General features: G+C 73.8%; 49 protein-coding genes and 1 riboswitch (1 of these 50 cut by a window edge). Of the genes, 24 read left to right on the top strand and 25 right to left on the bottom strand.

Annotated features, from left to right (window positions below):
* The 8 genes from ABTY15_RS25780 to ABTY15_RS25745 form a co-directional block, all read right to left on the bottom strand.
* On the bottom strand, positions 1-1,838 hold the 5' portion of the coding sequence (locus ABTY15_RS25780) for a serine/threonine-protein kinase (protein ID WP_350599941.1). It extends 67 nt beyond the left edge of the window; only the first 1,838 of its 1,905 coding nucleotides appear in the window; its start codon is at positions 1,836-1,838; its stop codon lies off the left edge, out of view.
* A gap of 478 nt (positions 1,839-2,316) precedes the next feature.
* Positions 2,317-2,697 carry a VOC family protein gene (locus ABTY15_RS25775; protein ID WP_350599939.1) on the bottom strand — a complete coding sequence of 127 codons (381 nt, stop codon included), beginning with the start codon at positions 2,695-2,697 and terminating at the stop codon, positions 2,317-2,319.
* A 62-nt stretch (positions 2,698-2,759) separates the two neighbouring features.
* Positions 2,760-3,686: an STM4011 family radical SAM protein gene (locus ABTY15_RS25770; protein ID WP_350599937.1), complete on the bottom strand. Its 927-nt coding sequence runs from the start codon at positions 3,684-3,686 to the stop codon at positions 2,760-2,762.
* An 11-nt stretch (positions 3,687-3,697) separates the two neighbouring features.
* Entirely contained in the window at positions 3,698-5,029 is a 1,332-nt protein-coding gene (locus ABTY15_RS25765; RefSeq protein ID WP_350599935.1) for an STM4012 family radical SAM protein, read from the bottom strand.
* The gene (locus ABTY15_RS25760) at positions 5,026-5,916 is read right to left on the bottom strand and encodes an STM4013/SEN3800 family hydrolase (protein WP_350600000.1); all 891 of its coding nucleotides are present in this window, start codon (positions 5,914-5,916) and stop codon (positions 5,026-5,028) included. The genes ABTY15_RS25765 and ABTY15_RS25760 overlap by 4 nt, the downstream gene beginning before the upstream one ends.
* Positions 5,917-5,969: 53 nt before the next feature.
* Complete coding sequence (locus tag ABTY15_RS25755; protein ID WP_350599934.1) at positions 5,970-7,142, bottom strand: STM4014 family protein; 1,173 nt, start codon at positions 7,140-7,142, stop codon at positions 5,970-5,972.
* A gap of 54 nt (positions 7,143-7,196) precedes the next feature.
* On the bottom strand, positions 7,197-8,129 hold the full coding sequence (locus tag ABTY15_RS25750) for an STM4015 family protein (protein WP_350599931.1): 933 nt from the start codon (positions 8,127-8,129) through the stop codon (positions 7,197-7,199).
* Positions 8,130-8,201: 72 nt separating this feature from the next.
* Positions 8,202-9,185 carry an STM4015 family protein gene (locus ABTY15_RS25745; protein WP_350599929.1) on the bottom strand — a complete coding sequence of 328 codons (984 nt, stop codon included), beginning with the start codon at positions 9,183-9,185 and terminating at the stop codon, positions 8,202-8,204.
* 246 nt (positions 9,186-9,431) lie between these two features.
* Here ABTY15_RS25745 and ABTY15_RS25740 point away from each other — a divergent pair, with 246 nt between their 5' ends.
* From ABTY15_RS25740 to ABTY15_RS25725, 4 genes are all read left to right on the top strand, one after another.
* Positions 9,432-9,758: a DUF8820 family protein gene (locus ABTY15_RS25740; RefSeq protein WP_350599927.1), complete on the top strand. Its 327-nt coding sequence runs from the start codon at positions 9,432-9,434 to the stop codon at positions 9,756-9,758.
* Positions 9,759-9,929: 171 nt separating this feature from the next.
* Complete coding sequence (locus ABTY15_RS25735; protein ID WP_350599996.1) at positions 9,930-11,012, top strand: DUF6745 domain-containing protein; 1,083 nt, start codon at positions 9,930-9,932, stop codon at positions 11,010-11,012.
* Positions 11,013-11,181: 169 nt separating this feature from the next.
* The gene (locus tag ABTY15_RS25730) at positions 11,182-11,991 is read left to right on the top strand and encodes a MerR family transcriptional regulator (protein ID WP_350599925.1); all 810 of its coding nucleotides are present in this window, start codon (positions 11,182-11,184) and stop codon (positions 11,989-11,991) included.
* Positions 11,988-13,202, top strand: coding sequence for a glycosyltransferase (locus tag ABTY15_RS25725; RefSeq protein ID WP_350599922.1), 1,215 nt, complete (start codon positions 11,988-11,990; stop codon positions 13,200-13,202). Before ABTY15_RS25730 ends, ABTY15_RS25725 begins: the two co-directional genes overlap by 4 nt.
* Before the next feature lie 181 nt (positions 13,203-13,383).
* On the opposite strand, the gene ABTY15_RS25720 is transcribed toward ABTY15_RS25725, so the two are convergent.
* The 3 genes from ABTY15_RS25720 to ABTY15_RS25710 all read right to left on the bottom strand — a co-directional run bounded on the left by ABTY15_RS25720 (position 13,384) and on the right by ABTY15_RS25710 (position 15,368).
* Positions 13,384-13,881, bottom strand: a complete 498-nt coding sequence (locus tag ABTY15_RS25720) for a hypothetical protein (protein ID WP_350599920.1) — start codon at positions 13,879-13,881, stop codon at positions 13,384-13,386.
* A 204-nt stretch (positions 13,882-14,085) separates the two neighbouring features.
* A complete protein-coding gene (locus ABTY15_RS25715) occupies positions 14,086-14,925 on the bottom strand; it encodes a class I SAM-dependent methyltransferase (protein WP_350599918.1) in 840 nt (279 codons plus the stop codon).
* Entirely contained in the window at positions 14,922-15,368 is a 447-nt protein-coding gene (locus ABTY15_RS25710; RefSeq protein ID WP_350599915.1) for a hypothetical protein, read from the bottom strand. The genes ABTY15_RS25715 and ABTY15_RS25710 overlap by 4 nt, the downstream gene beginning before the upstream one ends.
* A gap of 93 nt (positions 15,369-15,461) precedes the next feature.
* Here ABTY15_RS25710 and ABTY15_RS25705 point away from each other — a divergent pair, with 93 nt between their 5' ends.
* From ABTY15_RS25705 to metE, 4 genes are all read left to right on the top strand, one after another.
* Positions 15,462-16,097 carry a hypothetical protein gene (locus ABTY15_RS25705; RefSeq protein WP_350599913.1) on the top strand — a complete coding sequence of 212 codons (636 nt, stop codon included), beginning with the start codon at positions 15,462-15,464 and terminating at the stop codon, positions 16,095-16,097.
* On the top strand, positions 16,094-16,438 hold the full coding sequence (locus tag ABTY15_RS25700) for a hypothetical protein (protein WP_350599910.1): 345 nt from the start codon (positions 16,094-16,096) through the stop codon (positions 16,436-16,438). Before ABTY15_RS25705 ends, ABTY15_RS25700 begins: the two co-directional genes overlap by 4 nt.
* A gap of 62 nt (positions 16,439-16,500) precedes the next feature.
* Complete coding sequence (locus tag ABTY15_RS25695) at positions 16,501-17,259, top strand: methyltransferase domain-containing protein (protein WP_350599909.1); 759 nt, start codon at positions 16,501-16,503, stop codon at positions 17,257-17,259.
* Between the two features lie 105 nt (positions 17,260-17,364).
* A riboswitch (cobalamin riboswitch) is annotated at positions 17,365-17,586 on the top strand.
* A gap of 163 nt (positions 17,587-17,749) precedes the next feature.
* Positions 17,750-20,065, top strand: coding sequence for a 5-methyltetrahydropteroyltriglutamate--homocysteine S-methyltransferase (gene metE / locus ABTY15_RS25690; protein WP_350599907.1), 2,316 nt, complete (start codon positions 17,750-17,752; stop codon positions 20,063-20,065).
* 218 nt (positions 20,066-20,283) lie between these two features.
* Here the strand turns inward: metE and ABTY15_RS25685 are convergent, their stop codons facing one another.
* The 3 genes from ABTY15_RS25685 to aceA form a co-directional block, all read right to left on the bottom strand.
* Positions 20,284-21,150: a 3-hydroxybutyryl-CoA dehydrogenase gene (locus tag ABTY15_RS25685; RefSeq protein ID WP_350599904.1), complete on the bottom strand. Its 867-nt coding sequence runs from the start codon at positions 21,148-21,150 to the stop codon at positions 20,284-20,286.
* Between the two features lie 38 nt (positions 21,151-21,188).
* The gene (aceB, locus tag ABTY15_RS25680) at positions 21,189-22,802 is read right to left on the bottom strand and encodes a malate synthase A (protein ID WP_350599902.1); all 1,614 of its coding nucleotides are present in this window, start codon (positions 22,800-22,802) and stop codon (positions 21,189-21,191) included.
* 108 nt (positions 22,803-22,910) lie between these two features.
* The gene (aceA, locus tag ABTY15_RS25675) at positions 22,911-24,203 is read right to left on the bottom strand and encodes an isocitrate lyase (RefSeq protein WP_350599900.1); all 1,293 of its coding nucleotides are present in this window, start codon (positions 24,201-24,203) and stop codon (positions 22,911-22,913) included.
* A gap of 352 nt (positions 24,204-24,555) precedes the next feature.
* Here aceA and ABTY15_RS25670 point away from each other — a divergent pair, with 352 nt between their 5' ends.
* Positions 24,556-25,959, top strand: a complete 1,404-nt coding sequence (locus ABTY15_RS25670; protein WP_350599897.1) for a short-chain fatty acyl-CoA regulator family protein — start codon at positions 24,556-24,558, stop codon at positions 25,957-25,959.
* Positions 25,960-26,115: 156 nt separating this feature from the next.
* Here the strand turns inward: ABTY15_RS25670 and ABTY15_RS25665 are convergent, their stop codons facing one another.
* Positions 26,116-27,453, bottom strand: coding sequence for an NAD(P)/FAD-dependent oxidoreductase (locus ABTY15_RS25665; protein WP_350599894.1), 1,338 nt, complete (start codon positions 27,451-27,453; stop codon positions 26,116-26,118).
* A 589-nt stretch (positions 27,454-28,042) separates the two neighbouring features.
* Between ABTY15_RS25665 and ABTY15_RS25660 the strand changes: the two genes are divergently transcribed.
* From ABTY15_RS25660 to ABTY15_RS25650, 3 genes are all read left to right on the top strand, one after another.
* On the top strand, positions 28,043-29,218 hold the full coding sequence (locus tag ABTY15_RS25660) for a magnesium and cobalt transport protein CorA (protein ID WP_350599891.1): 1,176 nt from the start codon (positions 28,043-28,045) through the stop codon (positions 29,216-29,218).
* Positions 29,219-29,429: 211 nt separating this feature from the next.
* Positions 29,430-30,992 carry a GlnX family signal transduction membrane protein gene (locus ABTY15_RS25655; protein ID WP_350599888.1) on the top strand — a complete coding sequence of 521 codons (1,563 nt, stop codon included), beginning with the start codon at positions 29,430-29,432 and terminating at the stop codon, positions 30,990-30,992.
* A gap of 267 nt (positions 30,993-31,259) precedes the next feature.
* Complete coding sequence (locus tag ABTY15_RS25650) at positions 31,260-32,486, top strand: RNA-guided endonuclease InsQ/TnpB family protein (protein WP_350599887.1); 1,227 nt, start codon at positions 31,260-31,262, stop codon at positions 32,484-32,486.
* Positions 32,487-32,501: 15 nt separating this feature from the next.
* Here ABTY15_RS25650 and dacB read toward each other — a convergent pair whose 3' ends face one another.
* Positions 32,502-34,091 carry a D-alanyl-D-alanine carboxypeptidase/D-alanyl-D-alanine endopeptidase gene (gene dacB / locus ABTY15_RS25645; RefSeq protein ID WP_350599884.1) on the bottom strand — a complete coding sequence of 530 codons (1,590 nt, stop codon included), beginning with the start codon at positions 34,089-34,091 and terminating at the stop codon, positions 32,502-32,504.
* Between the two features lie 170 nt (positions 34,092-34,261).
* A complete protein-coding gene (locus tag ABTY15_RS25640) occupies positions 34,262-34,654 on the bottom strand; it encodes a hypothetical protein (protein ID WP_350599880.1) in 393 nt (130 codons plus the stop codon).
* Positions 34,655-34,782: 128 nt separating this feature from the next.
* On the opposite strand from ABTY15_RS25640, the gene lepB reads away from it, so the two are divergent.
* From lepB to ABTY15_RS25625, 3 genes are all read left to right on the top strand, one after another.
* The gene (gene lepB, locus ABTY15_RS25635) at positions 34,783-35,790 is read left to right on the top strand and encodes a signal peptidase I (protein ID WP_350599877.1); all 1,008 of its coding nucleotides are present in this window, start codon (positions 34,783-34,785) and stop codon (positions 35,788-35,790) included.
* Between the two features lie 146 nt (positions 35,791-35,936).
* On the top strand, positions 35,937-36,185 hold the full coding sequence (locus tag ABTY15_RS25630) for a hypothetical protein (protein ID WP_350599875.1): 249 nt from the start codon (positions 35,937-35,939) through the stop codon (positions 36,183-36,185).
* Positions 36,186-36,361: 176 nt separating this feature from the next.
* A complete protein-coding gene (locus ABTY15_RS25625) occupies positions 36,362-37,024 on the top strand; it encodes a double zinc ribbon domain-containing protein (protein WP_350599874.1) in 663 nt (220 codons plus the stop codon).
* A gap of 84 nt (positions 37,025-37,108) precedes the next feature.
* Here ABTY15_RS25625 and ABTY15_RS25620 read toward each other — a convergent pair whose 3' ends face one another.
* Complete coding sequence (locus tag ABTY15_RS25620; protein WP_350599873.1) at positions 37,109-38,806, bottom strand: LCP family protein; 1,698 nt, start codon at positions 38,804-38,806, stop codon at positions 37,109-37,111.
* A 217-nt stretch (positions 38,807-39,023) separates the two neighbouring features.
* Between ABTY15_RS25620 and ABTY15_RS25615 the strand changes: the two genes are divergently transcribed.
* Together ABTY15_RS25615 and ABTY15_RS25610 are read left to right on the top strand one after the other, a co-directional pair.
* Positions 39,024-39,413: a hypothetical protein gene (locus tag ABTY15_RS25615; protein WP_350599872.1), complete on the top strand. Its 390-nt coding sequence runs from the start codon at positions 39,024-39,026 to the stop codon at positions 39,411-39,413.
* Between the two features lie 270 nt (positions 39,414-39,683).
* The gene (locus ABTY15_RS25610) at positions 39,684-40,319 is read left to right on the top strand and encodes a thioredoxin-like domain-containing protein (protein WP_350599869.1); all 636 of its coding nucleotides are present in this window, start codon (positions 39,684-39,686) and stop codon (positions 40,317-40,319) included.
* Between the two features lie 100 nt (positions 40,320-40,419).
* On the opposite strand, the gene ABTY15_RS25605 is transcribed toward ABTY15_RS25610, so the two are convergent.
* Positions 40,420-41,868 carry an MFS transporter gene (locus ABTY15_RS25605; protein WP_350599867.1) on the bottom strand — a complete coding sequence of 483 codons (1,449 nt, stop codon included), beginning with the start codon at positions 41,866-41,868 and terminating at the stop codon, positions 40,420-40,422.
* A 178-nt stretch (positions 41,869-42,046) separates the two neighbouring features.
* On the opposite strand from ABTY15_RS25605, the gene ABTY15_RS25600 reads away from it, so the two are divergent.
* The 3 genes from ABTY15_RS25600 (at position 42,047) to ABTY15_RS25590 (ending at position 45,601) form a co-directional block, all read left to right on the top strand.
* Entirely contained in the window at positions 42,047-42,853 is an 807-nt protein-coding gene (locus tag ABTY15_RS25600) for a glycerophosphodiester phosphodiesterase family protein (protein ID WP_350599865.1), read from the top strand.
* Positions 42,850-44,256: an MFS transporter gene (locus ABTY15_RS25595; RefSeq protein ID WP_350599863.1), complete on the top strand. Its 1,407-nt coding sequence runs from the start codon at positions 42,850-42,852 to the stop codon at positions 44,254-44,256. Before ABTY15_RS25600 ends, ABTY15_RS25595 begins: the two co-directional genes overlap by 4 nt.
* 253 nt (positions 44,257-44,509) lie before the next feature.
* Positions 44,510-45,601, top strand: coding sequence for a sugar ABC transporter substrate-binding protein (locus tag ABTY15_RS25590; protein WP_350599862.1), 1,092 nt, complete (start codon positions 44,510-44,512; stop codon positions 45,599-45,601).
* Positions 45,602-45,667: 66 nt separating this feature from the next.
* On the opposite strand, the gene ABTY15_RS25585 is transcribed toward ABTY15_RS25590, so the two are convergent.
* The 3 genes from ABTY15_RS25585 to ABTY15_RS25575 form a co-directional block, all read right to left on the bottom strand.
* On the bottom strand, positions 45,668-46,309 hold the full coding sequence (locus ABTY15_RS25585; RefSeq protein WP_350599861.1) for a lysophospholipid acyltransferase family protein: 642 nt from the start codon (positions 46,307-46,309) through the stop codon (positions 45,668-45,670).
* A gap of 125 nt (positions 46,310-46,434) precedes the next feature.
* Positions 46,435-47,541 (bottom strand): NADH:flavin oxidoreductase/NADH oxidase, encoded by a 1,107-nt coding sequence (locus ABTY15_RS25580; protein WP_350599860.1) that lies wholly within the window; start codon positions 47,539-47,541, stop codon positions 46,435-46,437.
* Positions 47,542-47,645: 104 nt separating this feature from the next.
* The gene (locus ABTY15_RS25575; RefSeq protein WP_350599857.1) at positions 47,646-48,632 is read right to left on the bottom strand and encodes a GlxA family transcriptional regulator; all 987 of its coding nucleotides are present in this window, start codon (positions 48,630-48,632) and stop codon (positions 47,646-47,648) included.
* Between the two features lie 154 nt (positions 48,633-48,786).
* Here ABTY15_RS25575 and ABTY15_RS25570 point away from each other — a divergent pair, with 154 nt between their 5' ends.
* Both ABTY15_RS25570 and ABTY15_RS25565 read left to right on the top strand, forming a co-directional pair.
* Positions 48,787-49,716 (top strand): NAD-dependent epimerase/dehydratase family protein, encoded by a 930-nt coding sequence (locus ABTY15_RS25570; RefSeq protein ID WP_350599855.1) that lies wholly within the window; start codon positions 48,787-48,789, stop codon positions 49,714-49,716.
* A gap of 127 nt (positions 49,717-49,843) precedes the next feature.
* On the top strand, positions 49,844-51,058 hold the full coding sequence (locus ABTY15_RS25565) for an MFS transporter (RefSeq protein WP_502893586.1): 1,215 nt from the start codon (positions 49,844-49,846) through the stop codon (positions 51,056-51,058).
* Between the two features lie 167 nt (positions 51,059-51,225).
* Here the strand turns inward: ABTY15_RS25565 and ABTY15_RS25560 are convergent, their stop codons facing one another.
* On the bottom strand, positions 51,226-52,044 hold the full coding sequence (locus ABTY15_RS25560; RefSeq protein WP_350599852.1) for an SDR family NAD(P)-dependent oxidoreductase: 819 nt from the start codon (positions 52,042-52,044) through the stop codon (positions 51,226-51,228).
* 468 nt (positions 52,045-52,512) lie between these two features.
* Between ABTY15_RS25560 and ABTY15_RS25555 the strand changes: the two genes are divergently transcribed.
* Positions 52,513-52,812: a hypothetical protein gene (locus ABTY15_RS25555; RefSeq protein ID WP_350599849.1), complete on the top strand. Its 300-nt coding sequence runs from the start codon at positions 52,513-52,515 to the stop codon at positions 52,810-52,812.
* Between the two features lie 12 nt (positions 52,813-52,824).
* Here the strand turns inward: ABTY15_RS25555 and lanL are convergent, their stop codons facing one another.
* The gene (gene lanL, locus ABTY15_RS25550; protein WP_350599848.1) at positions 52,825-55,389 is read right to left on the bottom strand and encodes a class IV lanthionine synthetase LanL; all 2,565 of its coding nucleotides are present in this window, start codon (positions 55,387-55,389) and stop codon (positions 52,825-52,827) included.
* A 1-nt stretch (position 55,390) separates the two neighbouring features.
* Positions 55,391-55,558, bottom strand: a complete 168-nt coding sequence (locus ABTY15_RS25545) for an SflA family class IV lanthipeptide (RefSeq protein WP_350599844.1) — start codon at positions 55,556-55,558, stop codon at positions 55,391-55,393.
* Positions 55,559-55,929: 371 nt separating this feature from the next.
* Between ABTY15_RS25545 and ABTY15_RS25540 the strand changes: the two genes are divergently transcribed.
* A complete protein-coding gene (locus tag ABTY15_RS25540; protein WP_350599841.1) occupies positions 55,930-56,112 on the top strand; it encodes a hypothetical protein in 183 nt (60 codons plus the stop codon).
* Positions 56,113-56,203: the final 91 nt, after the last annotated feature.

Genomic DNA, 56,203 nt, shown 5'->3' with positions numbered 1-56,203 from the left:
GGGGTGGTGGCGACCCGCAGTCCCCACTGGAACTGGGTGTCGGCGGTGCCGAACTGGTGGCGGACGGTCAGGGTCACGCGGCCGGAGCCGAGTTTGACGGTGTCGGTGGCGACGGTCTCGTTCGGGTACTTCGGGCCCGAGTTGTGCATCCAGCTGATGACCAGGGTGGCCCCGGGCGGGCCGGAGGTCACCACGGTGACGGAGGCCTGGACGCCGTAACCGCCGTCGCAGGCGATCGAGTCGATGGTCAGCGAGTCGACCCGGACCGGCGGCGGGGTGGTCGGGGGTTTGCTGGTCGGCGGCGTCGGGGGAGGCGTCGTGGGTGAGGTGGTGGTCGGAGTCGACCGGGTCGGCGGGGTGGTCGGTGGGGTCGTGGTGGGTGGGGGGCTGGGGGCGTGCGTGGGCGAACCGGTGGTGCTGGTGCTGGCGCTCGGGGGCGGGGACGGCGACGACGAGGCGGCCGGGGACAGGGAGGGGGAGGGGGACGGCGAGGAGGTGGGGGAGGGCGGGGGCGGGACGGTCGGGCGGGCGGACGCGGTGGTGGACGGCGACGGCGACGAGGAGGACGACGAGAAGACCGTCGCGATGGGGTCCGGCGACTGCCCGCCCGGGTCCTGGCTCGGATCGCCCGGGCCCGCCAGGTGGTCGGGACCGAGGGAGGTGGTGGCCTTCGGCATCGGACTGCCCGTCACCACCCGGTCGGACCGGTCGGCGACCCCGGCCAGCGCGAACCCGGCGAGCGAGGCGGCGGTGACCGCGCCGACCACCAGCCCGGCGGTGAACCGGGCCCGTCTTCGCAGGATCGGCCGCCGGACGGCCCGTCCGCCCACGGCCCGTCCGCTGATGGCCTGCCCGCCCACGGCCGGCCCACCGACAGCCTGCCCGCCGACGACCGCGCCGACGTTGGTGTACGCCAGCGCGGTCGTCCCGGCCGGCGGGGGACCGGCCGCGCCCCAGGGCAGCAGCAGCGCGAGCAGGGCGACCAGGGCGGCGAGGTCCTGGGTGCCGCGCTCCTCCCACTGCTCGCCGTACCCGGCCGTCGCGACCGCGTCGAGCAGTCCGACGAACTCGGCCGCGCCGACGGGACGGTCCTGCGGCCGCTTGGCCAGCCCGGCCCGGACCAGCGGCCGGACCTGCTCCGGCACCAGCTCCTCCGGCACGCGCGACTCGCGGTGCTGGACGGCGAGTTCGGCGATGCCCGGCCCGGGGAACGGCCGGCTGCCGGTGAGGCACTCGAAGAAGGTGACGGTCGCCGCGTAGACGTCGGCGGCCGGGGAGGCGGGGGCGCCGGTCCACTGCTCGGGCGCCAGGTAGGCCGGTGTGCCGGAGATGTCGCGGTCGGCCCCGCTGGGCACGGCGATCCCGAAGTCGACCAGCTTGGAGGCCCCGCCCGTGGCGACCAGGACGTTGGCGGGCTTGTAGTCGCGGTGCACCAGGCCCGACGCGTGGGCGGCGGCCAGCCCCAGCAGGGAGCCCTTGAGCACGACCAGCGCGGCCTCCGGCGTGGTCGCCCCCTCCTCCTTCAGCAGGGTGCGCAGCGAGACGCCGTCCACCAGCTCCATCACGAGCGCCGTGTAGGGGCCGCCCTCGACGTACTCGTAGAGCCTGGTCACGTACGGGGAGTCGACCCGGGCGAGCATCCGGGCCTCGGTGCGCAGGGCGGGGCCGTCGGCCGCGTCGTGCAGGTACTTGATGGCGACGGGGGTGCCGGTGAGGTCGTGGCGGGCGAGCACCACGCGTCCGCTGGCGCCCGCGCCGAGCGTGCGCAGGTGGGTGTAGCCGGGCAGTTCCCAGTCGGCGGGGTCCGCCGCCGCGTCCTGTGCGCCGTGCTCGTGCATCGCTGCCCCCTCGGCTCCGGGCCGTCGCCGTGCTGCGGCCGCCTGCGGTGCGGCTGGCCGTGGTGCGACCGGCTGTGGTCGCCTGCAATCGACGCGGCCGCGAAGCCCCGGGTTCCCGGTTCCACGGCCTTCCGGGACCCGGTCGTGGACGGGGTGTGCACTACCTCCGCGTTGTCGCAGGCAGGAGCCCCACCAGGCCGGACGGCGGCCGACCGACGACTGGGGACACACCGGCGCGCGGGGGAGTCGCGCGTTGCCGCGGTACGCGCCGGACGTGCGCCACCGCGCCCGCGCCGCACCCGTACCGCAGACCCGCTCCGGCCGTCGGGCGGGCCCTCGGGGAGGGGCGGCCGACGGCCGGCGCGGGTCGCGGGATGCAGATGTCGGGATGCGGGTGTCGGGATGCGGATACGGGGGTTGGCAGGGGCCTGGCACGGGCCGGGCTGGGGGTCGAGCTGAGCTGGGGGTCGGGTCGGGGCTACTGGGCGAGGCGCTGGGCCACGCAGAGGATGTTGCCCTCGCTGTCCTTGAACCAGGCGGCCCGGATGTCGTCGCGCTCGGCGACGCCGTTGACGGTCTTCAGGCCGGGGAAGTCGTACTCCTCGAACGTGATGCCACGGTCACGGAGGGCAGCCATCTCGCCGTCCAGGTCGGCGACCTTGAAGCTGGCGAGGGTGTGGGCGGCTTGTCCGCCGCTGGGGGTCTGGTAGACCGAGAACTCGGTGCCCCCGCAGTCGCAGTAGAACTCCTCGGGAGTCTCCCCGGTGATCTTGAGGCCGAGGGTCTCGGTGTAGAAGGCCTTCGCGCGCCCGAGGTCGGCGGCGGGGATGACGGCCTGTAGCGGTGCGTCTCCAAGCATGGTGATACCTCCTCCTGCTTCCAGGCTAGGTACCCCGGCCCGAGGACGCCCGCCCACAGGAGTCAGGCCCGCTGCGGCCAGCCCCGGGGCACCCGCTCCAGCACGCCCTCGCCGAACACCTCGTACAGCGGCAGGGTCTCCAGGTGGACGTAGCCGATGTGGCAGTCGCAGACCGGCAACGGGCAGCCGCGCGGCCGCAGTTGGGCCCGGTAGGACCCGTCGTAGAGGTTGCCGAGGACGTCCCGGACGAAGTGGCAGCGACGGACGGTGCCCTCGCCGTCCACCGACAGCACCGAGGCGCCGGTGCGGCAGGGGCGGCCGGCGCTGGGGTGGGCGTGCCGGCTGTAGCCGAAGTGGGGGTCCAGGGCGGACCAGGCGGCGGCCTCGGCGTCGGTGTAGGCGCGCCCCTCGGCGGCGTTGACCCACAGGTAGACGCCCGGGGCGAGCTCCTCGCGCAGCCGCCCGGCCTCGGCCAGGTGCTCGGGCTGCCCGACCACACCGACGCTGTAGCGCACGCCCAGCGCGTCCAGCTCCCGGCACTTGGCGAGGAAGCGCGTTCGGGTCACCTGGCCGGGGTGGTACGTCACCCAGAGCGCCAGGGTGTTGCGGTCCGCTTCGGCGAGCCAGCCGGTGCGGCAGCTGAGGTTGGTCTGGATCGCCACCCGGCGCACGTGCGGCAGCCGGCTCAGCTCGACCAGCGCCCGCCGGTACCAGGACCGCACCAGGCCCTCGCCCCAGGGCGTGAACAGCAGCGACAGCGTGTCGCCGGTGCCCGCCCGAGCCGCGGCCCAGGCTGTGAACCGCTCCAGCGCGGCCCGGTCGGCCCGCAGCTGCTCGGTGGTGTCGCGGCGCTTGGCGAACGGGCAGTACGGGCAGTCGTAGTCACAGGAGGCGAGCGGGCCCCGGTAGAGCAGGGTGAGGTCGAGCCCGGCGTCCACCGCGTCCCCGCCTCCGGTGGACGTCGAGCGGGTCGATGGCGTTGAGGGCATCCCGAGGAAGGTCATTTCGCCTGGTAGCCCGCCATCCGGCCCCGGACCTCGGGCGAGAACAGCAGCGGGCCGACCGCGTCCGAGTGCGCCAGCCCCTCGGGGCTGAGCAGCAGACGGTCCGGATCGTCCGCCAGCCAGCCGCGCTCCGCGAAGGCGGCCAGCTCGGTGGCGAAGTCCTCGGTGGGCATGCTGCCGAACCGGGCGCGGTAGTCGGCCAGCGGCATGCCCTCGGCCTGCAACAGCGACTGGACCAGGTGGCGGCGGCGCGACTCCTCGGCGGCCATCCGGTAGCCGTGCCGCGCGTGCTCGAAGTCGTCCGTCCCGACGTAGTCGTCGATGATCGCGCGCACCTCGGTGGCGTTCACCGCGTAGTCGAAGGAGTAGTGCAGGCGGGAGGTGTAGGAGCGGGCGCCGCAGCCCAGGCCGACCATGCCGTCGGTCTGGCAGGCGTACTCGCTCGCCCCGGCCTGCGGGGAGGCGGCGCGGCGGAACATCCGCATCGACACCTGCTGGTAGCCGTGGCCGAGCAGGTGGTCACGGCCCGCCCGGTAGAGGGCGAGCCGCCGGGCGTCCCAGGTGGCCGGGCCGTCCTGCTCGCCGCGCCGGGCGAGACCGGTGAGCGGGCGCACGTACAGCGGGTAGAGGTACAGCTCCTCGGGTTGCCAGGCGAGCGCGGCGTCCAACGAATGCAGCCAGCTGGCCTCGGTCTGGCCGTCGATGCCGTAGATCAGGTCGATGTTGAGCACCGGGAACCCGGCCGCGCGGATCCGCCCGAGGGCGGCCTCCACCTCGGCGCGCTGCTGCGGGCGGACGGCCGAGCGGGCCTCCTGGTCGACGAAGGACTGCACGCCCAGGCTCAGCCGGGTGGTGCCCCGGGCGGCCAGCACCTCCAGTCGGTCCGCGGTCGCGGTGGCGGGCGAGGCCTCCACCGACAGCGGTATCGCCCGCAGGTCCGCGCCCATCCGCCGCTCGGTGATGTCGCACAGCCGCTCCAGCTCCGCGGCCGTCAGGTAGGTGGGCGTGCCGCCGCCGAACGCCGCCAGCGCGAACCGGGCGCCCTCGTCCAGCGCCGCGCGGACGGCGACCGCCTGCCGCTCCAGGGCGTCCAGGTAGGCGGTGGTGAGGCCCTCGGGGCCGCCGATCCGGGTGAACAGGTTGCAGAAGCCGCAGCGGACCTCGCAGAACGGGATGTGCAGGTAGAGCGAGAGGGCATGCTGCGGCTCGCCGGCCCACAGCTCGCGCAGCGCCGGGCGGTCGGGCAGCGGGCGGTAGGCGGTCTTGTGCGGGTAGGCGTAGACGTACGACTGGTACGGCGAGTCGGGGAGCGGGGGTGCGGTGGTCATGCGCGCTCCTCAGCGGTGGCGGTGGCGGTGGCGGTGGCGGTGGCGGTGGCGGTGGCGGTGGCGGTGCCGTGGTGGGGAGGGGCGGTGAGCGGGACGGTGAAGTGGGCGTACGGGACCGTCCAGACCACCTCGTGGCCGATCCGGTGCCCGGTGTAACCGTCCTCGCCGTACGCCGTGCCGTGGTCGGAGCAGACGATCGCGAAGCACGGGCGGCGGGCACTCATCGCCGCGAACAGCCGCCCGATGTGGGCGTCCACGTACTCCAGGGCGGCGGCGTGGCTGGCCCGGGAGTCGCCGTGCTCGCGGGTGGCACCGGGCAGGTGGAACCAGTTGGGCTGGTGCAGTGCGGAGACGTTCAGGAACAGGAACAGCGGTTGTCCGGCGGGCTGTTCGGCGGCGACCTGCTCGGCCCGGGCGACCTGCGCCTCGAAGGACGTCGGCGAGGGCACGCCCATCGCGGGCTCCCAGTGGCTCTCCTGGAACAGACCGGGGAGCACCGAGCCGAGCGGGCCCTGCTTGTTGAAGAAGCCGACGCCGCCGATGCAGACCGTCCGGTACCCGGCCGAGGCGAGGGCGGTCGGCAGGTCGGGGGCGTCGAAGACCCAGGTGCGCGGGGCGGTGCTCTCGGAGCCGGCGAAGCGGGCCGCGAACAGACGCGGATGCGGGCCGTCGGGGGAGGCCGGGGTCGGCAGGAAGCCGGCCAGGATCGCCTGATGGGAGGCGTAGGTGAAGCTGCCGGGCGCGTGCCGGCGCTCCCAGCGGCCGCCGGGCAGGAAGGCGGCGAGGTGGGGGATCCGGCCGGCGGACGCCAGCTCCTCGGCGACGTCGAAGCGCAGCGTGTCGAGCGTGACGAGCAGCAGGTCGTGGCTGCCCACGATCGCGTTCATGTCGGGGGCCTGGGCGTGGGCGTGGGGCTGGGCGTGAGTCTGGGTCTGGTGGTTCATCGGGCTGGTTCCGTGATCTGGTCGTTCGTGGAGAGATCGTTCGTCGGGCGGTTGTCTGCCGCCAGGTGGAGGAGCGCGGCGAGCTGGGCGCCGTAGGTGTCGAGCCCTTCGGCGGGGCCGCCGGGCAGGCCGGCGAGGTTGGGGAGCAGGTCGCCGAAGGCGTTGACCTCGCCCACCAGGGCACGCCGCCAGCCCGAGGTGGGCAGGACGTCCACACCCACCATCAGCGAGCCGGGGAAGCAGGCCGCGGCGCGCTCGGCCGTCTCCAGCAGGGCCGGCCAGGCGGGCCCGGCGGCCTCCCGGGCCAGGTCGAGGCTGCCCCGGGCGCCCCCGAGGTGCAGGTTCGTCATCGGCTGCGCGCTGGTGCGCACCACCGCGTGGGTGGCCCGGCCGGCCACCACCACGACCCGCAGGTCCGCCGCGCGGCCGGACTGCGAGGCCTTCGGGATCCACTGCTCGACGTGCAGGCCGTCCGGCGCCAGCCGGTCGACGATCGCGCCGATCTCCCGCTCGCTGCGGTAGCGGCGCACCCGCAGCGAGTTGTGCAGTTCGCCGTCGGCCAGCTCGACCGAGGTGGTCGCCAACAGCTGCCCGCGCGGCCCGAACTGCAGCGCCATCACCCCGGAGGCGGAGGACCCGTGTGCGGGCTTGACGAAGACCCGGTGCAGCCCGGCCTCGGCCAGCCGCCCGCGCAGCTGCTCCCAGCCGCTGACCTCGCCGCCGAGCGCCGGTGGCACCGGCACGCCGGCGGCGGCCAGCAGCGCGTGCGCGCGGCGCTTGTCGAACATCACGGCGATCTCCTCCGGATCACCGAGCAGCCGCACGCCCGGCCGCACCGCCGGTTGTTCACCCCGTCGTACGGCCGGCTGCTCGGCCAACCCGCGCAGGGCTGTCAGCACTCCCGCGTACCAGGCGGCGGTGCCCTCGACCCGGGTCGGTGCGTAGGAGGCACCGAGCACCGGGCCGCGCAGCAGCTCGTCGACCTGCGGATCCTCGCCGGGCGATTCGATGCGCAGCAGACCACCCTCCGGCAGCCGGTACCGGCCGCGCAGCACGTCCAGCCAGGGCAGGACGGTGGGCTCGGGCAGCCCGGCGGCCCGGGCGGCGGCGCTGAACAGCGTCACCCGCCGGTGGCCCGGGTTGCCGAGGACGGTCAGCCGCGTCGTCATCGTGTCGTCACCAGCCCGCTTGCTTCCGGTTCATGTGCTTCCGGCCTCTCGTCGCTACTCGGCGACCGCGACGTAGCGGTCGTCGTCCTCGTCGGCCTCCTCGGGTTCGCCGAGGTCGACCACGACGTCGGGCAGGGCGTCGGTCAGACGCTGCTGCATCTCCTCGCTCAGGTAGTGGTGGTGCAGGTCCAGGATCTCCAGGTGGGTGAGCGGCTGGCCCTCCAGCAGGGCGGCGGCGCCCTCGTCCGAGAGCACGCCCATGGACAGGTCGAGCGTCCTCAGCCGGGCCACCACCGGGGCGTGCGCCACGGCGGCGGCGATCTCGTCCTGGAGCTCGCTGTTGGCCAGACCGAGGTGGCGCAGGGCCGGGAAGCGTGCGCCGTCCAGGAAGGGCGCGAGGTCGTCGAGCGTCGCGTCGCCGCCGTACTCACCCACGCCGAGCCAGAACGTCAGGCGCTCCAGGGCCGGGAGTTCGGAGCCCCCGACCGCCCGGACGACCTCGGCGGGCAGACCGCCGGACTCGAAGCGCAGCGCCGTCAACTTCTCGTGCTGCACCGGCTTGAGCACGAGGTCCATGCCGCCGCGCACGGCCAGCTCGGTCAGCCCGGGGAAGGTGGTGAGCAGCGGCGTGACGTCGCCCAGCGTCAGCCAGGAGATCTCGCACTCGTCGTACGTCACGTCGGCGAGGAACACCGCCTCCAGGGCGGGCAGCCGCTCGGCGTCGCCCGTGATGGTGGCGATGACGGTGTCCACCGGGCTGTAGTCGCCGGACCACCAGGGGCCGATGACCACGGCGCGGATCCCGGCCGGGTCGACGGTGTCGAGCAGGCTCCGCCAGAGCTCCGGGAAGCCCTGCTCGGCGTCGTACTCCACGCTGAGTCGCCAGGCGGCGTCGCCGGGCTTGGGGAGCCGGCGGGGGTCGCCGGTGGGGGTGAAGTCGTGGATCGGCAGCCCGTGAAAGCGGCCGAGGTGGTCGTTGACGGTCATGGCGGTTCCTGGCGGGTGAGCGGACGGGACGTTCTGGCGGTCGGTTCGGGTGATCGGTTCGGACGGTGCCGGTTACTCGGCCACAGCGGTGTAGCGCCGCTGGTCGTCGGGCCGGCGCGGGTCGGAGAGGTCGATCGAGACGCCGGGCAGGGCCTCGCGGAGCCGCTCCTGCATCTCCTCGGTGACGAAGTGGTGGCGCAGGTCGAGGGAGCGCAGGTGGGTGAGCGGCTGGCCCTCCAGCAGGGCCGTCACCCCCTGGTCGGAGAGCACGCCCATGGACAGGTTGAGCGACTCCAGCCGGGCCACCACCGGGGCGTGCGCCACGGCGGCGGCGATCTCGTCCTGGAGCTCGCTGTTCTGCAGGCCGAGGTGGCGCAGTGCCGGGAAGCGCGAGCCGTCCAGGAAGGGCGCGAGGTCGTCGATCGTGGCGTCCCCGCCGTAGTTGGCGACGCCGAGCCAGAACTCCAGGCGCTCCAACGCGGGGAGGTCGCAGCCGGCCACCGCCCGGACGACGTGGCCAGGCAGGCCGCCGGACTCGAAGCGCAGCGCCGTCAGCCGGTCGTGGCGGAGCGGCGTGAGCGTCAGACCGGTGCCGCCGTCCCAGTCCTCCGCGCCGCCGCGCACCACCAGCTCGGTCAGCTCCGGGAAGGCGGTCAGCAGCGGCGTCAGGTCGCTCAGCTGGAGCCAGGAGATCTCGCACTCCTCGTAGGTGATGTCGCCGACGAAGAGTCCGCGCAGGGCGGGCAGCCGGGAGGCCGAGCCGAGGATCGCTGCCAGCGCCTGCGGGAAGTCGCCCGGATCGTCCTCCGACCAGAGCCCGATCACCACGGCCGTGACCCGGTCGGCGTCCACGGTGTCGAGGAACTCCTCCCAGCGCTCGGCGAAGGTCTCCTCGGAGCCGTACTCCAGGCCGATCTTCCAGGCGACCGAGCCCGCCTCCGGCAGCCGGTCGGGAACGCCACCGGCGGCCACCTTCTGCCCGGCCTCGTCCACGGCACGCACGAAGTCGAAGACCGGGAGACCGTGGAACTGCTCGATGTGGTGGTTGACGGTCATGCGCTGCTCCTCAGTGGTCGGGGCCGGACATCTGTCTACCAGCCGGGTCCGACAATCCGGCGGCCGGGTCGGGGCACAGGTCAGGGAGCGGATCGGGGGACTGGGTGCGACGGCTCGGGGCCACCCGGGATTGTCAGACCCTTGCTCTATGTTCTGGTCGTGGCTCCGGAGCGTGACCGGCAACGGCACGGCGGAGCCCGGGTTCCGGCGTTCGCCGGCGTCCGGTCGTACGGCGAGGGAGGACTGATGTACCGCCAGGGGGATGTGCTGATCGTGCCGGTCGCGGAGGGCGCCGTGCCGGCGCGGGTCGGCGGGTTGGCCGTGCAGCCGCGGGACGTGCGGGGCCGGATGGTGCTCGCGCTCGGTGAGGTCACTGGCCACGCGCACGCCGTGGTCGGCCCGGGGGAGCTGCGCCGGGAGGCCGGGCCGTTCGGCGCCGGCTGGCTGCACCTGCCCGACGGAGGCCGGGTGGTGCACGAGGAGCACGCGGCGATACCACTGCCCAAGGGTTGGTACCGGGTGGTGCGTCAGCGCGAGTACACGCCGGGCGCGGTGCGGGTGGTCGCGGACTGAGCCGTGCCCCCCCGGGCGTGGGGGTACGGGTGCGCGGCGCAGGGCGCGTGGCGCGGGCTGGAACGGAAGCGGATGGCCGGGTGGGGAGCCCGGCCGGGAACGGAGCAGAGGATGGAGACGGTGGAGACGGTGATGCCCGGCGTGGTGACGGAGGTGGTGACGGGGGCGGCGATGGTGACGGTCGAGGCGGCCGGTCCCGCCGAGGTGACGGCCCGTTGGCGGGTCGTGGCGGCGGCCACCGGGCCCGCCGACCGCGCGGCGGTCGAGCACGCGGTCCGGGCCGCCTACCGGGCGGCCGAGCTGGCCGAGCCCGTGGAGGTGCGCTGGTTCGGCTCGCCGTTCGCGGCGGCGGAGGAGGCCCTGCGGCTGCGCGCCGGCGGCGCGGTGAGCGTGCGCGAGGCCGTCCGCACGGCGCCGTGGGAGGAGGCCAGGCGGCAGGCCGTCGCCGAGGTCGGCCCGGCGGGGTGGGCCGCGCACTGGGCGCTCACCGGCGGTGAACTCGGCCCGGTCACCACCCCGCTCGCCGACCGGGTCCGCAACGCCGTCCTCGACCGCCTCGCCCCGGAGGTGGACCGCGAGGAGGCCGGCTCGCGCGAGGCCGCCGAGGCCGCCCGGGCCCGCCGAACCACCGCCCGCCTCGCCCTGCTCGACGCGGTGCGCGGCCAGCACGACGCGCCCTGGTTCGCCGCCCTGGAGGCCGCCGGGGCCGGCGCCGCCGTCGCACCGCTGGCCGAAGTGGCGCGCGAGGCCGGCTGGTGGTGGCCGTACCAGGACGTCGCCCTGGTCAGCGAACGGCCGGTCGCGCTGCACCGCGACGAGGCCGGGCGGCTCGACCGGGCCGACGGCCCCGCCCTGGAGTACCCCGACGGCTTCGCCCTGCACGCCTGGCGCGGCATGCCGGTCCCCGCAGAGTTCCTGGCCGGTCTCGGCTCCGTCACCGCCGACCGGATCCGTACCGAGGAGAACGCCGAACTCCGCCGTGTCCTGCTGGAGCACTACGGCTACGACCGCTACCTCGTCGACTCCGGCGCCGAGCCGATCCACCGCGACGAGACCGGGGTGCTCTGGCGGATCGTCCTGCCCGACGACGAGCCGGTGGTCATGGTCGAGGTCGTCAACTCGACCGCCGAGCCCGACGGCACCTTCCGCACCTACTGGCTCCGCGTCCCGCCCGGGACCCGCACCGCCCGGGCCGGCGTCGCCTGGACCTTCGGCATACCCGAGTCCGAGTACCACCCGCAGCGCGAGACCTGACCGGCGGTTCTGTTGCGTGTCCCGGCCCGGTCCAGGTCGCTGACCTGCGGGTCTTGACCCTTACCCCACGTCAGGCCGCAGGGTGGGGGCAACGGAACGGCACGGGCCCCGGCGGCGGACGAACGACCACCGGCGGCGGAGCAGCAGGCACAAGGACGAGGTGGGGCAGATGAGCTGGTCGGTGGGGCAGGTCTCCGGATTCGCCGGGGTCACGGTGCGGACCTTGCACCACTACGACCGGTCCGGGCTGCTGTCGCCCAGCGAACGCAGCCCGGCCGGCTACCGGCTCTACAACTCCGCGGACCTCGCCAGGCTCCAGCAGATCCTCTTCTACCGGGAGCTCGGCTTCCCGCTCGACGAGATCGCCACCATCCTGGCGGACCCCCGGGCCAACGCGCTCGACCACCTCAAGGCCCGCCGCCAGGCCCTCACCGAACAGATCACCCGGCTGCAGAAACTGGTCGAGGTCGCCGAACAGGCCATCGAGGTGCACACCACCGGAGTCGAGCTCACCCCGGAGGAGCGCTTCGAGGTCTTCGGTGACGTGGTCTTCGACCTCAGCTACGCCACCGACGCCCACCTCAAGTGGGGCGACCGCGAAGGACACCAGGAGGCCCTGGCCCGCGCCGCCACCCACTCCAAGGAGGACTGGCGGCGGCTGATGGCCGAGGCCGCCGACTGGCGCGCCTCCCTCCTCGGCGCCTTCGACCAGGGCCTGCCCGCCGCCGACCGGCAGGTGTTGGACCTCGCCGAGGAGCACCGGCAGCACATCACCCGCTGGTTCACACCCTGCCCGCCCGAGATGCACTGCCGGATCGCCGACGACTACGAGGCGGACCCGCGCTCCTTCGCCCTCGTTGTCCCGCCCGCCCAGCAACGCCCCGGCCTCGCCGGATACCTGCGGGCGGCCATCGGCCTCAACGCCGAGCGCCGCACCGGGAGCGTCCACGCCGAGAGTACCCAGGAGGAGCAGCGGTGAGGATCCTCGTCATGGCCGCGGGCTCGCACGGCGACGTCGCCCCGTACACCGGCCTCGGTGCCCACCTGCGGGCCGCGGGCCACCAGGTCGCGCTCGCCGCACCCGAGGCCTTCGGCACGATGGTGACCGACAGCGGCCTCGACTTCCGTCCGCTCCCGGCGGATCCACGCGCCAACCCGTCCGACTCCGGCGGTGGCCGCTCCGGCCTCCTCGCGAAGGCCGCCGCCTTCATCGACCGCCTCGGCGACGGCCTCGCCGACGCCGCAGTCCCCGGCGCCGACCTGCTCCTGCTCGCCACCACCACCGCCCCGCTCGGGTGGCACCTCGCCGAGGCCATGGACATCCCCAGCCTCGGCGTCTACCTCCAACCAACCCTTCCCACCAGGGAGTTCCCACCCGTCGTCGGCACCACCCGATCCCTCGGCCGCTGGGGCAACCGGGCCGCCGGTGCTCTCGGCCAACGCGTCGTCGACCGCCTACACGCCGACGCGGCCCGCCGCCTGCGCAGCCGCCTCGGCCTGCCCGCCCGCTCCCAGACCGCCCAGCGCCGGGCCCGCGAACGCGCGAACTGGCCGGTCCTGCACGGCTTCAGCCCGACCCTCGTGCCACGCCCCGCCGACTGGCGCGAGGGCCTGAGGGTGGTCGGCCCGTGGTGGCCGCACGTCCCGGCCGACTACCGCCTCCCCGCCGAAGTCGAGGACTTCCTCCAGGCCGGGCCGCCCCCGGTGTTCATCGGCTTCGGCAGCATGGCCGCAGGCCAGGGCGAACGGCTGAGTGCACTCGCCGTGGACGCGCTGCGCCGTGCCGGGGTCCGCGGCATCCTCCAGTCCGGCTGGGCCGGTCTCGCGGCCGACGGGGACGACGTCCTCACCGTCGGCGAACTCCCGCACTCCGACCTCTTCCCGAGGATGGCCGCCGCCGTCCACCACGCCGGAGCCGGCACCAGCGCCGCAACCCTCCGGGCCGGCATCCCCAGCGTCCCCGTCCCCGTCCTGGCCGACCAACCCTTCTGGGCCGCCCGCCTCACCCACCTCGGCACGGCCCCACCCCCCATCCCACACGCCCGCCTGACCGCTGAACACCTGGCCCACGCCATCCGCCAGGCCGTCGAGGATCCGACCCACCGCACCCGGGCGGTGGCGGCGGCTGGTTTGGTGGCGCGGGAGGACGGGGCTGACCGGGTTGCGGAGGTGGTTGACCGCATGTGTTGACCCTGAGAGGGCGGTGCGTGACGGGAGCGTTTGTGTGGCCGCGCTGGTGAGGTGGCTCCGTAGGGCGGCTCCGCTCGGATGGTGGAGGTGGTTGGGCGCTTGTGTCGACCCCGAGGGGACGACGGTCGGTGGGGGCAGGGGGCGTTGGTGGAACCGCCGTGTGGAATGAGAGTGCCGCTGGTCAGAGTTGACGCCTGATCTGCCGGGCCAGTCCTTCGAAGAAGTCCTGGAGGTCGGAAGCGGCCAGGTCGAACTGGTCGGACCACGAGGCGGTGGTGGACCGCCAGACGCGGCCGGAGCCGGACAGGGCGAAGAGGTGGCCGCCGCCGTCGCTGGCGAATACCAGGGCAGGCTCCTCCCCGGGGATCTGGATGGCTCCGTACTCGCGGAAGTGACCGGCGACCGTGGTGGCCGGGTGGACGAAGTAGCCGTTGTCCACGTCGGGCAGGGAGACCTCGCGGATCACCCAGTACATCGTCGTCAGGTCCGAGGGGATCGGCGTCAGTTCTACGAGCGCCTCCGTGGCCTTGTGGCTCTCGTCCGTTGCTCGGGTGACCACGTTCTGGCCCGGCGGGAAGCCGTGCCGGGCCTCGAAGGAGGCCGCCAGTTCCAGGAGAGCCGTGTCCGCTTGCTGGCACCAGCCGCGCACCCACTCGGCTTCGAGCCGTTCACCGGCCACGATGGACCTCCTCAGCCGCTCAGGGGACGTGCCCTCCGTGGGCCCCGAGGACGATACATGGGCCCTCACCGGACGCTGTCGTCGGAGGGCCGGCCGAAGGTGGCGGCGATGACGGTGGGGAGGTCGGCGGGTGGGATGGTGGTGCGCAGGTCGGCGAGGACGGGGAGGTCGAGTTCCAGGCGCCAGGCGTCGTCGGGCCCCTTGTCACGCTGCGCGGGCGATCATCACTGGTTGGAAGAAGCCGGTGCGGGCGGGCGGTTCCCAGCTGACGGAGGTGAAGCCGGCCTCGGTGGCGAAGGCGGTCAACTGGGCCTGGGTGAGGGCCCAGTAGGTGGAGCGGTGGACGTCGACCTGCCACTGGTCGGTGGGGCCGGTGTCGTCTGGGGCGGACAGCTGGAACAGCTCCAGGTCGTACCGCTCGCCGTCCTCGTGCCACTGCCAGAGCTGGAAGATGACGGACCGCCGGCTGTCGTGTTCGGCGGTCTGCGGCGGGGTCGCGGTCGGGCGGTGCCGGCGCAACTCGTCGTAGGGGCGGGTGGAGAGCAGGAGGAGCCCGCCGCTGCGCAGGGTGCGGCGCATGGCGGTGAGGGCGGCGCGGACGTCGGCGGCGGTGAGCAGGTGGGGGAGAGCGTTGTCGGCGCACACGACGACGTCGAAGGAGCCGTCGGTGAAGGGGAGTTGACGCATGTCGGCGGCCGCGACGGGTAACTGGAGGCCGCGTCGGGCGGCCTCGGCGGCTGCGCGGGCGACTGCCACCGGGCTGAGGTCGGTGCCGGTGACCCGGTGGCCCCGGGCGGCGAGCCCGATCGCCTGGGTGCCGATGCCGCAGGCGCAGTCGAGCACGTCGAGGGGTGCGTCGAGGGGTGCTTCGGAGGGCGTTCGGGAGGTCGCGTGGGAGGGCTCGTCCCCGAGTCGGCTGCGGATCAGGGCGTCGAGGGCGGCGCCCTGCCGGGCGACGGAGGCGTTCCAGTCCGGGTAGAGGAGGTGGTACCCGGCCGCGAACGCGTCGTAGAACCGACCGACGCCGGAGGAGGAGTGGGTCATGGCGTCGAGGACTCCACGGGTGAGGGGACGCGGGCTCTGAGCCTCCGCAGGTTGCACGAGGCCGCGAGCTGCTCGGCCCATTCCTCCGGCCAGAGCCCGTGGGCGTCGGCGTGGCTGCCCGCCTCGCGGGTCAGGGCGCGCAGCAGGGCGGGGCTGTAGACGCCCTGGACGCGGAAGTTCTCCAGGTGGCGCAGGTTGGTGACGAGGGTGACGTAGCGGCGGCCGTTGCCCCGGTGTCGGCCGGCCACGATCACCTGTCCGTCACCGAAGTCCCAGCGGGGCACGGCGATCCACAGCTTGGCGCCTGGTGCGAAGTGTCGCAGGCCGCGCTGGAGGTCGAGGCCGTCCGGCCCGTGCGCCGTCTCCTGCGCGACGTTGGCGACCAGGCAGAGGCCGTAGGCCTCGGTCTGCTCACCCTCCGACGGGATCGTCCGGTTCGTCATGGCGCTATCCTCGCGGAGCTCAAGATGGGCTGGACAGTGGTTTTCCGAGCGGACGGGTGGTGCGGCGTGGAGCGGTTGCGGGAGGATGATCCGTTGGGCGGGATGCGGCCGCTGCTGGAGGCGGGCGACGCCGTGCTGGGGTACGAGCCGGGCGGGCCGGAGGACGGCTTCGCGGACCACTGCTGGGTGTTGCACTCGATGTACGTGGGCGGGGAGCGGGTGCGCTGGGCCGATGTGCTGGCGGAGTCCGGCCGACGGCTCGCGGACTGGCCGTCCACCCTGTCGACGCGGGTGTTCGGCCCCGGGGTGCGGCCGGACGGCGTCGACTACCCGGACAGCGGCGAGCCCGACCGGGCGTGCCTGGAGCGGCTGGTGCAGATCCTGGCCCGGCACAGCGCCGAGGGCCCGGCGACGGAGTGCTACTGGGCGCAGGCGGCGATCGAGGACCTGGGGGATCCGGTCCCGGCGCACCGGGGCCGGCTGGCGGAGGCGGTGGCGCACCACGACGCCTGCCGGGGACCGGCCCGCTCGACCGGTCTGGCGTTCCCCGCCCACTGGTGGCCGCTGGACCGTTCCTGGTTCGTCCTCTCCGACTGGGACCTGAGCGCCACCGAGGTGTTCGGCTCGGAGGCGCTGATCGCGGACCTGCTGGCCGACGGCGAGCTGGAGGCCGTCCGCCATCCGCGCATCGCGGAGGCACCGCCCAGCCGGGCCGGGTGGCCGGTGTGATCGACCTGCCCCAGGGCTCCTGGTGGGACTGGGACGTCTGGTCGTGGTGCCCGGGCGAGCTGAGGCTGGCCGCCGGTTACGACCTGGCGTACCACCACGGCCTGGAGCTGGTGTTCGCCGACCCGCTGTACGTCCGCTGCCCGGCGGCCTTCCAGGATCCGGTGTTCCGCGCGCCGACGCCGCAGGAGCGAAGGCTGGTCGAGCGGCAGTGCGGCGAGCCGCCGGGTGTGCTGGTGGCCTTCGAGGCGGACGGCGCAGGCACGGAGCCGGCGAGCGGCCTGATCGCGGCGGGCAGTCTGGCCGTGGTCGTGGGAACGGTGCTGCGGTACGGAGGCGGTTGAGGCGGCCGCTCCGGGGAGAAAAACGGGTGGCCGGGCGGGCGCGACGGCACCATGATGCGGGCATGCGCACCTTCGAGGAACTGATCGCCGAGGCCGAGGCGGCGTCCGTGGACGGCTGGGACTTCTCCTGGCTGGACGGGCGCGCCACCGAACAGCGCCCGTCCTGGGGCTACCAGCGGCTGCTGGGCGAACGCCTGGCGCACGTCGAGGCGGCGCTGGACCTGCAGACGGGCGGCGGCGAGGTGCTGGCCGGGGCGGTACGGGCCGGCGGGATGCCGCGCACGATGGCCGCCACCGAGTCCTGGCCGCCGAACGTGGCGCGCGCCACCGGGCTGCTGCACCCGCTGGGCGCGGTCGTGGTGGCGGCCGCGGACGAGCCGCCGCTGCCGTTCGCCGACGCGGCCTTTGACCTGGTCAGCAGCCGGCACCCGGTGAAGCCCTGGTGGGCGGAGATCGCCCGGGTGCTGCGGCCGGGCGGCAGCTACTTCGCCCAGCACGTCGGGCCGGCCTCCGTCTTCGAGCTGGTGGAGTACTTCCTCGGCCCGCTGCCCGAGGCCCGCGAGGGCCGCCGCCCCGAGATCGAGAGCGCGGACGCGCGGGCCGCCGGGCTGGAGGTGGTGGACCTGCGCTCGGAGCGGCTGCGGATGGAGTTCTTCGACATCGGCGCGGTGGTGTACTTCCTGCGCAAGGTGATCTGGATGGTGCCGGGCTTCACCGTCGACGCGTACCGGGAGCGGCTGCGCGAGCTCGACGAGCAGATCCGCACCCAGGGCCCGTTCGTCGCGCACTCGGCCCGCTTCCTGATCGAGGCGCGCAGGTAGATCGACCCTGCCGCGCACGCCCGACACCTCGACGCGCACCTGACCGTCGGCCGGGTCACGCGGACGCGTTTCGTGGTTTCCGCGTCAGTTCGCGTTGCCTGCCCCTAAGCTGACCGGGCAGCTGGTTCGCCCTGTCCGCCAGGCAGGCGCGTCGCAAGAGGGAACCCGGTGGGAATCCGGGACTGCCCCGCAGCGGTGAGCGGGAACGACCGCCGTCATACGCACTGGGCCCGACCGGGCCTGGGAAGCGACGGCCAGTAGGTGTCCGCCCTTCACAGGGTGGGCGTGCCCGCGAGTCCGAAGACCTGCCCGCTGCCCGCCCGCGGACCATCCGCGCGCGGATATCCGGTGACCTCGAGGGCGGGTCGGCGACCACACCAGGCGGATCAGGCACGCATGTCCACGGCGGCCGCCGTCCGGTTCGTCATCCCTTCGCGCCCTCCTCCCGTCCCCGGGTACTTGAGGAGAAAGACTCGCGAAGGAGAGTCCCTTGACCACGAAGTCCGCAGCCGCGGCAACCCTCGCCACCGCGTACGGCTACCCCCGCCAGGGCCGGGGCCGGGAGCTCAAGAAGGCCATCGAGGGGTACTGGAAGGGCACGGTCACTGCCGGGGCGCTGCTGGCCACGGCCGCCGACCTGCGCCGTGCGAACTGGCGGCAGCTCGCCGACTCCGGCATCGAGGAGGTCCCGACCGGTGACTTCTCGCTGTACGACCACGTGCTGGACACCACGGTCGCCGTCGGCGCGATCCCGGCCCGGCACCGGGACGCGGTCGAGGCCGACGCGCTGGACGGGTACTTCGCCATGGCGCGCGGCACCCAGGAGGTGGCGCCGCTGGAGATGACCAAGTGGTTCGACACCAACTACCACTATCTGGTCCCGGAGTTGGGGCCGGACACGGTCTTCGCGGCGAGCCCGGCCAAGGCGGTCGGCGAGCTCAGGGAGGCCCTGGCGCTCGGCCACGACGCCCGGCCCGTACTGGTCGGCCCCGTCACCTACCTGCTGCTCGCCAAGCCGGCGCCCGGTGTGGACGAGGACTTCCAGCCGATCACGTTGCTGGACCGGCTGCTGCCCGTTTACGCGCAGTTGCTCGCCGACCTCAAGGCCGCCGGAGCCACCTGGGTCCAGTTGGACGAACCCGCCTTGGTGCAGGACCGCACCCCGGCCGAACTGGGTGCCGCGGCCCGCGCCTACCGCGACCTCGGGGCGCTCGCCGACCGGCCGCAGCTGCTGGTCGCGAGCTACTTCGATCGCCTCGGTGACGCCCTGCCGGTGCTCGCCAAGGCCCCGGTCGAGGGCCTGGCACTGGACTTCACGGGCCCGGCCGCCGCCAACCTGGACGACCTCGCCGCCGTCGGCGGGCTGCCCGGCAAGCGGCTGGTGGCCGGGGTGATCGACGGGCGCAACGTCTGGATCAATGACCTGGAGAAGTCACTGGCCACCCTGGCGACCCTGCTCGGCCTCGCCGACCGGGTCGACGTCGCCCAGTCCTGCTCCCTCCTGCACGTGCCGATCGACGCCACGCTCGAACGCGACATCGATCCGCAGATCGCCCGCTGGCTGGCCTTCGCCAGGCAGAAGGCCGCCGAGACGGCACTGCTGGCCCGCGGCCTGCGCGAGGGCACCGGCGCGATCACCGCCGAACTCGCCGCGAACCGCGCCGACCTGGCCTCCCGAGCCCACTCGCCGATCACCCGCGACCCGGCCGTCCGGGCCCGCGCCGCCGCCGTCACCGCGGACGACGCCCGCCGGGCCCAGCCCTACCCTGTCAGGGCCGAGGCCCAGCGCGCCCGGCTCGGCCTGCCGCTGCTGCCGACCACCACCATCGGCTCCTTCCCGCAGACCGGCGAACTGCGCATCGCCCGAGCTGATCTGACGGCGGGTCGGATCGGTGCGGAGGCGTACCGCGAGCGGATGGAGGCCGAGGTCCGCGAGGTCATCGCCTACCAGGAGAAGGCCGGACTGGACGTGCTGGTGCACGGCGAGCCCGAACGCAACGACATGGTCCAGTACTTCGCCGAGCAGCTCACCGGCTACCTGGCCACCCGGCACGGCTGGGTGCAGTCCTACGGCACCCGGTACGTGCGGCCGCCGGTCCTCGCCGGGGACATCTCCCGGTCGCACCCGATGACGGTGGACTGGTTCCGCTACGCCCAGGGCCTGACCGACCGCCCGGTCAAGGGCATGCTCACCGGCCCGGTCACCATGCTCGCCTGGTCCTTCGTCCGTGACGACCAGCCGCTCGCCGACACCGCCCGCCAGGTCGCCCTCGCGCTGCGCGACGAGGTCACCGACCTGGAGGCCGCGGGTGCCGCGGTCGTCCAGGTGGACGAGCCGGCCCTGCGCGAGACCCTCCCGCTGCGGGCCGCCGGGCGCCCCGCCTACCTGGACTGGGCCACCGAGGCCTTCCGCCTCGCCACCTCCAGCGTCCGCGCCGACACCCAGATCCACACCCACATGTGCTACGCCGAGTTCGGCGCGATCATGACGGCGATCGACGACCTCGACGCGGACGTCATCTCCCTGGAGGCCGCCCGCTCCCACATGGAGGTCGCCGGCGAACTGGCCGCGGCCGGCTACCCGCGCGAGGTCGGCCCGGGCGTCTGGGATATCCACTCCCCGCGCGTCCCGAGCACCGAGGAGGCGGTCGCCCTGCTGCGCGCCGGCCTCGCCGCGATCCCGGCCGAGCGGCTCTGGGTCAACCCCGACTGCGGGCTGAAGACCCGCGCCTGGCCGGAGACCCGCGTCTCCCTGGACAGCCTGGTCGCCGCCGCTCGCCACCTGCGCGAGGAACTCGCCGGCTGACACGCTGACATGGGATCAAGGGGCAGGCACGGTGACACGCACCGTGCCTGCCCCGGTGGCCCGCCCTTCGTCGAGGATCTCGCCGTGGAGGTCGGCCGCCGTCGTGACCGAGAGGGTCACAGATGAGCAGGAGGCCAGCGCCGCGCCGTTCCCGTTCGCGGATGTGACGGTGGCCCGGCCCGTGTGACGGGGCCGGGCCACTGGCGAGGCGTGCTCGGTCAGGCTGCCCGGTGGGTGTGGAAGCCGCGACCGGTCTTGCGGCCGAGGAGGCCGGCCTCGACCATGCGGGAGAGCAGCGGGGGCGGTGCGAAGAGCGGCTCCTTGTACTCGTCGTACATCGACCGGGCGATCGCCTCGACGGTGTCCAGGCCGATCAGGTCGGCGAGTTGGAGCGGGCCCATCGGGTGGGCGCAGCCGTGGACCATGCCGGCGTCGATGTCCTCGGGGCTGGCGTGCCCGGCCTCGGCCATCCGGATCGCGGACAGCAGGTACGGCACGAGCAGGGCGTTGACGAGGAAGCCCGCGCGGTCCCGGGAGTGGACGACGCGCTTGCCGAGGACGTTCGTCGCGAAGGCCTCCACCCGGTCCAGTACGGTCGGCGCGGTGTGCAGCGAGGACACCAGCTCCACCAGCGGCATCACCGGGGCCGGGTTGAAGAAGTGCAGGCCCAGAACCTGGGAGGCGCGGCCGGTGGTGATGCCGAGGCGGGTGACGGGGATGGCCGAGGTGTTGGTGGCCAGCACGGCGTCCTCGGCGACCAGCACCTTGTCCAGGATGGTGAGCACCTCGGTCTTGACCCGTTCGTCCTCGACGACCGCCTCGACGACGAGCTGACGGTCGGCGAGCGCCTCCAGGTCGTCGGCGAACAGCAGGTGGGCCCAGGCGTCGGTGCGCTGCTGCTCGGTGATCCGGCCCCGGTCGACGGCGCGGTGCAGGGAGCGGTCGATGCGGGCGCGGGCCGCGCGCAGGGCGTCCCGGCCGGCCTCGCAGACGACGGTGTCCAGCCCGGCGCGGGCGAAGACCTCGGCGATGCCGGAGCCCATCTGCCCGGCGCCGACGACGGCCACGCGGCGGATGTCGTTCATGCGGTTGCCCCTTCAGAGCTGATGCGGGTCGGCACGGGTCAGGCCACCGGGGCGGTCGTGTGCACGAGGTGGCGGGCGTAGGCCTCGGTGGTGAGGAAGGCGGGCAGGTCGGCGCCGAGCGCGGTCTCCTCCAGGATCCGCACCGCGTCGTCCACCAGCGCCGGATCGGTGCCGTCCGCGAGCAGGTCTGCGCGCTCGCGGTCGATCAGGCGCCGCACCATGTCCGGAGTGACGAGCGAGCCGCCGGTCAGCCGGGAGCAGTGGTGCTGCCACTGCCAGATCTGGCAGCGGGCGATCTCGGCGGTGGCGACGTCCTCCATCAGCCCGAACACGGCGACGGCGCCGGAGCCGCCCAGCCAGGCCGTCAGATAGCGCAGGGCGACGGCGACGTTGGAGCGCAGGCCCTGCTCGCTCGGCAGACCGACGGTCAGCCGGTGGACGCCGAGCAGGTCGGCGGCGGTGACCTCGACGTCCTCGCGGCTCCGGTCGAGCTGGTTCGGGCGGTCGCCGAGGACGGCGTCGAAGGCGGTGCGGCAGGTGGCGACCAGGCCGGGGTGGGCGACCCAGGAGCCGTCGAAGCCGTCGCCGGCCTCCCGCTCCTTGTCGGCACGGACCTTCGTCAGCGCGACGGCGTTGGCCTTCGGGTCGCGCTGCGGGATGGCGGCGGCCATGCCGCCGATGGCGTGGGCGCCGCGGCGGTGGCAGGTGCGCACCAGCAGGTCGGTGTACGCCCGCATGAAGGGCTGCGTCATGGTGAGGGAAGCGCGGTCCGGCAGGACGAACCGCGGACCGTGCTGGGCGAAGTTCTTGATCAGACTGAACAGGTAGTCCCAGCGGCCGGCATTCAACCCGGCGGCGTGGTCGCGCAGCTCGTAGAGGATCTCGTCCATCTCGAAGGCGGCGGTGATGGTCTCGATCAGGACGGTGGCGCGGATGGTGCCGTGCGGGATGCCCAACTCGGCCTGGGCGAAGGTGAAGACCTCGTTCCAGAGCCGGGCTTCCAGGTGGTTCTCCAGCTTGGGCAGGTAGAAGTACGTGCCGGAACCGGCCGCGATCTGCGGTCGGCCGCAGTGGAAGAGGTAGAGGCCGAAGTCGACCAGGGCGCCGACGGCCGGGCGGCCGTCGATCGAAAGGTGCTGCTCGTCCAGGTGCCAGCCGCGGGGGCGGACCACGATGGTGGCCGGGTCGTCCCCGATGTAGTACCGCCTGCCCTCCGGCGTGGTGTCGTCGATCCGGCGCTCGATCGCGTCGAGCAGGTTGAGCTGACCGGTGACGAGGTTGTGCCAGGTGGGGGAGGTGGCGTCCTCGAAGTCGGCCAGCCACACCTTGGCGCCGGAGTTGAGCGCGTTGACGGTCATCCGGCGCTCGGGCGGGCCGGTGATCTCCACCCGGCGGTCGGCGAGGCCGGGGCCGGCGCCGGCCACCCGCCAGGTGGGGTCCTCGCGGATGGCGCGGGTCTCCGGGAGGAAGTCCAGGGTGCCACCGGCGGCCAGCGCGGCGGTGCGGCGGCCGCGTTCGTGGAGCAGCTCGGTGCGACGGTCTGCGAACCGGTCGTGCAGGCGGGCAAGGAAGGCGAGTGCCTCGGGGGTGAGGATCTCGTCGAAGCGGTCCTCGTGTGCTCCGAGGATCTCGATGCGGCTGGGCTGGCTCATCCGGTTCTCCAGGAGGCGGGTGGGAGGCGCCCGGGGCCTCGCCCCTCAACGAGGCCCCGGGGCGCTGGGTGGAAGGCGGCTCGTCCCCAACGAGGCCGCCGGGGTGGCTCAGTGGAACTGCTCGGCCTCGGTCGAGCCGGTCAGGGCGAGGGTCTCGGCGTTCGGGTTGAGCGCGGTGGAGACCAGGTCGAAGTAGCCGGTGCCGACCTCGCGCTGGTGCTTCACCGCGGTGTAGCCGTCCGGCACGGCCGCGAACTCGGCCTCCTGGAGGTCGACGTAGGCGGTCATGCCGTGCTCGGCGTAGCCGCGGGCGAGCTGGAACATCGAGTGGTTGAGCGCGTGGAAGCCGGCCAGCGTGATGAACTGGAAGCGGTAGCCCATCGCACCCAGCTCCCGCTGGAACTTGGCGATCCGGTCGTCGTCCAGCGCGGCCTTCCAGTTGAAGGACGGCGAGCAGTTGTACGCCAGCATCTTGTCCGGGTACTCGGCCTTGATCGCCTCGGCGAACTCGCGGGCCTGCGCCAGGTCCGGGGTGCCGGTCTCCACCCAGATCAGGTCCGCGTACGGCGCGAAGGCGAGGCCGCGGGAGATGACCGGGGCCATGCCGGGCTCGACCCGGTGGAAGCCCTCGGCGGTGTGCTCGCCGGTGCAGAAGCGGGCGTCGCGCTCGTCCACGTCGCTGGTGAGCAGGCTGGCGGCGAGCGCGTCGGTGCGGGCCACGATCAGGGTCGGCACGTCGGCGATGTCGGCGGCCAAGCGGGCGGAGTTGAGGGTGCGGATGTGCTGGGCGGTGGGGACGAGCACCTTGCCGCCGAGGTGGCCGCACTTCTTCTCCGAGGCGAGCTGGTCCTCGTAGTGGATGCCCGCCGCGCCGGCCGCGATCATGCCCTTGGTGAGTTCGAAGGCGTTCAGCGGGCCGCCGAAGCCGGCCTCGGCGTCGGCGACGATCGGCACCAGCCAGTCCGGGCCGTCGTTGCCCTCCGCGGCGTCGATCTCGTCGGCGCGCAGCAGTGCGTTGTTGATCCTGCGGACCACCTGGGGAACGGAGTTCGCGGGGTAGAGGCTCTGGTCGGGGTAGGTCTGCCCGGCCTGGTTGGCGTCGGCCGCGACCTGCCAGCCGGACAGGTAGACCGCCTGAAGCCCGGCCTTCACCATCTGCACGGCCTGGCCGCCGGTGAGCGCGCCGAGGGCGTGGACGTAGTCCAGTTCGTGCAGCTGCCGCCACAGGCGCTCGGCGCCGCGCCGGGCCAGGGTGTGCTCCTCGCGCACCGTGCCCGACAGCCGCACCACGTCGGCCGCCGTGTAGGTGCGCTCGATGCCCGCCCACCGGGGGTCGGAAGCCCACCGGGCGGCGAGCTCCGCCGCGCGCTGCTCCTGCTGCTGCCGAACCGACTGAGTCATGGGTCTGCTCCCCAGGGGTGCTCGTTTGCGAAGGGTGTGACGCGACTCACCGTGAGGGCGAGTGGGCGGCCGGGCGGTGCCGGGCGGCGGTGGAACACCGCAGGACGTGGATGCCCGGACAGCCCGTCAGGTTCGCGACCGACCTGCGCTTTCCCGGCTGTCCTGCGCACCTCCCGGCCGCACCACCGACTCTGGCAGCTCGCCGGGCCGTCGTCACCGGTGGACCACTGCCAAGTTCTGCGAACGATCATCAGCGAATCTGCGAAGGTTGCGAACGTCGGACCGGCCGTTCTGCGGTTAGGCTGCCCGCGCCGACTGGTCAGCCGATGCACACAGCGGGGAGAACGACACCATGGGAAAGGCCTTCGCCGGCGCCCGACTGCGCCGCCTGCGCGAGGAACGCGGCCTCAGCCAGGCCGCCCTCGCTCGGCTGCTCGACCTCTCGCCCAGCTACCTCAACCAACTGGAGCACGACGCCCGCCCGCTCACCGTGCCCGTCCTGCTGCGCCTCACCGAGGCCTTCGGGGTCGAGGCCGGCTACTTCGCCCCGCCGGACAGCGCCCGGCTCACCGCCGAACTGCGGGACACGCTCGGAGAGGAGATCACCGTCGGACGGGTCACCGCAGGCGACCTCGACGAGCTGGCCGCCCGACTGCCCGCCGTGGCACGGCTGCTGACGGACCTTTCCCGCGGCCGACGCGACGCGGCCGAGCAACTCGCCGTCCTCGCCGGGGACCGCGGCCCCGGGGCCGACGCCCGCACTCCGCACGAACAGGTCCGCGAGTTCTTCTACCGCCGCCAGAACTACCTCCACGAACTCGACACCGCGGCCGAGGAGTTGGCGGACGGCATCGGGCTGAGGCGCGGCGGGGTCGGGGAGGCGCTGGCCGAACGGCTCGCCACCACGCACCAGGTCCGGATCGGCACCGGAAGCGGACAGCTGCACCGGTACGACGAGCAGACCCGGACCCTGCACCTGTCGGACCGGCTGCGCCCCGGCCAGCAGGCCTTCCGGATGGCCACCCAGCTGGCCTACCTGGAACACGACTCACTGCTGTCCGAACTCGCTGCTCAGGACAGCCCGGAGGGCTCCACCGCGTTCTCCCTCACCCGGATCGGACTGGCCAACTACTTCGCCGCCGCCCTCGTCCTGCCCTACACCGCCTTCCACAGCCAGGCGGAGTCGGCGCGCTACGACATCGAGCACCTCGCCGACCACTTCGGCGTCGGCTACGAGACCGTCTGCCACCGCCTCAGCACCCTCCAGCGCTCCGGCCTGCGCGGGGTGCCCTTCTCCTTCGTACGCGTCGACCGGGCCGGGAACGTCTCCAAGCGGCAGTCCGCCACCGCCTTCCACTTCTCCCGCACCGGCGGCACCTGCCCGCTCTGGAACGTCTACGACGCCTTCGCCGCCCCCGGCCGGGTCCACGTCCAGGTCGCCGCCATGCCCGACGGCCGCCGCTACCTCTGGACCGCCCGCGCCGTCACCCGCTCACCCGGCGGCTGGGGGAGGCCCGGCAAGACCTTCGCGATCGGCCTCGGCTGTGAGATCCGCCACGCCGGACGGCTGGTGTACTCGGCCGGCCTGGACCTCGGCGACGAGAGCGCCGCCACCCCGATCGGCCTCGGCTGCAAGGTCTGCGAACGCCCCACCTGCCCGCAGCGCTCCGCCCCGGCCATCGGCCGGCCGCTCGCCGTCGACGAGCGCACCAGCACCTTCGTTCCGTACGCCGCGGTACCCGACCCCCGAAGCTGAAGGCAGGGAGCGGCGCACCGGTGTCCCCCATGCTTCGCTTCGTCCTGGGATTTCGTTGACGGCGGGCCGATCCGGGGGGGGGTCCGGAACTCCGTTTGACCCCGCCTCCGACCCCCGCCCCGCCGGTAGCCCGGCGGGGCGGGGGCGTGTCCGGGGTCAGCCGCGGAGGATGGCGGCCAGGAGCGAGGGCCGGAAGAGCAGGGTGGGCGGGGCGACGAGGGACATCACCTCGTGGAAGGCCGCGGTGACCTGGGGGTTGTGGGCGGCGGCGGCGAGGACCTTGTCGAGGAAGCGGTGCTGGACCTTGAGCAGGGCGCCGGCCGGGCCGCCGGTGGTGGCGGCGAAGCGGGCGTCCTCGGAGCTGGACATCACCCAGGGGTTCTTCGAGGCGCGGGCGACCTCGCGGCGGGCGTCCCGCGCGGTGGCGTGGCCGATGCCGCCGTGGCGCAGGGCGGTGCGGCGCAGCGCCTGGGCGCAGAACAGGGCGACGGTGATGCCCTGGCCGTACACCGGGTTGAAGGTGCTCGCGGCGTCGCCGACCACCACCAGGCCCTCCGGGGCGCGGCGTTCGTAGTGGCGCCGGACGCCGGGGCCGGGGACGAAGCCGCGGACCTCGCCGGCCGGTTCGGCGTCCAGCAGCGCCTCGCGCAGGCTCGGGTCGCGCAGCATGGTCAGCTGCTTGGTGAACCCGGCCTCGCCCGGCTCGGGTTCGGCGCCGCGCATGCCGGCGACGCTGACGATCCAACGGTCGCCCTCGACCGGCAGCATGACGCCCAGTCGGGGGGCGTCGGGTGCCTTGGTCTGGAGGTAGATCGCCCGGTACCCGAAGTCGGCGCCGGCCGGGCGGTGGAACAGCCGGGAGGAGTACGCGACGCCCGCGTCGACCCGCTCCTCGGGCGCCGGCTGGCAGCCGAGTTCGGCCAGCCAGCCGGGCAGCGGGGTCGAGCGCCCGGCCGCGTCCACCACCAACTCGGCCGGGATCTCGCGGACTTCGCCGCGCTCCGGGCCGCGGTCGCGCACCTTGACACCGGTCACCGCGCCGGCCGAGCCGAGCAGGCCGACCACGTCGACGCCCTCCAGGAACTCGATCGAGGGTTCGGTGCGGACCCGGTCCAGCACCACCTTGTCGAGCACCGGCCGGGTGCAGGAGAGGAAGGCCAGCTGCGCCGGGTACTCGGCCATCCACCCGGCCGAGCTGAGCCAGCGCAGATCACCCGAGACGGCGACCCGGTTGGCGCCGGCGTCGGTGAGCTCCTGCTTGATGCCGGGCATCAGCTCCTCCAGCGCCCGGTGCCCGGCCTCCAGCACCAGGTGGGCGTGACGGCCCTGCGGCACCCCGGCCCGGAACGCCGGTTCCGCCGGGTAGCGGTCCCGTTCGACCACCACGATCCGCTCGGCGATCCCGCGCAACGCCCAGGCCGCCACCGTCCCGGCCAGCCCGCCGCCGATCACCACCGCCGTGCCCCGCCCGGGGGGCCTTTCCGAAGAAGTCATGCCACGTAGCGTAGTTGGCCGGGGGTGCCGCCGTAATCGCCGCACCTCGACGAATGTGCCACGCCCGTACCGCCCTTGACGGCGCGGATCCGGACGCGGATCCCGACGCGGGTTCCAGACGTGGATCCCGGCGTGGTTCCCAACGCGGGCCCCGACGCCGATCCCGGCGTGCTTCCGGACCCGGTTCCGCACGCCGATCCCGGCGCGCGCGGGTCCGGTGCGCAACCCGGTGCGCAACCCGGCGCGGCGGTCGCGGGCCGAGATCCCGGTGGGAAGCCCGAGCGGGTGGGTACTAGACTCGACGAGGTTGTGCAGGCACCTCTTCCGGTGTGCGGGCGCGGAGGCGAGGAGGTGAGAGCCGTGGAGTGCAGTAGTCCGGGCCGAAGTCGGCCCCGCCCCCGGTCGTCCCGCAGCATCCGCGGCACCCGGCACACCTCCTCCCGTACGGCTCCCGTGCGGCGCTGACCCCGCTCGGTGGGGCGGCTCCGGCCGCGGCGGTCGCGCCGTGCGGGTGGCGGGCGGCCGGGCGCCCCCGGCCCGCCGTGCCCCGCACCGGCGGCCGGGCACCCCACCGTGGAGGTACCCCGCCATGTCCGACTGGCGTGTGCGCGCCGTGCGCGCGAGCAAGCGTCCGTTCTCCCGTCCCGCCACCGCCGCCGGGCGGCACGCCGACGCGCTGCCGGCGCCCGAGCACTCGATGGACCCGCGGCCCGACCAGCCGGTCGAGCCGGTCACGCTGGAACGCTCGGTGGTCGACGCGGCCGTCTACCGGGACGGTCGCCGGATCGACGCGGCGCCGGTCAGCCTCGCCGACATCTACCGCGACCTGCCGGGCCGGCCCGACACGATGGCCTGGATCGGCCTGTACCGCCCGGCCGAGGCGCAGCTGCTGGAGGCCGCCGACCGGTTCAACCTGCACGAGCTGGCCGTCGAGGACGCCATCGTCGCCCACCAGCGGCCGAAGCTGGAGCGCTACGGCGACACGCTGTTCGTGGTGCTGCGCGCGGCCCGCTACCTGGACGAGGCGGAGGAGGTCGACTTCGGCGAGATCCACCTCTTCGTCGGCCCCGACTTCGTGCTCACCGTCCGGCACTCCCAGGCCCCGGACCTCTCGGCGGTGCGCCGCCGCCTGGAGGCCGACCCGGACCTGCTGGCGCTCGGCCCGGAGGCGGTGCTGTACGCCGTCCTGGACGCCGTGGTGGACGGCTACGCGCCGGTCATCGCCGGGTTGCAGCACGACATCGACGAGATCGAGACCGAGGTGTTCGGCGGCGACCCGCAGGTGTCCCGGCGCATCTACGAGCTGTCCCGCGAGGTGATCGAACTGCAGCGGGCCACCCGGCCGCTGCTGGAGATCATGAAGAGCCTGGAGGCGGGCTTCGGCAAGTACGGCACCGACAACGAGCTCCAGCGCTACCTGCGCGACGTCGCCGACCACGCCACCTACGCCGCCGAGCGGGTGGACGGCTTCCGGCAGATGCTGCAGAACATCCTCACCGTCAACGCGACGCTGGTCTCGCAGCGGCAGAACGAGGAGATGAAGCAGCTCGCCGAGGCCGGGCACGCGCAGAACGACGAGATCAAGAAGATCTCCTCCTGGGCGGCCATCCTCTTCGCGCCGACCCTGATCGGCACCGTGTACGGCATGAACTTCGAGACCATGCCGGAGCTCCAGTGGGCGTTCGGCTACCCCTTCGCGATCGGGCTGATGGCGCTGGTCTGCACCGGGCTGTACCTGGTGTTCAAGCGCCGCAACTGGCTCTGACCGGCCCGCGGCCGGGACGCCCAGCCCCCGGACGGAAAGCCGGCCGCTAAGAAGTCGTCAAGATCGGCGCCCGGCGGGGTCCAAGTGGCGTCCGCGGGCGTCTCATCGTCGGGGCGCGGCACCGGCCGCGCCCGGCGAGAGCAACGGCCCCGCCCCGGTTCCTCCACGAGGCCCGGGCGGCACGGGCCACGGGGGAAAGGGACGGACGACGATGACCACCTCGACAGCGGGCGCAACAGCCACCTCGGGGGAGACGGACCCGGCGGGGGAGGTGGATCCCGACCCGGCCCCAGCCGGGCCCGCCCCGCGGGCCCTCACCCACCGGCTCGCCGACGGCCCGCTCGCCCGGCTCGGCCAGGGCGTACGGGCGGCCGGCACCCGCGCCTACTGGACCACCCCCCGGCTGGTCCGCGGCCTCACCGCGCTGAGCCTGGCCACCCTGATCGGCCTCGGCGCCACCGCCACCACCGTCCTCGGCGGGGCCCGGGACGGCACCGACACCATCGGCCACCGGGCCGCCCCGCAGGCCACCCGCGCCGCCGACCTCTACTTCGCGCTCAGCGACATGGACGCCCAGGCCGCCAACCTGCTGCTGATCGGCGCCGACTCCGACTACACCGCGCTGCACCGGCAGACCCTGGACACCTACGAACAGCGCCGCACCCAGGCCGACAACGATCTCCAGCAGGCCGCCGAGGCCGCGGCCGACGACCCGGCCGGACAGCGCGCCGTCCGCCTGGTGCTCGGCCAGCTCGGCAGCTACGAGGCCCTGGTGGCCCGCGCCCAGCTGCTGGAGGAGCAGGCCAAGGCGCCGGCCGGCCAGCCCTCGGAGGCCGCCCTGGCCGCCTACCGGCAGGCCACCGACCTGCTGCGGCAGCAGCTGCTGCCCGCCGCCGACCAGGTGACCGCCGCCAACGAGGCCGTCGTCGACCAGGTCTACGACGACCGCCGGGGCGCCCTGGACAGCGGCTGGTGGTGGCTGCTCGGCCTCGGCCTGCTCACGCTCGCCGCGCTGCTCGGCCTCCAGCGCGTCCTCGCGCTGCGCTACCACCGGGTGCTGAACCCGGCGCTGGCCGCCGTCACCCTGCTCACCGGCATCACCCTGCTGGTCGGGCTGCACCTGGCGAGCCTCGCCGAGGACAACCTGGTCACCGCCAAGAGCAACGCCTACGACTCGGTGATCGCGCTCAGCCGCGCCCGCGCCGTCGCCTTCGACCTGAACGCCGACGAGAGCCGCTACCTCGCCGACCCGGCCCGCGCGGCCGCGTACGAGCAGAGCTTCCTCGACAAGGCCCAGGCGATCGCCCGCTTCGACGGCGCCACCCTCGACGCCTACAACTCCCGGCTGGCGGCGGCCGCCGACGCGCACCGCACCGACCACGCGGTGGTGCCGTTCGGCGGTTTCCTCGGCACCGAGCTGCGCAACGTCACCTTCCCCGGCGAACAGGAGGCCGCGGAGCGGGTGCTGACCGCCTTCCAGCAGTACCAGCAGGACGACCGGAGGATCCGCGAGCTGCGCGCCGCCGGGCGGATCAAGGAGGCGGTGACGCTCAACACCGGGCTGTCGCAGGGCCAGTCCAACTACGACTTCGGGCAGCTGAGTGCCGCGATCGGGGACACCGTCGCGGTCAACGGCCGGGCGATGGACGAGGCGGTCGAGGAGACCGACGGCGAACTCGACGGCACGACGGCCGGGTTGGGGGCGGCCGTGCTGGCGGTGGCGCTCGGCCTCACCGTGGCGGGCGTCCGGCCCCGGCTGCGCGAGTACCGCTGAAGCCGTTGGCACGGCTGGGACCGGCAGCACAGCTGAGGCCGTAAGTACCGCTGAGACCTCGAGCACCCGCGAGACCGGAAGCACGGCGGGGCCCGGTGGCGAACCGCATCGCCACCGGGCCCCGCCGTCGGCCGCCCCGCCGCTACCGGATCTCATCGCAGTGCACCGGGCTTTGGCCCGGTGGTGAAGCGATTCTGGATCCTGCCGTGACGTGCACGTTCGCACCTTCCCGCACTGTTGTCAGTGGCGCCGGATAGGTTGGTCAACGTGCAGCTTCGGTACTCCTTCCGGCTCTATCCGAACGGGCCTCAGCGTTGCGCGCTGGCCCGTGCGTTCGGGTGTGCGCGGGTGGTGTACAACGACGCGTTGCGGACCCGTGAGGACGCCCGCGCGGCCGGGCTGCCGTTCGTGCCGTCCGGCGTGTTGTCGAAGGCGTTGACGGAGGCGAAGAAGACCCCGGAGCGTTCCTGGCTCGGCGAGGTGTCTGCCGTGGTGTTGCAACAGTCGCTGCGGGACCTGGACGCCGCCTACCGGAACTTCTTCGACGGTTTGAAGGGCAAGCGTCTGCGCATGGGCGCACCGCGCCTCAAGTCGCGGAAGGACCACCGGCAGGCGATCCGGTTCACCGCGAACGCCCGTTGGTCGGTCACCACGGGCGGTGACCTGGCATTGCCGAAGATCGGCGATGTGCGGGTGAAGTGGTCCCGCCGCCTGCCGTCGGTGCCATCCACGGTGACCGTGGTCCAGGACGCCTCCGGACGGTACTTCGCCTCGTTCGTGGTGGAGACCGACCCGGCCGACGACCTGACCCGGATGCCGGAGACGGACGCCGTCGTCGGCATCGACCTCGGACTGACCCACTTCGCGATCCTCTCCGACGGCACGAAGATCGACAGCCCGCGCTTCCTGCGCCGTGCCGAGAAGCGACTGAAGAAGGCGCAACAGGCCCTGAGCCGCAAGGCGAAGGGGTCGAAGAACCGCGAGAAGGCCCGTGTCAAGGTCGCCCGCGCTCATGGGCGTGTGGCGGATGCGCGGCGTGAGTTCCACCACCAGCTCTCCACGAAGGTGATCCGCGAGAATCAAGCGGTAGCCGTGGAGGACCTGGCGGTCAAGGGGCTCGCCCGCACTCGCCTGGCCAAGTCCGTGCACGACGCGGGATGGTCGCAGTTCGTGACCATGCTGGAGTACAAGGCCGCCCGTTATGGGCGGGCCTTCCACAAAATAGGCCGCTTCGAGCCGACCTCGCAGCTCTGCTCGCACTGCGGTGTCCAGGACGGACCCAAGCCCCTCGGCGTTCGCGCGTGGACGTGCGGGGCGTGCGGGGCCGTCCTGGACCGGGACATCAACGCGGCGGTCAACGTCGCCATGGCCGCCGGACTGGCGGTGACAGCCTGTCGAGCGCGGGTAAGACCGGAACATGTTCCGGCGCAGCGCGAAGAAGCAGGAACCCACCGAGACGGTCAGCCGACCGTGGCAGGAATCCCCGGCCCTTAGGCCGGGGAGCGGAAGTCAAGGGGCCTCCTGCTGGAGCAGTCCGGCGATCTGCCAGACGTCGTCGTTGATCTGGAAGAAGCTCTCGATGGTCGGGGTGGACGCGCCGTTGACGGCGAGGAAGAAGGTGCGCAGACAGCCGTTGTCGGTCAGCAGGTAGCCGGCCAGGGCCTCCGATCCCACCGCCAGCTGGTCGTTGAGGTGGTCGAACCCGATCGCCGTGCCGGGCTTGGCGAACACCTTGCCCTTGGCCGGGCAGCCGGTGGTGCAGGTGGTGGCGCCGGAGCCGTCCACGCCGAGGATCGGCAGGGCGTTGCGGAAGGCGTCCGCGTCGGGGGTGCGCAGCCAGTACGCCAGCACCTCGTTGATGCCCCGGGGGGTGACCCGGTCGACCGGGTCGCCGCCGCGCCCGTCGGCGAGCTGGAACTGGGTCGGGTCGACGTTCGCGACGCCGGTCAGGAAGTCGCGTTCCACCTGGAAGCCGGTCTCGCAGTCGTGGCTGCCGCGGGCCGTGGCCATGTTGCAGAGGGCCAGGTTGGCGCCCAGGTTGTGGCTGACCTTGAGGATCAGCTTGGCGTACTCCCGGTACGGCGGGGAGACGAAGGCGGCGACCTGCGGGGCGCCGGCGTAGGAGGCGGGCAGGTCGGCGACCGGGTTGGGGCCGGTGGGCGGGGCGGTGACGGTGACGCCGGCCCGGGCGAGCGCCTCGATCAGGGCCGTGCGGCCGAAGGCGTTCGGGTCCCGGACCGGGGAGGTGCGCAGCACCGGCTGGGCGTCGGCGGCGACCGTGCCGGAGAGGGTGATCTGCGTGCCGTCGGGGGAGGCGGAGACGTGGATGTCGGTGGTGCCGCCGGCCGCCACCGTCTGGACGGTGGAGGTGACCTGGTAGGGGGCCACCTGGGGGCGCCAGCTCAGCTGGGCGGCCTGGCCGGGGGCGGTGGGGGTGGTCAGCAGGTCGATCAGGTTGTCGTTGATGATCAGGGGGGTGGGCAGCGGGTCGAGCGCGGGGAGGTCGAAGATCCGCGGGTCGACGACGACGTCGCCGCGCACCGTGGTGATCCCGGAGGCCGCGACCTGCTGGGCGATCTGGTCCAGCCCGGCCAGCGGGTCCTCCGGGGTGAGGGTGGCGCCGGGGAGGTCGTTGGCGTAGGTGTGGTCGATGGTGGTGTAGTCGACGGTGCCGTCCGGCCGGGTGCGGCCGCCCATGGTCAGGTCGCCCTGGGCGACGAGGGCGAGGTTGCCGTCGAGGGTGGAGCCGGTGCGGGTGCCGAGGGCGTGGACCGGGGTGGTGAACCGGTGGTCGGGGCCGAGGGTGTGCCAGGCGCCGGAGATGGTGACCAGCTTGGCGGTCGAGCCGGGGATGAAGAACTGGTCGGGGAACTGCGCGTGGATGCTCCGGCCGGAGGCCGGGTCGACCTCCAGCAGGCCCCACTGGGCGTGCTCGTAGCCGGGCTTGTTCATGATCGCCCGGATGGCGGGGGAGAGGCGTTCGGCCGGGTCGGCCGGGGCGGCGGTGGCCGGGGTGGCGGCGGCAGGGCCGGTCACGGCCAGCAGGGCCGCGCCCGCCACCGCCCAGGAGCGGAGCCGGCCGGGTCTGGGGAGGGTCATGCGTTCAGCCGTTCTGCAGTCGGGGCCCGGGTGCCTGCCCGGGCGGTCATCGCCGCATCGTAGGGAGCGGGACCGCCGGTGGCGGGCTGGCCGGGCCGGGCCGACGGAGCGCGGGTCGAACGTCATCCGGTCGGCGGAGTGCGACTGCTCCGACAGGTCCTGCCGGGGCGTCAGCCGGCGGCGGCGAGCCGGTCGTACTCGGCATCCGGGTCCAGCTGGCGGCGGTACTCGACGTGCAGTCGGACGGTGTCCTCCGGGCCGGTGCCGGTCACGAGGCGGGCGCCGGTGCCGGTCACGAGGCGGGCGAGCGGGCCGCGGCCGGCGGGCAGCGGGCGGGGCTCGGGCCACTGCTGGGCGAGGACGGCGAGGGCGGTGCCGTCGGCGGCGCGCAGGATCCAGCTGGCCCGGCCGCCGCCGATCAACGGCAGGGTGGGACGGGGCAGTCCGAGTGCGGCGCACACCGCCGCCAGGTCCAGGCCGTCGGGCACGGTGAGCGTACGGGCGTGCGGGGCGTCGACGTCGTCGCCCGCCGCGACGCTGTCCCGGGTGAGGTGGATGCGCATGGCGGGCAGCCTAGGTGACATGTCGTCCGCTGGGCGGGCGCGGCCGGGAACCTCTGTTCGGTAGGTTCGTTCCCTGACAGGGGGCTTCAGATCCGGGCTCCCGTCAGGCCGTCGGGAGGGGCCGGGGAATGACTGTCCAGCAGAGCACGGAGTCCGATGAGAGCGGTGGAGCCGGCGAGCGGGGTGAGACCGGCCCGGAGGAGGTAGCGGGGAAGGCGGCGCCGGCGGCGGCGGGCGAGGTGACGCGGGAGGCAGCGGAGGAGGACGGGAAGGCGGCCCGGAAGAAGCGCCCGTTCTGGCAGGAGCTGCCGATCCTGGTGGTGGTCGCCCTGCTGCTCTCACTCGCCATCAAGACCTTCTTCGTCCAGGCCTTCTCGATCCCCTCGGGCTCGATGGAGGAGACCCTCTCGATCGGCGACCGCGTCCTGGTGGACAAGTTCACCCCCTGGTTCGGCGCCGAGCCGGAGCGCGGCGAGGTGGTGGTCTTCCGCGATCCGGGCGGCTGGCTGGAGGGCGGCGCGGAGCACTCCGACGACTCGGTGGGGGGCACCATCCAGAAGGTGCTGAGCACGATCGGCCTGATGCCCTCGGCGGACGAGAAGGACCTCATCAAGCGGGTGATCGCGGTCGGCGGGGACACCGTCGAGTGCAAGGCGGGCGCCCCGGTGAAGGTGAACGGGGCCGCGCTGAACGAGCCGTACCTGTTTCCCGGCTCGACGCCCTGTGACAACGACCCGGTGGGCACCGTGACCGTCCCCAAGGGCAAGCTCTGGGTGATGGGCGACCACCGCAACAACTCGCGTGACTCCCGCCCGCACCAGAACGAGACGGGCGACGGCTTCGTCCCGGTGGACAACGTGGTCGGCCGGGCCTTCGTGGTGGCGTGGCCGCTCGGCAACTGGCGCACCCTGCCGGTGCCGGACACCTTCGACCAGGTGCCGTCCGCCGCGGCGGGCCCCGCTTCCTCGCCCGAGGGGCCGTCGGCGCCGGGCGCGGCGGCGCTCGCGCTGGCGGTGCCGGTCACGCTCTGGAACCGCCGCCGGGGCCAGCGGAGCTTGCGGGGTCAGAGCGGCCACAGCGGCCTCAGCGGCCGGAATGGCCGGAGCGGCCGGTGGGGCCTGGGCGGCCGCCGCTGAGGCCGCACCGCCCGTCGCCGGGTTCGCCGGAACTCCACCCGCCCTGCTCTACACGCCTGTAGAGTTCGAGGGGTGAGCTGAACGCCCGGTCGCGTGGCCGCCCGACCCGGGAGGCCGCCGGCCGGGTCCGGTCGGGAGGCGGAACCGTGGTGGAGAGTCGGCGCAGTCCTGCGGGTGCCGGAGGACCGGCGGATCCGGACGTCGAGTGGGTGTACCAGCCCGTCGAGGTGGACCTCGGCGACGGGGCGTGGGCACTCGGGCGGATCAGCGGCTGGTGGCAGGACGCGGCGGGGGAGACCTGGTGCCGGCTGCGGCTGAACCGCGGCGGCCGCCCCGCCTGCTGGGAGCCGTTCGACCCGGCCCGGGTCCTGCTGCTGCCGGTCGCCGGACTCTGAGCGGAACCGGCCGCGGGCCCGCGCACGTCCCTTGGGTCGGCGGTCACCGAGGAGTCGACCCGACGTGATTCCCAAGAGGTGACGGCCTGTGCGATTCTGTGCAGCGCGCCAGGGCCGGGCCCCTGCCGGTAGGGGCCGGGAACCGCCGACATGCCACTTCAGCGACCGGGGACGACGTGAGTTCCGAGATCTACTTCAGCAACAACTACCGCGACCTCTGCGAGCAGCACGGCACGGGCGCGGGCTTCCAGTTCGAGTTCTACTGCTCGCGCTGCTCCGACACCTGGCGCTCGCCGTTCGAGGCGTTCAAGACCGGGCAGATGGCCGGCTGGATCGGCAAGGGCTTCAGCGCGGCCTGGAACATCATCGGCGGGAACGCCACCAACACCATCAGCAACGCTGCCGACGGCCTGGCCGGCCACACCTGGGGCAACGCGCGCGACACCGCGTTCCAGCGCGCGATCGAGAACGCCCAGGGCCACTTCAACCGCTGCGCCCGCTGTACGTCCTACGTGTGCGGCCGGTGCTTCGACCCGGCCCAGGGGCTCTGCCACAACTGCGCCCCGGACACCGCCGCCGAGGCGATGGTGGCGCAGCGGCGAGGCCTCAACGACATGGTGTCCGAACGCGCCTACCAGCACGGCCAGCAGGCCGGCGCCGAGTTCGACGCGAGCACGCCGCGGCAGCTGGTCTGCCCGCAGTGCCACGCGGAGACGCACGGCACGCCGTTCTGCCCGGGCTGCGGCCACCGGCTCGCCCAGGCCGTGCAGTGCGTGCAGTGCCAGAAGGACGTGCCGGAGGGCGCCGCGTTCTGCCCCTCCTGCGGGACGAGGCGCTGAGCCTCCGGCAGGTCGGACCGAGCACGCCGAAGCGCCCCCGAGGACGGTGTCCCGGGGGCGCTTCGGCGTGCGGACGGTGGCGGATCAGCCGTACGAGATGTTGGCGCACGGGTCGTCGTCGGCCGAGCGGGCGGCGTCGCTGACGCTGGTCGGTACCGGGGCGGGGGCGGCGGAGGCCGCACCGGCGGGTGAAGTGCCGCTCGCCGAGGCCGGGTTGGCGGCCGCGAAGTCGTGGCCGAGCACGACGCTGAGGCCCTTGCCGCCGGGCTGGACGGTGGCGCCCGGGAACAGCTTCGCGACGGCCTCGGCGGCGGCGCGCTCGCCGGTGCCGTACTCGACCACGGTGGTGGCGCGGGGCTTGCCGGCGGCGGTGCCGAGGGTGGTGGAGGTGTAGCCGGCGCCCTTGAGGACGTCCGCCGCCTTGCCGCCGAGGGCCGCCGCCCCGGTGGGGTGCAGCACGGTGACCTTCACGTCGGCGGGCTTGGCCTCGCCGGCCTTGGTCTCGGTGGGCTTGGCGTCCGCGGCGGGGGTGGGCGTGGCCGGGGCGGAGGTGGCGGCGGCCGTGGTGGGGGCGGTCGGGTCCGCGGTGGCGGGGACGCTCGCGTCCTGCCCGTCCAGGGTGCGGTCGGCCCTGAGGGCGGCCCAGAGCTGGTCGACGTCCGGGTGGACCAGGGCGACCCGGGGGCCCTCGTAACGCCACGGTGCGGTCACGAACTTGACGTCGTGCAGGTCGACGCCCTTGAGCGACATGGCGAAGGAGAGCAGCTTGGCGGCCGAGCCGAGGTCGGGGTCGACGGTCAGCGACCTGGTCGCCGCGTCGGCGAGCGGCAGCATCGTCGTCGGGTCCATGCCGCCGGCCTTGACCTGCTTGATGAGCGAGGAGAGGAAGGCCTGTTGACGCTTGGTGCGGCCGATGTCGGAGCCGTCGCCGATGCCGTGGCGGATCCGCACGTAGTCGAGCGCGGCCTGGCCCTCGACCTTCTGCTTGCCCTTGGCGTAGAGCAGTTTGCCCTTGCGGCCCAGGTTGGGGTTGAGGTCGCCCTCGTGGATGTCGTTCGGCAGGCAGACCTCGACCCCGCCGACGGCCTTGGTCATCGAGGCGAAGCCGTTGAAGTCGACCACGATGGTGTGGTCGACCCGCAGGTTGGTCAGCTTCTCGACGGCGTTCTGGGTGCAGGCCGGGTTGCCCTGCTCGGTGTCGCCCACCGAGAAGGCGCTGTTGAACATGACGTTGGTCTGCTCCTTGGTCCACTTGCCGTTCGGGAGCTTGCACGGCGGGAGGGTGACCAGGGAGTCGCGGGGGATGGAGATGCCGGTCGCGTGCTTGTGGTCGGCGTAGACGTGCAGCAGGATCGCGGTGTCCGAGCGGGCGCCGCCGTCCCCGCCGCCGCCGAGGTCGCTGTTGCCGTTGCCGCGGCTGTCCGAGCCGATCAGCAGGACGTTGACCGGGGTGTGGCCCTGGGCATCGGGGGGCGCGGCCGCCGGACGGTCCTTGCTGAGGCCGTCGCCGTCGAAGGTGGTGAGGTTGCTGTTCAGGCGGAGGTAGACGGCGCAGCCGCCGAGGAGGAGCAGCGCGGTGCCGCCGGCGGTGGCCCAGAGCACCTTCTGCTTGGTGCTGCGCTTGGGCTTGGCCTTGGCCTTCGCGCGGCGGGCCTCGACCCGGGTGCCGGTCGGACGGTCGCCCTCGGTACCGTTTCCCCCGGTGCGGTTGCCGTCGGCGCGGTTCCGCTCCGCCCGGCGTGGCGAGTTTTCGGCTCCGGTGGAACCCCTGCGACCAGACACGTCGTCATCCTCCACAGTTGCCACGCGCCCCCCGTCGAAGCGGTGGGTGCGTGACCGGGGCCGGAGCCGAGCAGGCCTGGCCCGTCGCTAAACTTTTACACCGCTGTAGAACTTCAGTGGAGCATACTAGGCGTTGATGAGAAAACCACCTGGTCAGACCAACTGATCTGGCCGACCGGACTCATCCGCGCTGCTCCAGACCTGTACGAGGAGCACGATGACTCACCGGATCGCACGTTCGATAGCCGGCGCCCTGGTGGCACTGCTGGCCGCCGTCGGCCTCACCGCCGCGGCGTCGAGCGCGACGGCGGTGGCCGCACCCCGGCCCGCAGCGGCCGCCGGCACGACCGGCGACGGCGCGGTCGGCGGCGGCACGACTGCCGTTCAGGGTGCGGTTGTCCAGCACGGCGTCCGAAGCGCCGTCGAGAGCGACCGCTCCGGCGCGGTCGCGCAGCTGGCCGCCAAGACGAAGGAGAAGAAGAAGGGCTTCTTCGCCAAGCTCGGCAAGTTCGTGCTGGTCGTCGTCCTGCTGATCATCCTGTTGTTCGTGCTGCTCATCGTCGGCATCGTCTACGCCGCGAAGCGGATCTTCAGCCGCCGCAAGTGAGCTGCCGCAAGTGAGCGGCGGCAGGTGAGCGGCAGCGGGTGAGCCGCAGCCGCCGGCGCCGTCAGGGCCCGACCCCGCACGGGGCCGGGCCCTGACCCGTCGCGCTCGTCGGCCGTGCGGCGAGAGCCGGGCGGCCCGCTGGGGCTGGCAGCCCGTCGGGGGGATGGGGCCTGACCAGGGGGTATGGCTGTCCCGGGCGGGGGTGGGGCATCGCGGCGATACTGGAGCTGGACGCCGTGCGCCCGCGCGGCGGCGAGAGGAGCCCCGGCCATGGCTGCTGCTCCCAGGAAACCGTCCGATGACCGGCGTGCCAGGATCGAGGAGCTGCGCCGGGAGGAACGGCGGCACCAGCGCCGTCGGAAGATCGTGTACGCGAGTGTGGCAGGGGCCATCCTCGCCGGGTTGATGGCGGGCGGCATCTGGGCCGTCACCTCCGCCGAGAACAGCGGGACCAAGGCCCAGGCGAGCCCGATCGCGGGTGTGCAGACGTTCGGGACGCTCGGCCGCACGCACGTCCAGACGCCGGTGACGTACCCGCAGACCCCGCCCGTCGGCGGCGATCACAGCCCGGTCTGGCTCAACTGCAACGGCGACGTCTACACCAAGCCCGTTCCGAACGAGAACGCCGTGCACTCGCTGGAGCACGGCGCAGTCTGGATCACCTACGGTGACCAGGCCTCCCCGGCCGACGTCGCCACCCTCGCGGCCAAGGTCCAGGGCCGGCCGTACACCTTCCTGAGCCCCTACCCGGGCGAGTCGGGGAAGATCACCCTCACCGCCTGGAGTACCCGGCTGGTGGTGGACAGCCCGAACGACCCCCGGGTCGACGCCTTCCTCTCCCGCTACGTCCAGGGGCCGCAGACCCCCGAGCCCGGTGCCCCGTGCACGGGTGGGCTCACTCCGTAGCGGGCCCGAGCCGCCGCCCACCGACCGCCGCCCGCCCAGGTCGGGAGCCTGGACGGGCGGCGGTCATCGGTCGGTGGGCCGACGGTGTGCGGGCAGCCGGTCACCCCGCGTCGACCCACTCCGGCGCCGGCTGGTCGTCGGCGGCCGCAGCGGCCCGGCCGGTGCGGAGGGTGACGGCGGCGGCCAGCGCTCCCAGCAGGGCGATCGCGGCGGCGCCTAGGAAGGCGGCCGAGAAGCCGTTGGTCAGCGCGGTCGGGTCGCCGAGCTCCCGGGAGCCGTGGGCGGCGGCGACCGCGGTCATCGCGGCCAGGCCGAGGGCGGAGCCGACCTGGTAGCCGGTGTTGACGATGCCAGCGGCGAGGCCGCCCTCCTCCGGGCGGGCGCTGGAGAGCGCGGTGCCGAGCGAGGGGATGAAGGCCAGCGACATGCCGACCGCGGCGAGCAGCGAGGCGGGCAGGACGTCGACCAGGAAGCCGCCGTCCGGGCGGGCGAAGGAGAGCCAGAGCATGCCGCCGGCCAGGGCGGCCAGCCCGACGACGATCAGCGGCTCGGGCCCGAAGCGGGCGATCAGCCGGGGCGCCAGCACGATCATCATCACCATGATGGCGGCGGTCATCGGCAGCAGCGCGGCCCCGGAGACGAAGGCTTCCAGGTGGAGCACCTGCTGGAGGTAGAGGTTGAGGAAGAACCACATCGGGATCCACGCGGCGGCCATCAGGAACTGGGCGAGGTTGGCGCCGGCCAGGTTCGGGCTGCGCCAGATGCCAAGTCGCATCAGCGGTTCGCGCCGCCGGGCCTGGAGCGCGACGAACGCCCCGATCAGCAGGACGCCGACGGCGAGCACCAGCCAGGTCCGCGCCGAGCCCCAACCCGTCTCCGGGGCACGGACGATGGCGTAGACGGAGGTGGCCAGGCCGGCCGTGACGGTGACGGCGCCGAGCCAGTCCACCGAGCCCCGCCGGGCGGCGGCCGCGGGCATCACGCCCGGGGCGGTGGCGAGCACCGCGAGCGCGACCGGGACGTTGATGAGGAAGACCCAGTCCCAGCTGAGGTACTGGGTGATGACACCGCCGAGGAACACGCCCGCCGTGCCGCCGGCGGGCGCGGCGGCGCCGTAGAGCGCGAGCGCCTTGCCGAGCTCCTGGGGGCGGCCGCCGAAGAGCGTCATCAGCAGGGTGAGCGCGGACGGGGCGATGAGCGCCGATCCGGCGCCCTGGAGCGCGCGGCCGGCGAGTTCGACCCAGGCCGTCCCGGCCAGGCCCGCGACCAGCGACCCTGCGGCGAGGACCGCCCACCCGGCGGCGAACAGCCGCTTGGCGCCGAGCAGGTCGGACAGCCGGCCGCCGAGCAGCAGTAAGCCGCCGAAGGCGACGACGTAGGCGTTGAAGACCCAGGACAGGTTCTCCTGCGAGAAGCCGAGCGCGGTCTGCATCTCGGGTAGTGCGACGCCGATGATCGAGGTGTCCATGATCACCATGAACTGGGCGAGCGCGATCAGGCCGAGCGCCGTCCAGCGGCGGGGCGAGGGAGGTGCGGCGAGGTCCGACACGACCTGACTCCTATACGGGGGAGGGGTATCTGTGGAACGTGAAGGAACATACCCCCAAGGGGTATCTTGTGCCAAGGGTTCCCCGTCGCTTCTCGGCCCGGACCGACACACGGGCGTTACCGCTTGACAGGGTGCGTAATACTGTAACGCGCCTGGTCCGAGACGCCTGGAGCCCGACATGCACCCTTTCCTTGACCATCCGGGGCCGCTCGCCTTCGCGCACCGGGGCGGTGACCTCGGACACCCGGAGAACTCGCTGGCCGCGTTCGAGGCCGCCGTCGCCCTCGGGTACCGCTACCTGGAGACGGACGTGCACGCCACCAGTGACGGCGTCCTGGTGGCCTTCCACGACACCCTTCTGGACCGGGTCACCGACCGCACCGGTGCGGTGGCCGAGCTGCCCTGGGACACCGTCAGGCGGGCCCGGATCGGTGGCACCGAGCCCGTACCGCTGCTGGAGGACCTGCTCGGGGCGTTCCCCGGGGCGCGCTTCAACGTGGACGTCAAGGCGGCGCCGGCCGTCGGGCCGCTGGTCGAGGCGGTCCGCCGCACCAACGCCTGGGACCGGGTCTGCGTCGGCGGCTTCTCCGACAGCCGGCTCGCCGCCGTGCGCGCCGCCGCCGGCCCCCGGCTGGCCACCTCGCTCGGCCCGCGCGAGGTGGCCCGGCTGCGGCTGCGCTCACTGGCCGGACCGCTGCTGCGCGGGCGGCGCGGGGCGCCGTTCGCCGGGGTGTGCGCGCAGGTGCCGGAGCGGCACCGGGGCGTGCCGGTCGTCGACCGGGCCTTCGTCCGGGCCGCCCACCGCCTGGGCCTCCAGGTGCACGTCTGGACTGTGGACGATGCCACACGGATCCGGGCTCTCCTCGACCTCGGTGTGGATGGCATCATGGCCGATCGCATCGACGTCCTGCGGGACGTCCTCGGCGAGCGCGGCTGCTGGAACGACGGCAGCACCGGCTCCAACACGGTGACAGGAACCGCATGAGCACCACGGACCGCGTGCCCGAGCACGTGCCGAACGACCTGCCGGACCACCCGGCGACCGCCACCGACGACCGCGCCGCCCTGCGCCGCATACAGTTCGGCTGGTACGTCAACGACTGGGCCAACGCGGCCTTCTCGGCCACCGTCCTGACGGTGTTCCTCGGCCCGTACCTGACCTCCGTCGCCAAGAACGCCGCCGACGCGGCCGGCGACGTCCACCCGCTCGGCCTGTCGATCCGCGCGGGGTCGTTCTTCCCGTACACGGTCTCCTTCTCGGTGCTGCTCTCGGTCGCGGCGATGCTGCTGACCGGGACGGTCGCGGACCGCACCGGGCGGCACAAGGAGCTGATGTGCGGCTTCGCCTACGTCGGCGCCGTCGCCACGATGGGGATGTTCCTCCTCGACGGCGACCGCTACCTGCTCGGCGGCGCCCTGCTGATCGTCGCCAACATCGCGTACGCGGTGTCGGTCGCGCTCTCCTACGCCTACCTCCCCGGCCTGGCCGCGCCCGACGAGCGCGACGCCGTCTCCTCCAAGGGCTGGGCCTACGGCTACGCGGGCGGCGGCCTGCTGCTGATCGCCAACCTGGCGCTGTTCGAGGGCCACGACGCGCTCGGCCTGTCCTCCGGCACCGCGGTGCGGATCTGCCTGGCCTCGGCCGGCCTGTGGTGGGCGCTGTTCACGATCGTCCCGCTGCTGCGGCTGCCCTCCCGGGCCGGCGTGGCCCCCGAGCGCGCGGCGGCCGTGCCCGACCAGCCCGCCGCCGGCAGCCTGCGCGAACTCGCCCGCACCCTGCGCGGCATGCGCAGGTACCCGCTCACGCTGCTCTACCTGGGCGCCTTCCTCTGCTACAACGACGGCATCCAGACCGTCGTCTCGCAGGCCTCGCTGTACGGCAGCGAGGAGCTCGGCATGGACCAGACCTCGCTGGTCGCGGCCGTGCTGCTGGTCCAGATCGTGGCGATCGGCGGCGCGCTGCTGCTCGGCCGGATCGCCCGCCGGTACGGTGCCAAGCGGACCGTCCTCGGCTCGCTGGTCGGCTGGGTGGTCACCCTCGCCCTCGGGTATCTGATGCCCGCCCACCAGCCCGCCTGGTTCTTCGCCCTGGCCGCGATGATCGGCCTGGTGCTCGGCGGCAGCCAGGCGCTCTCCCGCTCGCTGTTCTCCCACCTGATCCCGGCCGGCCGGGAGGCGGAGTACTTCAGCGTCTACAAGGTCAGCGACCGCGGCACCAGCTGGATGGGCCCGCTGGTCTTCGGCCTCGCCTACCAGCTCACCGGCAGCTACCGCTCGGCGATCATCTCGCTGCTGGTGTTCTTCGTGATCGGGTTCGCCGTGCTGCTGAAGGTCCCCGTCCGGCGCGCCATCGAGGCGGTCGGCAACCCGGTGCCCGAGCGGCTGTGACGAATCCGTCCGATGAGGGCCGGCGCCACTCGGCGCCGGCCCTCATGTCGTCGCCGGGGACCAAGAGTTGACCGCGGGAATCCCCGCCCGACGACCCACCTGCGGCGATGCACCCACTCCTGTTCATTCATAACGAATCGGGTGGCGTCACGCCCGAATGTTCCTTCACTTATTGACGTCATGGCCGGGTGGCGCTTGACTCCCTCATCTGTCGCGGCACCAGCGCGGCACGGCACAGGAGGCACCACCCATCATGAACAGACCCATGCGTCGCGCGGTCCAGAGCACCACCGTCCTGTCCCTGGCGATCGCCCTCGCGGCCTGCGGACAGACCGACGCGACGCAGAAACCCCAGGCCGCCCCCGGCGGCCGGACCATCGGTCTGCTGCTACCGGAGAACTCCTCCTCGACCCGCTACGAGGCCTTCGACGCACCGCTGATCAAGGCCGGCGTGGCGGGCCTGTGCCCGGACTGCACCGTCGACTACGCCAACGCGGACGGCGACGCGGCCACCCAGAAGAAGCAGTTCGACGACCTGCTGGCCAAGGGCGTCAAGGTCATCCTGCTCGATCCGGTCGACTCCAAGACCACCGGCCCGTGGGTCGAGGCCGCCGCCGCCAAGGGCGTGAAGGTCGTCGCCTACGACCGGCTGGCCGAGGGCAAGGTCGCCGCGTACGTCTCCTTCGACAACGAGCGGACCGGCGAACTCCAGGGCCAGGCCCTGCTCGACGCGCTCGGCCCGAAGGCCGCCGCCGCCAACGTCGTGATGATCAACGGCGCCGAGTCCGACCCGAACGCCGCCATGTTCAAGGCGGGTGCGCACCGGGCGCTGGACGGCAAGGTCAAGCGGATCGCCTACGAGCAGTCCGGCGAGTGGAAGCCGGACGTCGCCGCGGCCAAGATGACCGAGGCCCTCCACAGCCTCGGCAAGGACGGCATCCAGGCCGTCTACTCGGGCAACGACGGCATGGCCGGGCCCATCATCGACACGCTGAAGGCGGCGGGCGCCAAGAACGTGCCGGTCGGCGGCCAGGACGCGTCCATCGACGCGGTGCGGCGGGTGCTCACGGGCGACCAGGCCTTCACGATCTACAAGCCGTACAAGCCCGAGACGGACGCGGCGGCCAGCATCGCCGTCCAGCTGGTCGAGGGCCTGGACATCAGCACGGTGGCGAGCTCCGTCACCGACAGCGGGACCCTGCACATCCCCTCGCTGCTGCTCACCCCGGTCGTCGTGACCAAGCAGAAGGTCGCGGCCACGGTGGTCGGCGGCGGCCTGTACAAGGCCGCCGACCTGTGCACCCCGCCGTACGCGGACGCCTGCGCGGCGGCCGGCGTCAAGTAGCGGCGCCGAGGCGGCCGGTGCGGTCGGTCCGGTCGGGGTGGCCCGGGTGACCGAGGGTCACCCCGGTCACCCCGGGTGCCCGGCCGCGCGGGCCCAGGCCGCCGTCACCGCGGCGTGCGCCGTCGCGGTGGCGTCGGCCGCCCCGCCCGTCAGCCGCAGCGGTGTGCCGAGGTGGACGTGCAGGGCCGGGCGGCGGGCCGGCGCGGTGGCCAGACCGGCCAGCTGCTTGAGCGGGCCGCCCGAGGTCAGCCGGCGGGCCCCGGCCTGGCCGAGCGGGACCACGGGCGCCCCGGTGGCCACCGCGAGGCGGCCGAGTCCGCTGCGGAACGGGCCGGGCGGCTGTTCTGCGGAGTCGCGGCGGCGGGGCAGACCGCCCTCGCCGTAGATCAGCACCACCCGCCCGGCGGCCAGCGCCTCGGCGGCCCGGTCGAGGGCCTCGGAGGCCCGGGCGGTGCCGCGGTGGACGGGGATGTGGCCGTCCCGCCGCAGCAGTCGGCCGAGCACCGGCACCCGCCACAGACCGGCCGTCGCGAGGACCACCGGGCGGGCGCCGAGCCGGTGCAGGGCGGCGAGCACGACCGCCGGGTCGCTCAGCGCGGTGTGGTTGGCGGCGACGATGCTCCCGGGCGCCAGGACGGCGCCGGGGTCCGTGGTGATCCGCAGCGGCCCGAAGGCCGGGACGAGCAGGGCGGCGGTACGACCGAGCATGACGGCGACCTGTTCCTTCGACGGTCGGATGAGTCGCTCACCAGTCTTCGCCGCCCCGCCCCGGCGCACCTGAGTACGCGTACTCAAACCCTCGAACCCGCCCGGCATCCCGGGCCACGTGACGGTCAGGCGCGGTGGTACTGGACGGGCGTGGGCACCTCGCCGCCGAGGGCGGCGGCCGCGTGGCGGGCCCAGTACGGGTTGCGCAGGAGTTCGCGGCCGAGCAGGACGGCGTCGGCCCGGCCGGTGGCCAGGATGTCCTGGGCCTGCACGGGGTCGGTGATCAGGCCGACGGCGGCCACCGGCAGCCCGGTGCCGCTGCGCACCGCCTCGGCGAAGGGCACCTGGTAGTCGGGCCCGGCCTCGACCTTGGCGTCGGGGGCGATGCCGCCGGTGGAGACGTCCAGCAGGTCCACGCCGTGGGCCTGGAGCTCCTTGGCGAGCAGGACGGTGTCCGTGGCGGTCCACCCCTCGCGGCCGTCCTGCGGGTTCTCGGTGAGCCAGTCGGTCGCCGAGACGCGGAAGAACAGCGGCAGGTCCTCCGGCCACACCGCCCGTACGGCGTCCACGACCTCCAGGGCGAAGCGGATCCGGCCCTGGAACGAGCCGCCGTAGCCGTCGGTGCGGTGGTTGCTGTGCGGGGAGAGGAACTGGTGCACCAGGTAGCCGTGCGCGCCGTGGATCTCGGCGGCCTGGAAGCCGGCGTCGAGCGCGCGCCGGGCGGCGTCGGCGAACTGCCGCACGATCCGGCCGATCTGCTCCTCGGTGAGCTCCTCCGGCCTGGTCGAGGCCGGGGCGAACGCGACGGCGCTGGGGCCTACGGGCGTCCAGCCGTGCTCCTCCTCCGGGGCGAGCGGGCGCCCGCGGTCGACCCAGGTGCGCTCGCTGGACGCCTTGCGGCCGGCGTGGGCGAGCTGGATGACCGGGACGGTGCCCTGCTCCTTCAGGAAGGAGGTGATCCGCCGGAAGGCCGCGACCTGGGTGTCGTTCCAGATGCCGAGGTCGTAGGGGGAGATGCGGCCCTCGGGGCTGACGGCGGTGGCCTCGGTGATGATCAGCCCGGTGCCGCCGGTGGCACGGGCCGCGAGGTGGGTGAAGTGCCAGTCGGTCGGGACGCCCGTCGCGTCGCCGTCGGGGGCGGCGCTGTACTGGCACATCGCCGCCATCCAGACCCGGTTGGGGACGGTGAGGGCCCGCAGCGTGAAGGGGGTGAAGAGGGTGGTGCCGCTCATGTCGGACTCCCGGCGAGGTGCGTGCAGGTGCAATGTATGAGGCTGAAGATAGTTGCACACGCGGCTATACGGCAAGCGGGCGGGTCGAGGCCTTCGGGGCGCGGTCAGCTTTGCGACGGCTCGCGGTGGGCCGGCTCGCGGTGGGTTGGCGCGCCGCGCCGCCACTGCGCCCGGTACGCGGTCGGCGTGAGCCGGACCCGGCGCACCAGGTGCTGCCGCAGCGAGTCCGCGCTGCCCAGACCGCTGCGCTCGGCGACCTGGTCGACCGGCAGGTCGGTGGTCTCCAGCAGCTCGCGGGCCCGGTCGACACGCTGCTGAAGCAGCCACTGCAACGGGGTGAGGCCGGTTTCCGCCTGGAAGCGCCTGGTCAGGGTACGCACACTGGTGTGGGCGTGGGCGGCCAGGTCCCCGAGGGCGAGCGGCCGGTCGAGCCGGTGCAGCGCCCAGGCCCGCGTGGCGGCCAGCGAGAACTCGCCCGGCGGCGTCACCGGCGCGGGCACGGTCTGGGCCTGCTCGCCCAGCCGGGCCGGCGACACCAGCGTCAGACGGGCGACGGCATTGGCCACCGCCGCGCCGTGGTCCGCCCGGACCAGGTGCAGGCACAGGTCCATGCCGGCCGCGAGCCCCGCGGCGGTGGAGACCTGGCCCTCGTCGACGAACAGGACGTCCCCCACCACGTCGACCCGGGGGAAGCGCTCGGCCAGCTCCGCGGAGTACGGCCAGTAGGTGGTGGCCCGGCGGCCGTCCAGCAGACCCGCCTGGGCCAGCACGAAGGCGCCGGTGCAGATGGAGGCGATCCGGGTGCCGGCGGCCGCGGCGCCGCGCAGGGCCGCGAGCACCCGCGGGTCCGCGTCGCTGCGCGCGCCGGTGCCGGTGACGAGGACGGTGTCGGCCTCCGCCACGATCTCCAGCCCGTACGGGACGCCGACCTGGAGGCTGCCCAGGGTCTCCACCAGGCCCGGTTCCGGGGTGCAGACCCGTACCTCGTAGGCCGGGGCGTCCGCCACCCGGGCCGCGCCGAAGACCAGTTCGGGGATCGCCAGGTCGAACGCGGTGGCCGGGGGCACGGCCAGGACGGCAACGCGGTGCATGGTGGCCAGATCCTCCGGATCGTCGTCGTTTTCGCTGGTGGTCGCGGTGCCGCCGGCACGGGAGGCTGGTCGGGCACGGCACGGGAACGGCAACACCGCGTTGCCGCCCGGCCATTCCCCACCTGCCCACCACCCACTCTTCCGGGGGTTCGTCATGTCCCGATACGTCGTCATGGGAGCCGGCTCGACCGGCCTCGCCGTCGCCGCGCAGCTCGCCGAGGAGGGCGTGCCGGTCCGTCAGATCACCCGCAGCGGCACCGGCCTGGACCACCCGCTGGTCGAGCGGGTCGCCGCGGACGCCCTCGACGTCGAGCGCCTGACCGGGCTCGTCCGGGGCGCCGAGGCCCTGATCAACTGCGCGATGCCGCCGTACCACCGGTGGATCACCGACGTCCCGCCGCTCGCCGCCGCCCTGCTGACCGCCGCGGAGCGCACCGGCACCGGCTACGTGATGCTCGGCAACCTCTACGGCTACGGACACGTGGAGACGCCCCTCATCGAGGACCTGCCGATGGCGCCGGTCGCGGCCAAGGGCGAGGTGCGCGCCCGGATGTGGCTCGACGCCCTGGCCGCCCACGAACAGGGGCGGGTGAACGTCACCGAGGTGCGCGCGGCCTCCTTCCTCGGCGAGGGAACGGTGGGCACCTTCAGCCTCTTCATCGCCCCGCAGGTGCTCGCGGGCCGGCCGGCGGCCTACCCCGGCCGGCTCGACGTGCCGCAGAGCTGGTCGTACGTGGGCGACGTGGCCGCGACGCTGGTCGCCGCGGCCCGCGACCCCCGCTCCTGGGGGCGGGCCTGGCACGCGCCCGCCACGGCGAACCTCCCGGCGCGGGAGCTCACCGAGCGTTTCGCCGAGCTCACCGGCTCACCCGCGCCGCAGCTGTCGCGGCTCGACCGCGCCGCGCTCCTCGACCTGGCGCAGGGCGAGCCGATCTACGGCGAACTCGTCGAGATGCTGTACGCCACCGAGAACCCGCACGTCCTCGACTCCACCGGGACGGAGCGTGCCCTCGGCCTCACCCCGACCGGCCTGGACGAGGCGCTGCTCGCCACCGCCCGGGGCCTGACCGGCGGAGGGCGCTGACACCGAGGGCACTCCAACAGGGGCGGCGCGGGTCCGGTCGGGTCCGGCGGAGCCGGGGTGACGGCCGTTCGGCCCAGCCGCCCCGCGCGTCGCGGGCCCGGCCCGGTCCGCCGCCTACCGTGGGCGGATGACCGATCACCGGACCGTACGGGCGGCGCGGACCGCGGACGCAGGCCAGGCCGGCTACCTCGGCGCCGCCGCCGCCTTCGCCGTCTGCATGGCGGGTACCACCCTGCCCACCCCGCTGTACGGGCTGTACCAGGAGGAGATCGGCTTCTCCGAGCTGACCGTGACGGTCGTGTTCGCGGTCTACGCCCTCGGCGTGATCGGCGTCCTGCTGCTCGTCGGCAACGTCTCCGACTCCGTCGGGCGCCGGCCCGTGCTGCTCTGCGGGCTGGCGCTCGCGGCGGGCAGCGCCGTCTCCTTCCTGGCCGAGGGCGGCCTGCCCCTGCTGTACCTGGGGCGCCTGCTGTCCGGCCTGTCGGCCGGCCTGTTCACCGGCACCGCCACCGCGTACGTCCTGGAACTCGCCCCGCCCGGGCGCCGGGCCCGCGCCGGCTTCGTCGCCACCGCCGCCAACATGGGCGGACTGGGCTGCGGACCCCTGCTGTCCGGACTGCTGGCCGAGTACGCACCGAACCCCCTGGTCCTGCCGTTCGTCGTGCACCTGGTGCTGCTCGCCGGATCGTTCGCGGTCACCTGGCGCCTGCCGGAGACCGTCGTCGGGGCCCGCCCGCTGCGCACCGCCCGCCCGCGACGGCCGTCCCTGCCGCCCGAGGTCCGCGGGGTCTTCGTCCCGGCCGGGCTCGCCGCGTTCGCCGGCTTCTCGCTGCTGGGCGTCTTCACCTCGGTCAGCCCCGCCTTCCTGGCACAGGACCTGGGCATCCACAACCGCGCCGTCGTCGGCCTCATCGTCTTCGCGGCCTTCTTCGCCTCCACCCTCGGCCAGCTCCTGGTACCCCGCCTGGGCAGCGCCCGGGCCATCCCGCTGGGCTGCCTGGTCCTCATCGCCGGACTCGCCCTGCTGGCCGCCTCGCTCGCGCGGACCACCCTCCCGCCCCTGGTGCTCAGCGCCCTGGTCGGCGGCGCCGGCCAGGGCATGGGCCTGCGCGGCGCGGTGGGCGAGGTCGCCGCCGCCGCACCCGCCGAACACCGCGGCGGCGCGCTCTCCCTGCTCTTCGTGGTCGCCTACTTCGGCATCTCCATCCCGGTCATCGGCGTCGGCCTGCTCGCCGAGCCCCTCGGCCTGGCCCACGCCGGCCTGGTCTTCACCGCCTGCATGGCGCTGCTCGCCGCCGCCTCCGGCACCTACCTGCTACGCCGCACCCGGTCCGGGGCCTGACGCCGGCGGCAAAGGCGCTGGAGTCCGGCCGCGCACCTTGAACTGATCACGAGGAACCGCGGTGAGCACCCCGTCAACCGACCCTGCCCCGGCTGCCGTTCGCCGGACGGTTCGGTCGACGCGTCGTCAGGGCTCTCCGGTAGCCCCCGGGCAGTGCGGCGGGGTGGTCAGGCCGACGGCTCGCGCGGCGCGATGCGGTAGCCGAACGGCAGCGTCCCCGCGTCGAGCGTGCTGGCGCCCCCGTCCACGGTCAGCGTCGCGCCGTTGACGAAGGAGGCCGCCGGGGACAGCAGCCAGGCGATCGCCTCGGCGACCTCGCGCGGCTCGGCCGGGCGGCCCGCCGGCAGCAGGCGGGTCGCCTCCGCGTAGGCCGCGTCCAGACCGTCCGCGCCCAGCCCTGCCTCCTCGGCGAACCGGGCCATCCGGCGGTCGGCCATCTCGGTGCGCACCCAGCTGGGGCAGACCGTGTTGGCGCGTAGCCCGCGCGGGCCGTAATCCACAGCCAGCGAGCTGCACAGTTGCAGCAGCGCCGCCTTGGACGCGGCGTAGGCGGCGCTGCCCACGCCGTTGCGCAGTGCCGAGACCGAGGCGACGGCGACGACGGCGCCACCGGACTCCAACAGGTGCGGCAGGGCCGCCCGCATCGTCAGGAACGGACCGGTCAGGTTGGTGCGCAGCACCAGGTCCCAGTCCTCGTCGGAGATCTCGCCGACCCCGCCGCCGCGGCCGACCCCGGCGTTGACCACCAACCCGTCCAGCCGCCCGTACCGGGCAACGGTGGCCGCCACCAGCTCGCGCACGGCGGCGGGGTCCGTGGTGTCGGCCGGGTGGGCCAGCGCGCCGGTCTGCCGGGCCACCTGCTCCAGCAGCTCGCTGCGCCGCCCGGAGACGACGACCTCGTGCCCGCCCTCCCGCAACAACCGCGCGGTGGCTGCGCCGATGCCGGTGCCACCCCCGGTCACGATCACAACCCGCTGCTCCGCCATGGGACTTCCCCTCCTGGTCGACCACGAACCGCCTCGCCGTCCTAGCTGTATCACGGGCACCACGAGCTCCGGCGCGGGGGCCGGTGGTGCCTGTAGTACAGCCACGCCCGCTGATGCAGGCGGCGCCGGACACCGGTGGGAGGCGCCAGGTCGTCGTCAGTCCAGGAGCCCGGGCGCGAAGTAGTCGCGGAGGTGGGCGATCCTCCCGTCGCGGACGCGGAAGATCTGGACCAGTGAGACGGTCACGTCGTCTCCGTCCCCGTCGGCGTTGCACAGCGGGGTTTTCGGGGCAGCGGATTCGGGCGAGGGGACGCATCGTGTACCGGGCGGTGGGTGGGGTGGCGGGCGCTGGGTGGGAGTCCGTTGGGGTCGGTGAGTGCCCCTGCGCGCTCTGTGGGGCGGGGGTGTCGGGGCGGGAGGATGGCCGGGGCCGGTGGGCCGTTGTCGGAGTGAGCGAGGAGGACGAGCATGACCGTGGTGATGTCGATGTTCTGGGCCGGGGTCACGCCGGAGCAGTACGACGTGGTGCGGGACGCGGTCGACTGGGAGCAGGTCCCGGCGGCCGGGGGACAGCTCCATGTGGCCTGGTTCGACGCCGAGGGACTCCACGTGACCGACCTGTGGGAGTCCCCGCAGGCCTTCGAGGCGTTCCTCGCCGAGCGGCTGGTGCCGGCGGTCCAGAAGGCCGGGATCACCGGGGCCCCGGAGGCCTCCTTCGCCCCGCTGCACCGCCGGTTCATTGCTCCCGGGGTCGTCGGCGTGGAGTAGCCCCCGGGGTGGTCAGCCGATGAGGCCGAGCCGCGGTCCGCCCCGGTCGTGCAGGCGCCGGACGAAGCCGAGCACGCCGGCGGAGCCGCCGGCCCAGGTGGCGGTGGACCGGGCGAGGCCGGCGTCCGGGAAGACCGGGCGGGACGGCGTGCCGCCGCTGCGGCTGAGGACGATCGCGAGGACGGTCTCGGCGGCCTGCCGGAACTCCTCGGAGCCGGACGCCGCGGCGAGGTCCACCATCAGCTCGCCGACCCCGGCCAGCCCGCAGCACTGGTTGACCAGCGGCATGCGCGGCGCCAGCTCGGCGCAGGTGCGGGCGGCCTGTCGGGCGAGCGCGAGGTACCCGGGTTCGCCGAGCCGGTCGGCGGCCCGGACCAGCACCGTTCCGATCCCGGCCAGGCCCCGGCACCAGGAGCCGTAGCGGCGGGTCGCCCCGGGGGCGGCCGCCGACGCGACGAGGCCCGGGGTGAGGGCGGCGAGCTGCGCGCAGGCCTGCTCGGCCCGGCGGGCGGCGGCCGCGTCCCCGGTCGCGTTCGCGTACTCCAGCAGGAAGTACGCGACCCCCGCCTCGCCGTGGGCGAATCCTTCGCCCAGCGCGGCCCTGCCGATCGAATCGGTGCCCGTGAGTGTCAGCCGGGCCCGGCCGGAGGCCAGCATCCGGGCGCACTCGGTGGCGACCTCGAGGTGCTGCTCGGCGCGGTGGTCGTCACCGGCGGCGGTGGCGTGCCGGGCGAGCAGCAGACGGCCGACGCCGATGCCGGCGACGCCCTCGATCTGGTCGGCTTCCGGGAGTCCGCCGGCCGGCCCCCGGGTGGGCAGGGGCGGGTGGTCGTCCGGCCCGTGCGGGCCCTGAACGGGCGTGCCCGCCTCGGCGAGGAAGAGCTCGACGCCGGTGCGGCCGGAGTAGAAGCTCGGCGACAGGCTCCTGGACTGGCCCGCCGTCCACTGCGCCAGGGCGTCGACGGCGGCGCGCACCCCGGGCCGGTGGAGGTGGCGGAGGAGTTCCAGGCCGAGCCCGGAGCTGCCGCCGTAGATGTCGATCGGGGTGGGGATGTTCGTGCGGGCGGCCTGTTCCGGGTCCACGATCTGGTGGGCCTCGTCGACGCAGAACGCGGTCGTGTGCGCGATGATCTCCTGGAGCAGGTCGTCGTCGATCCGGAGCCGGCCCGGTCCTCGGGAGGCCGACTGGGCCTCGGGGGCCTCGGCGGTCCGGGTGCGGAGCCGGTCGGCGCCGGCCGTCCGGACGGCCGGATCGAAGCTCATCAACTCGCCGATCACCGCCCGGATCCACCGGTGCCCGTCGCCGGGCAGGGCCCAGGCCAGGCCGGCCAGGGTGCGGTCCCGGTTGACGGCGGTGTCGGCGTCGATGATCACCGGGTCCAGGCCGGTGGCGGCGAAGCAGAGGGTCGCGCCGAGGGCGTAGTAGTCGTCGGCGGGTTCGGCGGGTTCGAACGCGTCGGCGGCGCGCCGGACCGGGTCGCTGTAGCCGGGGGTCGCGCCGTCCGGGCCGGTGCCGTTGACCGCGCTGATCCCGAAGTCGACCACGTGGCAGCGGTCCGAGGGGTCGAGCACGACGTTGTTGGGCTTGAGGTCACGGATGACCACGCCACGCTGGTGGATGCCGTCCAGGACGTCGAGGAGTCCGGCGGCCAGCGCGTCGAGCGTGCGCGCGGGCCGGTCCGGGTCGTCCCGGTAGGGGCCGTGCTCCTGGACCTCCCGCCGCAGGTCCCGGTCGCCGCAGCTGGTCATCACCAGGTACTCGTCCGAGCGGTGGCGGAAGTAGTCGAGCGCGCGGGGCACCCCCGGCGCGGTGTCGAGGGCGGCCAGGACGGTGCGTTCGTTGCGCAGCAGGTCGCGGGTGTCCGCACCGGACTCGCCCTCGGCCACGAAGGCCCGGGCCTGCTTGACGACCACCGGCAGCCCGGAGACCCGGTCGACCGCGCGGTAGACGTTGCCCTGCGGTTTGCGGGCGATGCCGCCGGTGACCCGGTAGCGGCCCCCGCCGAATCCGGCGGAGGAGTCCGGCCGGGCGCGGTGCCCGGGGCGGTCGGCGAAGGGGTCCTCGGCCCAGGGCGGGCACCGGTAGGAGCCGACGGCCAGGCCGTCGAAGACCTGGCCGTCCGGGCCGGTCATGACCGACTCGGTCCGCCCGCTGCGGCCGGTCCGGTAGTCGCCGGTGAAGGGCCCGTAGCGGTAGTAGACGGGGGAGTCCGGATCGACCCGCCGGTCGCTGACGATCTGCGGGCCCTCGCGGTCGCGCAGCACGGCGACGAGTTCCTCGGCGAGCCCGACGACGGTGCCGGGGGCCGGATAGACCGTGATCGCCTTCCCGACGGCGCCGGCGCTGGAGGTGCCGGAGTTGATCACCCGCAGGGTCTCCGGGCTCCGGGCCCACTTCGCGTGGCAGACGTGGCGCAGCAGTACCGGCAGGACGAGGCCGGTCACGGTCTCCAGGTCGCCGGGGCGGGCCGAGACGTGGAGCTTCCAGCCGTGGTCCACCGCCGGCATCCGCGGGTCGTTCAGATACGACCAGGTGTCATCGGACCACCCGTTTCGGCCGGCGATGGACCCCGTCACGTCAGGAGTTCCCGTCGCAGTTCCACCAAGTGGTCGCGGTGACCCACGGGTCCGCCAGACAGGCCGTGGCGTCGTGGTCGCTGTTGTGGTCGTCCTCGAACACGAGGGCCTCGTCGTCGACCAGCAGCGGACCCGCGTCGCGGATCTCCTCGAGCATGGCAATGGGCATGTGACGCCTCCAGGTCTTGTCGTGCGTCCTGCGACGGCGCGGGTTGCGTCGTCGCGGCCCCCGGGCCCGATGGGCCGGGGGACCTGAACCCCGAAGGTAGGGAGGAATGATCGACCTGACAAGGGGTCAGGGTGCATGTTTTTCACGCCGTGGACACATCTATGGAGAAGTGGTGTGTTCGATCTGGTGTGCTGCTCGGGGCACGGCGGGGCGGCTGACCTGCGGCGGTTCGGTCGTAGGGCCGGGTCCCACCGGGTGTGGACGCGATCCCACGCCTGGAGGGTGTCAGGACCTCCCGGACCATCCGAGGAAGGTGATCACGATGACCACCCTGGAACTCCTGGACCCCGTCAAGCGGCCTCGGGCACGAGGTGACCGAGCAGGACCTCCCCGGCCTCACCGAATCGGTCGCCGAGGCCATCGGCACCGTCTACGGCGCGGCGATGGCCTGGATCCTCGGCTACTGGATCCGCGAGCTCGGCCGCCGACCCGGGCCGGACAGCTGGAACGCGCCCGGCCGTGGAGCGGGCGGGCACCGGAGCTCGCGGGTCTAGGGCCAATGCCGGTGACTTTGGCTTCCCGCTGTCGTTGGTTGTGGTGTGGCGAGGGTGGGGCAGGTCAAGTCGCCTGCGGGTGAGCGGTTGT

Source organism: Kitasatospora sp. NPDC097643, assembly GCF_040302625.1.
Classification (GTDB): domain Bacteria; phylum Actinomycetota; class Actinomycetes; order Streptomycetales; family Streptomycetaceae; genus Kitasatospora.
This window is presented reverse-complemented; position numbering and strand designations above follow the sequence as displayed.

Bases quoted from the DNA above. Each gene is read 5' to 3' on its own strand.
- ABTY15_RS25775 (WP_350599939.1), bottom strand. From the start codon at position 2,697: ATGCTTGGAGACGCACCGCTACAGGCCGTCATCCCCGCCGCCGACCTC.
- ABTY15_RS25770 (WP_350599937.1), bottom strand. From the start codon at position 3,686: ATGCCCTCAACGCCATCGACCCGCTCGACGTCCACCGGAGGCGGGGAC.
- ABTY15_RS25765 (WP_350599935.1), bottom strand. From the start codon at position 5,029: ATGACCACCGCACCCCCGCTCCCCGACTCGCCGTACCAGTCGTACGTC.
- ABTY15_RS25760 (WP_350600000.1), bottom strand. From the start codon at position 5,916: ATGAACGCGATCGTGGGCAGCCACGACCTGCTGCTCGTCACGCTCGAC.
- ABTY15_RS25755 (WP_350599934.1), bottom strand. From the start codon at position 7,142: ATGACGACGCGGCTGACCGTCCTCGGCAACCCGGGCCACCGGCGGGTG.
- ABTY15_RS25750 (WP_350599931.1), bottom strand. From the start codon at position 8,129: ATGACCGTCAACGACCACCTCGGCCGCTTTCACGGGCTGCCGATCCAC.
- ABTY15_RS25745 (WP_350599929.1), bottom strand. From the start codon at position 9,185: ATGACCGTCAACCACCACATCGAGCAGTTCCACGGTCTCCCGGTCTTC.
- ABTY15_RS25740 (WP_350599927.1), top strand. From the start codon at position 9,432: ATGTACCGCCAGGGGGATGTGCTGATCGTGCCGGTCGCGGAGGGCGCC.
- ABTY15_RS25735 (WP_350599996.1), top strand. From the start codon at position 9,930: ATGGTGACGGTCGAGGCGGCCGGTCCCGCCGAGGTGACGGCCCGTTGG.
- ABTY15_RS25730 (WP_350599925.1), top strand. From the start codon at position 11,182: ATGAGCTGGTCGGTGGGGCAGGTCTCCGGATTCGCCGGGGTCACGGTG.
- ABTY15_RS25715 (WP_350599918.1), bottom strand. From the start codon at position 14,925: ATGACCCACTCCTCCTCCGGCGTCGGTCGGTTCTACGACGCGTTCGCG.
- ABTY15_RS25710 (WP_350599915.1), bottom strand. From the start codon at position 15,368: ATGACGAACCGGACGATCCCGTCGGAGGGTGAGCAGACCGAGGCCTAC.
- ABTY15_RS25695 (WP_350599909.1), top strand. From the start codon at position 16,501: ATGCGCACCTTCGAGGAACTGATCGCCGAGGCCGAGGCGGCGTCCGTG.
- ABTY15_RS25685 (WP_350599904.1), bottom strand. From the start codon at position 21,150: ATGAACGACATCCGCCGCGTGGCCGTCGTCGGCGCCGGGCAGATGGGC.
- aceB (WP_350599902.1), bottom strand. From the start codon at position 22,802: ATGAGCCAGCCCAGCCGCATCGAGATCCTCGGAGCACACGAGGACCGC.
- aceA (WP_350599900.1), bottom strand. From the start codon at position 24,203: ATGACTCAGTCGGTTCGGCAGCAGCAGGAGCAGCGCGCGGCGGAGCTC.
- ABTY15_RS25670 (WP_350599897.1), top strand. From the start codon at position 24,556: ATGGGAAAGGCCTTCGCCGGCGCCCGACTGCGCCGCCTGCGCGAGGAA.
- ABTY15_RS25665 (WP_350599894.1), bottom strand. From the start codon at position 27,453: ATGACTTCTTCGGAAAGGCCCCCCGGGCGGGGCACGGCGGTGGTGATC.
- ABTY15_RS25660 (WP_350599891.1), top strand. From the start codon at position 28,043: ATGTCCGACTGGCGTGTGCGCGCCGTGCGCGCGAGCAAGCGTCCGTTC.
- ABTY15_RS25655 (WP_350599888.1), top strand. From the start codon at position 29,430: ATGACCACCTCGACAGCGGGCGCAACAGCCACCTCGGGGGAGACGGAC.
- dacB (WP_350599884.1), bottom strand. From the start codon at position 34,091: ATGACCCTCCCCAGACCCGGCCGGCTCCGCTCCTGGGCGGTGGCGGGC.
- ABTY15_RS25640 (WP_350599880.1), bottom strand. From the start codon at position 34,654: ATGCGCATCCACCTCACCCGGGACAGCGTCGCGGCGGGCGACGACGTC.
- lepB (WP_350599877.1), top strand. From the start codon at position 34,783: ATGACTGTCCAGCAGAGCACGGAGTCCGATGAGAGCGGTGGAGCCGGC.
- ABTY15_RS25615 (WP_350599872.1), top strand. From the start codon at position 39,024: ATGACTCACCGGATCGCACGTTCGATAGCCGGCGCCCTGGTGGCACTG.
- ABTY15_RS25610 (WP_350599869.1), top strand. From the start codon at position 39,684: ATGGCTGCTGCTCCCAGGAAACCGTCCGATGACCGGCGTGCCAGGATC.
- ABTY15_RS25600 (WP_350599865.1), top strand. From the start codon at position 42,047: ATGCACCCTTTCCTTGACCATCCGGGGCCGCTCGCCTTCGCGCACCGG.
- ABTY15_RS25595 (WP_350599863.1), top strand. From the start codon at position 42,850: ATGAGCACCACGGACCGCGTGCCCGAGCACGTGCCGAACGACCTGCCG.
- ABTY15_RS25590 (WP_350599862.1), top strand. From the start codon at position 44,510: ATGAACAGACCCATGCGTCGCGCGGTCCAGAGCACCACCGTCCTGTCC.
- ABTY15_RS25585 (WP_350599861.1), bottom strand. From the start codon at position 46,309: ATGCTCGGTCGTACCGCCGCCCTGCTCGTCCCGGCCTTCGGGCCGCTG.
- ABTY15_RS25580 (WP_350599860.1), bottom strand. From the start codon at position 47,541: ATGAGCGGCACCACCCTCTTCACCCCCTTCACGCTGCGGGCCCTCACC.
- ABTY15_RS25575 (WP_350599857.1), bottom strand. From the start codon at position 48,632: ATGCACCGCGTTGCCGTCCTGGCCGTGCCCCCGGCCACCGCGTTCGAC.
- ABTY15_RS25570 (WP_350599855.1), top strand. From the start codon at position 48,787: ATGTCCCGATACGTCGTCATGGGAGCCGGCTCGACCGGCCTCGCCGTC.
- ABTY15_RS25565 (WP_502893586.1), top strand. From the start codon at position 49,844: ATGACCGATCACCGGACCGTACGGGCGGCGCGGACCGCGGACGCAGGC.
- ABTY15_RS25560 (WP_350599852.1), bottom strand. From the start codon at position 52,044: ATGGCGGAGCAGCGGGTTGTGATCGTGACCGGGGGTGGCACCGGCATC.
- ABTY15_RS25555 (WP_350599849.1), top strand. From the start codon at position 52,513: ATGACCGTGGTGATGTCGATGTTCTGGGCCGGGGTCACGCCGGAGCAG.
- ABTY15_RS25545 (WP_350599844.1), bottom strand. From the start codon at position 55,558: ATGCCCATTGCCATGCTCGAGGAGATCCGCGACGCGGGTCCGCTGCTG.